Here is a 55,807-nt window from a genome sequence, read left to right as displayed (position 1 = left end):
CATCATGGACGGGGGGAAGATGATGGTCATGGACACAGTCTGCTTCCAGTACCGCCGTCACCGCGAATCCGACTCGTCCGTCCAGGCGCTGGACGGACGCCGGTTTGCGGAGGAACGGGCGTTTTTCGATGTATCAGCACGCGATTTCAGCCGTCTGGGTTGGGACAAGGCAACCTCAGCGGCCAAGCTGCATGTCTCATCCAGATTGCATGCGATGAGCCTCGCTCCGAAGGTGGTTCAGAAGCGCATGTGGCCCGGCCTCCGGAAGCTCGCTGCACACGTAGTCCGGCCGTAGCGCCACCACATGACCGCTGAGCCAACTGAGGGCGTTTCCGGCACCACGAGGTTTCGGGCTACGATGCTCTACCTGGTCGGGTCCCTCGTTCAGGGCCTTGGCTTATTGCTGATCCAGCCGTTTGCCATCCGCGTACTAAACGCTGAGGAATGGGGACTCGTTTCCACGTCTGTGGTTACAGTCCAAGTGGTGGTTGTCCTGATCTCTGCAGGACTCCCGCTGGCCATTACCCGGCTGTGGTTCGATCCCATGAACGGGCGTTCACGCTCAAGGGGCATGTACGGCTTCCTGGCGTTGGCTGCCCTGTTCCTGGGCGTCCTGATGAGCGGCGGGGTGATTGTGGGAACTACCGTCTCGGGGTCGCGGGTGTCGTGGCCAATGGTGTTGGCGATGCTGGCGATCGGTCTCTTGGGGTCAGTCCTCGGTGCACAGGCTGTTCTTCGCGCCCAGAACAGGCCCCTGGCTTTCGTTGCCCTCAGTCTTATTTCATCGGTCGCGGCGAACCTTGCCGGTCTATGTGTCGTCCTGCTGACCACGCCGACAGCCACGGCATACCTCGCGGCGTACGTGGTCGTCGTAGCGGTGGCCGCTGCAGGTGCCGTTGTCCTCGTCCGACCAGTCCTGCCTTGGCGTGACGCCGGCACGCTTCGTGAGTCGGTCAGCATCGCTCTTCCCTTGCTCCCGCACACCGGCGCACTGATGCTGTTGACCCAAGGATCTGTGCTTCTCCTTGCAGCAATTTCGGGAGCAATCCCTGCTGGACAATTCGGGGCTGTCCTGATCTTCGTACTCGGACCCATGACGGTTCTTAATGCACTGAATAATGCATGGTCGACCCAGCTGATGGAAGCCGGCGCAGACAGGCTGCAAACTGTTCTCCGTTCGGTTGCAACAGAAGTTTTCCTAGCCTCTGCCGCGATCGGACTGCTGGCGTCCGCTGCTGCACCTGCGGGCAGCATTGTCCTCACCGTGGACCCGGACAGTCTGGCGCCCGTCGCCAGGGTTTTGCCTCTGGTTTCCATCGGCTATGGCCTTTTCCTGGTCGCCACCAACGTGGTTTATGTGCTGCAAAAGACCAGGTCTATGGCACTGGCAACGCCGGTAGTTTTGCTGATGTCCATGGCTGCTGCCGTACCCTTCGCGATTGCAAGGGATCTGGTCGGAATAGCCCTGGTCCAGGGTGCGGGCTTCCTCCTTCTCGGCGTCGTATATTGGCTGTTGGTACGGCGCGAAACGGCAGGCCTATGGCCTCTGAGGCTGTTCGGACTCCTCTTCGCCCTTCACACTGCTGCCGTTCTCCTGTTTGGCTTGCTCCCGGTCAACTTGATGTCAGGATTTTTGCAGATTGCCGCCGCAAGTGTCGTCTTTGCGTGTGTAGTTCTTATGTTCCGCGCGAAGGCAAGACGCCGCGTCCCGACTGCCTGACCATCCTGCCTGGACGGGCAGGATGGTCAGCCAGCAGCTGCCTGCGCGGCTGGTAGGTGTGAGCCTCATGACTTTGGATACACCACGGCTGTGGCGTCGTCTCGCCATTGCCCAATAACTGCGATGATCAGGCTACCTAAGCGATGCTGGCTCCGCGGCTGGCGGTCCAAGTGATTTTGCCCCTCTGGAACATCTGGAAGCACTCGCCGTTGGCGAGTCCACAGGTTTCGGCGCTAGTGGGGTAGCCCAGGACGCCGTTTTCGGCTCCTGTTTTGCGGTAGAGGTCCCGGATGCCGCCGGTGCGGCTGATGTGCGCTCCAGTTGCTGTGGACCAGAGGATTTCGCCGCGCTGGAAGGCCTGGTAGCAGCCGCCGTCGCGGATTCCGCAGATTTTTCCGTTGGTGGGGTAGCCCAGGACGCCGTTCTCGGCGCCTGACTGGCGGTACGCGGTTCGGATGGGTCCGTCGTCAGTCAGTTGGGCGCCCGAGGCAACGGACCACATGATCTCGCCCCGCTGGTAGGCCTGGTAGCAGCCGCCGTTGATGAGGCCACAGGTTTCGGCGCTGGTGGGGTAGCCCAGGACGCCGTTTTCGGCTCCTGTTTTGCGGTAGAGGTCCCGGATGCCGCCGGTGCGGCTGATGTGCGCTCCAGTTGCTGTGGACCAGAGGATTTCGCCGCGCTGGAAGGCCTGGTAGCAGCCGCCGTCGCGGATTCCGCAGATTTTTCCGTTGGTGGGGTAGCCCAGGACGCCGTTCTCGGCGCCTGACTGGCGGTACGCGGTTCGGATGGGTCCGTCGTCAGTCAGTTGGGCGCCCGAGGCAACGGACCACATGATCTCGCCCCGCTGGTAGGCCTGGTAGCAGCCGCCGTTGATGAGGCCACAGGTTTCGGCGCTGGTGGGGTAGCCCAGGACGCCGTTTTCGGCTCCTGTTTTGCGGTAGAGGTCCCGGATGCCGCCGGTGCTGCTGATGTGCGCTCCAGTTGCTGTGGACCAGAGAATTTCGCCGCGCTGGAAGGCCTGGTAGCAGCCGCCGTCGCGGATTCCGCAGATGACTCCGCTGGTGGGGTATCCGAGCTTTCCACCCTCAAACCCGGTGGAGCCCCAGGCGTCCCGAATTGGGCCGTTCAGGCTTGCATGGGCGCCGGTGTCAGGGTGCCAGCTCACCGCACCGCCAACGTAGCCCTGATAGCATCCACCGGCGGGCAATCCGCAGATTATCCCCGATGTCGGCTGCCCGAGGGCAGGCGTAGCAACCCGGACGTCCGCAATGGCCCTGGTCGCTGCTGGAGGCGTGCCATTCGCAGCGAAAGCAGTTAATGCGGCATGGTCTCCGTTCCAGATATTGGAATCACCGGCAAACGGACCAGTGCTGCTGTATTGCCACATGCTGAACTGGCGCCAGCTTGCAGGAAGAGTCCCTGGGGAGTTGCTCGGTGAGAACGGGTATGCGGCAATCCAAAGGGGGTAGTCGCTGTAGCCGGAGGCGTTACCCGTGCAACGTGTCCACCAGTCGGTGGTGCTGTAAATGACAGGCAGCCTGCCGGTGAGTGACCGGACAGTGTTGCCAAACTCCGAAATCCACGACCGCATCTGGTCGTGGGAGAGGTTGTAGCAGGTGTTGCCCGTTTCATAGCCGAGGTCAGTCCTGCCCTCATAGGGGTTGTACTCGATATCGAGTACCGGTGGCAGGGTCCAGCCATCGGCGCGCCAGCCGCCGCCGTTGGCCACAAAGTACCGGGCCTGGTCGGCGCCGGATGACCAGTTGGGGATAGCGAAGTGATAAGCGCCGCGGATCATGCCGACATTGCGGGAGCCGTTGTATTGCTGCGCGAAATTCGGGTTGACGTGGTAGTTCCCCTCCGTGGCCTTTACGTAGGCCCACCGTGACCCGTGGTTCCATTGACCCTGCCAGTCAACGTTCCCCTGGTGGCCGCTGACGTCCTGCCCAGCGACACCAATACTGGGACGCCAATGGTTAGGATCGGTGGCTACGGCAACCTGCCGGGGTACGGCCCTGCTTGCCGAACCGGGACCCATGGAGCCGGAGCCGGAAGAGCGCTTGGCGTCCAGGACGCGGGGCGAGCGCTGGCCCATTTCCGCACCTCCGGCCGGGATGGCCCGGCGCATGACTTCTTTCATATGCTCGGCAGCGCGGGAGTTCTCCCCGGGCATCGTCACTGTCCGTGGCTCAGGTCCGGAAGTACCTGAGGGTCGAGGCTCTGTGGCCTCTCGGGCGGGCGGCATGATCACCGGTGCCTGTTCGATGCCTTGTGTTGGCATGGATGTTGTGCTGGTGGCCGGCGAGGGAGCATGCACGTCAGGACCGAAACCTGGCGGCACGGTTGCCGCCGTGGTCAGCAGCGCTGTCAACGTCAGTGCCACCAGGGCTCTGATTCGAGGAATGCGAGATGGATATTCGGCTTTTGACTTGTTCATTATCCCATTCCGGTCCATACCGCCTTGTTGCGGCGATTGGAGGTTGGAGAGGAAACCGTCTCCCAACCTGCGCTGTCTATGACGCCCCCAAGAGCCACCTTCGTCCGGCCCACCATAACACTGCTGTGACTGGGGTTACCTATGGTACGGAAGATACTTTTGATGTATATGCAGCATTGTTACCAGGGAGCCTGGAGAGGAGCCGACGTAGCTTCTTCCCCGGACGTCGCAAGGGGAGCCATTAGCCGCGGACGTCATCATCGTGGGAGGAGACTCATCTGGTCAGCCGCTCGAGACGATCCCGCCTATCATAGGCTGGTGCGTCGATTCTCGAGATGGTCTTGGTTAGTGGGTTTGCTGGCACTTATCTATTCGGGGCTAGGGATATGGCGGCCAAGCTTATGGACGGACGAGGCTGCCACCTTCAGTGCGGTAAACCGTGATCTTTCTGAACTAAGTTCCATGCTCGGAACAGTCGATGCAGTCCATGGCGCCTACTACTACTTCATGTTCGCCTGGACGGGTCTGTTTGGACACTCGGAACTGTCCCTGCGCTTGCCCAGCCTTTTAGCCATAGCGGTGTCTGCCGTATTGCTGGCCGAATTGGGGCGGAAGGTCGGATCGACTCGTTTCGGTGTACTGGCCGCAGCTTTCCTTGTCCTGCTGCCCAGAACGCAGTACGTCGCGACCGATGCCCGGTCATACGCCCTGACCGTCTTGGGCGCCGTGGCAGCGACGTACGTTTTGGTCTCCCTTCGTCAGGGAGGACGTGCACGGCTATGGGCAGCGTACGCGGCCATCGGCTGCATTCTGGTGAGTTTGTCCTTCTACTGCATCCTGCTCCTTGCCGTGCACGCTGTTGCAGCTGTCTGGGACCCGACGCTGCGCACGCGGCTGAAGGCGATGGCCTTGGCCTCGATTGCCTGGCTGGTGCCGGCGGGATACATCGTCTCGGTTGCCAGCCAACAGCAGTTTCAAATTGCCTGGATCAGGGACGTCGGGCCTGCGTTCCCCTTCGAACTGGCGTTTCTGCAGTTCTTTGCAGACGGCTACTTCACCGTGGAAACGCACGTTGTGCCGGTGCCGACGCCGGGGGAAGACTTTTCGATGGTCGTGCTGAGCGTCCTGTTATGGATTGCCGCCGGGCTAGGTGCGCTACTGGGCAGACGGCACTTCATAACAAAGGTGGCGCTTCTGTGGTTAGTGATTCCCATATCTGCAGTCATCGGAGGGTCGCTTCTGACCGGGGGAAATTACTACCTTCCCCGCTACTTGTCATTCGTGCTTCCGGCGCTGGCTCTTTTGGCAGCAGCCCCGGCCATAGCGCCGCCTCAATCAACGGGCAAAGCCGGGGCATTGCGACTGGCTCCTCCTGTGTTGGCGGCCGTGTGTCTCCTGGTCAGCCTTCCCTCGTATATAGGACAACGCACCGAATACGGACGCGATCCCGAGGATGATTTTCGGGCCATTGCCAATTCTGTTGAGAGGCTCGGTGAGCCTGGTGATGGATTGGTAATGGACGTGGAAACCGATCTGGCCTATCAGGCTTATCCTGAACGCTTCGAAGGGCTTGAGGACATCACCCGAATTCAAACAGCAGCCCAATGGAATCGGATTTTCAACCAACGTGGTGACGTGGCGGACTTCAAGGAGCGGATTCTGGTTCATGCCACGGTCATCCTGGTCGAGAAATCTGACACAACCGAGATGGCTGATTCTCTCCACGCGCTTGGGTATACGCCCGTGGACAGCGCGCAAGGCCCTTCAACCCGCGTTACTAAATTCGCCAAGGAATAAAAGAGCGGTGGGACGAGCAGTGTTTCAGTATCTCAAGAACAGCATTGCCATTGGGTTGCTTCTTCTGACTGCTGCTGGATGTTCGGCCCCGGAACCCGGCGTACCTATGAATACTTCTCCGGCGGTCCTAAGGTCCGAATCGCCACCGTCCGCGGAAATCGTGAAGCCCCGGACTCTCACCGAGTCGGTGGCATTGCTGGTCGACGGAAGCAGGCCATGGAACGCCCTTGTGCTGGGAGATTCCACCGGCGACGAGGTCGGCGAATTTCCGTACGTTGCGGCTGAAGACCTCGGCCCCATGTTCAGCCGCCCGGTAGCTGTACACCAGTGGATGGACGGTCGGGGGTATGCGGAAACCGTCGACGTCGCAGGACCTGAAAACGCTCCCGTCAATATCTGGAACGGCTCGGTCGCGGGCAGTGTGGGAAGTTACGCGGCCGCGAACCTGGAGGCGATGGCGCCGGCCAGCCCGGACCTCGTAATTGTCAATTTCGGCCACAACTACTCTGGACCCGAGCAAGCAGAAGCGGATATTTCCAGTCTGCTGACGCTCATCGACGACAAGCTGGGGACCCCGCCGGTACTCATTGTGCTTCAAAATCCGCACCACCCGGAGACGGAGTCCACTCGCGCTATCAGCGACAGGATCAGAAGCATGGCCGAGGCGGGCGGCTACGAAGTTGTAGATGTGTACCGCGCGTTCAAGGACGCCGGCGGATATGCCGCGTTGTTGAGCGATACGCTTCATCCGAACAAGGAAGGCAGCGATGTGTGGGCCAAGGCGCTGGTGGAGAAGTTGTCCTCGTCTTAGGTGCTCCGATCCGTGATGGGTCTTGACGGCTGCAGAGATTTGCGGCAGCAGGCAATGACTTATCCACATCGTGCTACTTGTGACTTTGTCGTTCGCCTGCCGATCCCTAAGCTGTTGCCCAGTTGCGTTGTAAGAAGGCACCACGTATTGGGGAAAACATGGATGCGGTACGCATTGTTGAGGACGAAGTTCGTGAGCTGATCCGGCGTCGCGGGCTGGATCCTACAAGGCAGCACGGCGAGGTGCGGCGCTTGGTTGAGGACGCCATCCACGACTACGACGAACGCGCGTTGCTGGGACCGCTGCCTCCGCTCGGTCCATTGGACGCGGCCCGTCGGTTCGTGTTCGATTCTGTGGCCGGGTACGGGCCCCTCCAACCACTGCTCGACGATCCGAGCATCGAGGAAATCTGGATCAACGCCCCCAACGAGATTTTTGTGGCCAGGAATGGTGAATCCGAGCTCACCTCACTGAACCTGACGGATCAGCAGGTCCGGGACCTCATCGAGCGCATGCTGAAGAGTTCGGGTCGCCGCCTGGACATGTCGTCACCTTTTGTAGACGCCGCGCTCCCGGACGGCTCCAGGCTTCACGTCGTCATCCCGGATGTGACCCGCAAGCACTGGGCCGTGAACATCCGGAAATTCGTGGTGAAGGCCAGTCGCCTCGAGCACCTGGTGGAGCTCGGCACTCTGACACCGCAATCCGCGCGTTTTCTCGGCGCCGCCGTCGCCAGCGGTCTCAATATCCTCGTCTCCGGAGCCACCCAGGCTGGTAAGACCACTATGCTCAATTGCCTGGCCGCGAGCATAGGCAGCCGCGAGCGGGTGGTCACCGTTGAAGAGATCTTTGAGCTCCAGTTCCCGCTCAGGGACGTGGTGGGACTCCAGTGCCGTCAACCGAACCTTGAAGGTGAAGGTGAGATTCCGCTGCGCCGCCTGGTCAAGGAAGCCCTTCGCATGCGGCCGGACCGCCTCGTAGTGGGAGAGGTCCGCGAAGCCGAAAGCCTGGACATGCTGATCGCCCTTAACAGTGGCCTGCCGGGAATGTGTACCGTCCACGCAAACTCCGCCCACGACGCGGTAACCAAGATTTGTACCCTCCCGCTGCTGGCCGGCGAGAACATTTCGAGTGCTTTCGTAGTTCCCACCGTCGCTTCTTGCATCGACCTCGTCGTTCACTGCAGCCGTTCAGCCAACGGGCGACGCCAGGTAACCGAGATCCTGTCACTGGGAAGGCGGGTGGAGAACGGCATTATTGAGTCTTCCATGGTGTTCGCTGTCGAAGACGGTCAGTTGGCCGCGAAGCCCAATTCCATGCCGTCATCGGAGAAGTTCGCCCGTGCCGGTTACGACGTAGCCGCCCTCTTGGAACGCCACTGATGGCGCCGCTCCTGGGCATCCTCGCCGGTGCCGGGTTGTTCCTGATCTGGTGGTCGTTCTGGGAAAGCCCGGCCAAGCCCAAGCGCGCTCCACGGAGCAGCCGAATTCAGGACCTGCTCCTGTCGGCTGGAATCGACCGTGTCAGTCCAGCCGGACTGGTGGTGTCCTGCCTCGGCTTGGGCATGTTCGTTGCCTTGATTTTTTTCGCCTTCAGCCGGTCCTGGCCAATGTCCGGATGTTTCGGATTGTTTGGCGGTTACCTCCCCATCGCGGTCATTCGGTGGCGTGCCCGCAAACGTGCCGCCGTGCTAAGGGAGCTATGGCCCGACGTCGTCGATCACCTTCGATCTGCGATCCGCGCCGGCCTTGCCCTTCCGGAAGCGCTGATCCAGTTAGGAGACAACGGTCCGGAGGAACTGCGTCCGGTGTTCCGGGACTTCGGGGCGGACTACCGGTCCGGCGGGCGCTTTGACGCAGCATTGGATGCCCTCAAGCAGCGACTGGCCGATCCGGTCGCTGACCGTATTGTCGAAGCCCTGCGCCTTACCCGGGAAGTCGGCGGCTCGGACCTTGGCAAGCTTCTGGGTGTGCTCGCGGAGTTCCTGCGTGAGAACTCTCGCACCAGAAGCGAACTGGAAGCAAGGCAGTCCTGGACGATCAACGCTGCGCGCCTGGCAGTGGCCGCACCGTGGATTGTGATGCTGCTGCTCGCCACCAGGCCCGAGGCAGTGGCCGCCTACAACTCAGCGCTCGGGGCAGTGGTGCTGCTTGGTGGCCTTGCTGTTTCCCTTGTCTGCTATGCGATCATGCTCCGCATCGGCGCCCTGCCCCAGGAAGAAAGGGTCCTGCGTTGACGGCAATGATGGCCGCGGCTCTTGCCTGCGGCCTTGTCCTCGGTATCGGACTGTGGCTGATCCTTGCCCGGCTGCCTTTCATGCGGCCTGTCAGCCTGACGGAGCGGATCGAACCGCAGCTCAAGTCCCAGAATCTCGAGTCCCGGCTCCTCCGTCCCGGCGTGCAGAACGTAACGCCCTTCGGGCCCCTGGAAAGAATCATGCGTCCGCTCATCAGGGACGGCGTCGCCGCACTGGGCAAATTCAATCTTGGCTCGCGGGCGCTGTCCCGGCGCCTCGCGCAGGCAGGCATCAACAAGTCCTCCTACGATTTCCGTGCCGAACAACTTCTCTGGGGTGTTGCAGGTTTTGTCATCAGCATGGCACTGGTCATTCTCGGCGCCGTTGCCGGCAGATTCAGCCTGCTCCTGGCCGTGACGGTGGTCTTGGGTGGCGCGTTGGGCGGATTCCTGGGCCGCGACTACTGGCTTGGAATGCAAGTCCGACGGCGCGAGGCGCGGATGATGGCTGAATTTCCCAGCCTGGCCGAACTGATGGCCTTGGCTGTTGGCGCGGGGGAGAGCGCTGCCGGTGCCATGGAGCGGGTATGCCGCAGCGCCCACGGCGAACTCTCGAAGGAGTTCGGCAAGGTGCTCGCCGAAACCCGGGCCGGCAAACCCTTGGTTGAAGCACTGCAGGGGTTTTCTGCACGGACGGATCTGGGCCCGTTGATCCGCTTCGTCGACGGGATGGTGGTGGCAGTGGAGCGAGGCACACCGTTGGCTGATGTCCTTCGCGCGCAGGCCCAGGACGTACGTGACATCGCGAAACGGGACCTCATGGAATCCGCAGGCAAGAAAGAGATTGCCATGATGGTTCCGCTGGTCTTCGGCGTACTGCCCCTCACCGTCATTTTTGCTGTTTTCCCCGGTCTCGCTGCCATCAGCGTAGGGCTGTGATTTGGACACCACCGCCGGCTGCTCCCCAACCACGAATATCAAGAATCAACGGAAGGTACTGACATGAAAATTGGAATACAGCTGATGGCATTCGTTCTCGCCTCACAGGACGCGGCTTTTTCTGCTGCGGCCGGCGTTGCCAACCGCCTGCGTGCGCGAAAAGGGGAACACCCCGAACGCGGAGATGTACCGGGCTGGGTCATGATCACCCTGATGTCTGCGGTCCTGGTTGCCGGCCTGCTCGCCATTGCAGGCCCTGCCCTTGAAACCATGTTCACCGACGCCATGGGCAGGGTCGGCAAGTAGGACATGATGCGCGACGCCGGTGGGGCGCCTGGCGGTCCTGTCTGCAACGGACAGGAACGCGGATCTGCCGTGGTGGACTTTGTGATGGTCGGTGCCCTGTTGACTGCGTTCTTTCTCGCCATCATCCAGCTGACGCTGGTACTCCATGTCCGCAACACCCTCATCGACGCCGCATCGTCCGGTGCACGATACGGAACCTTGGCCGACCGTACCGCCGGTGATGCGGAAGAACGCGCGGCTATGCTGATCAGTACAGCGCTGAACCCCAATTTTGCCCAGGACATCTCCACCTCCGAAGTGACCTATAAAGGCTTCAGGACTCTGGAGGTTACGGTCCGGGCACCTCTTCCGGTCATTGGTTTCATCGGCCCCCAGGACATGCTGGAGGTGACTGGCCATGCTGCAATCCAGCCCTAAGGCACTCGCGCTCGTGCATCGCCTTCAGGATGCAGCCAGCCCGGACAGCGTCGGGTCGAACGAAAACCCGAACTGCAACGGAGAACAGGGGAGTGCCGTCGTCGAATTTACTTTCCTGGCCTTGCTCCTGATGGTCCCATTGGTCTATTTCATCGTCACCATGGGCCAGATCCAAGGAGGCGCCTTCGCGGTGGTCGGGGCAGCAGACCAGGCGGCGAAGGTCTTTGTGGCACATGAGGATCCGGCGGCAGGGGCACTCGCGGCGGAGCAGGCGGCCGTTCTCGCCCTCGCGGACTTCGGCCATGACGCCGGGCGCGCCCAGGTGGTGGCGAGCTGTGACTCCGGTGATTGCACCACGGCCGGCTCCGCTGTGACCGTTACTGTCCGGCTCGACATCGACCTGCCGTTTCTCCCGTTTGGCGAATTGGGCATCCACGCCACCGAGGTGGACGCTTCTGCCACCCAGCTGATTGGCCGCTACCGATGAGCGAGGACAAAGCAAACAAGGGCGAAGCAATCCCCAGCGAGGACGGCCAGATTATGGTGATGATCATTGGCTACGTGACGCTTGCCTTGTTGGTGGCCACCGTGGTGATCGGAATCTCCAGCGTCTACATCGAACACAAGCGGTTGCTGTCAGTGGCCGACGGCGCCTCGCTGGCTGCGGCTGACAGTTACACTCTGGGGCAACTGGACTCGGCCGGGGGAACGCCCACGGCAGTCCTGCACAGTGAGCGGGTCAGGAACGTCGCTGCCGACTACCTCGCCAGGAACCCGGCGTCGCAGCGTTTTGACAGGTTTTCCATCGTCGACTCCACCGGCAGCCCGGACGGTTCAACAGCCGTGGTTGTGCTGGCCGCAGCTGTCCACCCGCCCATAGTTAACTTCCTGGTGCCCGACGGAATCATGATCGAGGCAACCTCCACCGCCCGGTCCCGGCTTCTGCAATAAACGCGGGCTGTCAACGTCCAGCAGCGGGCTGGGTGATTGGAGCCAGGCATCGCTGCAGCTTTAGCTAGTAGGTATTCCGCTAAACCCATGTCGAAGGTCGCTATGTCGGGCACATTCAGCCAAAAATCGCACGACCTGCCGATGGGAGCCGCCGGAAGGGGCTAATGTTGCCTCTGAATACCAGGCGCCGGACGGTCTCCCGGAACGCCCAACTACAGCTGGGGAAACGTGAAAAAACTTGCTGCACCCTCATTCGTCGGCATTCTCTGCGCCTTGGCGCTGGTCTCCTCCTCTGCAGCTGCGGGCGGTCATTCGCTGCAATCGCCGGCCGGAAAGCCGGTGCAAACCGTCAGCCCGTTGGGTGCGGCGTCTGCTTCGCCAGCATTGAACGATGGCGGAGCAACGGCTGGCGCGGAGACCGGCAACGAAGCAGTTCCTGCTCCGTCCGTGGACCCGGACAACTTACCGGCGGAGAAAGCCCCCCAACCTTCCAGCGCACCTGTGACTGAACCCGGAGACGGCACACCGCCGGAAGCGGAAACATTGCCATCCACTGATTCGGCCGGTACAGCGGCAGCTGAGGTTCTTTCGATTCCCCCGCTTCAGGCTCCCGACGCGGAACTGGAACCGGCGCCCGGCAGCCTCGCCGAACCGGATCCGGAGCCGACGGCGTTGCGCACCGAGGCGCTGATCCAGGACAGCAACGCGGCAGCCATCCTCACCGTTTTCAATGCGATCAACGAGTACCGTGTTTCCCGCGGCCTGGCCAAGGTGAAGTACAACGCGACGGTGGCCGGCATGGCGCAGGAGTGGTCCGACAGCATCGCCAGCCGCGAGGTGATCGAGCACCGTGCAAATTTCTGGCAGGACCCCCGCGCGCTCAGCCCAAACAACGGCGCCGGTGAAGTCATCGCGATCCGCACGGACCGTGATGCCGCAATGCTCGTGGAGTGGTGGAAGGGATCACCGGGTCACAACGCCATGCTGCTGGATCCGCGGTTCAACGTCATGGGTGCAGGCATCACCTACACCGACCGTCTTTACCAGTTCTGGGGGGTGGTTAACTTTTTCGGTTACACCACGCTCCCTTCCGGAACTACCGATTCACCCGGCGGCAGTTCCACCGGCGGCGGCGCCCTGCCGGCTTCGCCGCCGACCATGTGCGACGCCTCCGCCAAGCACATGCCTCCTACGCTGGACCTGTCCTCAGCAGCCATCACAGGCCCAGGCGACCTGGTCACGGTGGACTCCGCCGGACAGGTCATGAACCGTCCCTCAGCGGGTGGGCGCACCTACGGCGCCCCAAGAATTATCGGCGCCGGTTTTTCCGGAGCCAAGGAAGTCTTCACGCTCGACTGGGACCGCGACGGTGCCTATGATCTCCTGACCCAGTGGACCAACGGCAACCTGACCCTCCACCGCGGCATCGCCGCAGGCGGATTCCACACACCCGTTACGTTGGGCAGCGGCGGTTGGAACACGCTGACTTTGGCGGCGGGCACCTGGTGTGCCAACAACCGGATGCCGCAGATCCTCGCCCTTGACGCCAACGGAAACCTCTTCCTGTACGCCAACAAGGGCCTGGGTGACCTCGCGGCCAGGGTGACAGTTGCCACCGGGCTCACGGCGGCCAGGCTGTCCATGGTTGATTATGACGCGGACGGCTTCCAGGATCTTCTGGGCCTGCGCACCGACGGGTCGGTACAGTTTTACCGCGGCCGGGGAACCACGGCGTTGCACGTCGCATCGCCTCCCACTGTCGGCACTGGCTGGGGTGACGTCACCGGCATTAAGTCGTTGCGGGACGTCACGGGATTGAACTCCACCGGACTTGCGCTCCGCCGGGCACAGGACACCGTTCAGTACTGGGACCTGACCAGCGGCTGGCTGGCCGCGCCGTCCAACATTGCGGGGTCCTGGGCCGGGTCAAGGCTGGCCCAGTAAACGGGATATTCCGCCGCTCCCGGTTCCTGCATCAAGCATTGGTAATGTCCGCCGTCAGGGTGTCCTGACATGATGACGTAGGCTTAAACGACCATGGCCACTATTGATTTTTCTGCACAAATACGCGCCCTCCGCGCTACCTACACGTCGATCGAAAACGTCACCAACGTTGAAGCACTGAAGGAAGACATCGCTGAGCTCAGCGAACGGGCGGGCGAGCCGGACCTCTGGGATGACCCCGCAGCGGCGCAGATCATCACCTCGCGGCTGTCCCACCGCCAGTCCGAACTGGAGCGGCTCACCACGCTGGCCTCGCGGATTGACGATCTTGAAGTGCTCGTGGAACTGGGCCAGGACGAAGATGACGCCGACTCCATGGGGGAGGCCGCCGTCGAGCTTGAATCCATCCGCAAGTCCCTCAAGGAACTTGAAGTGGTCACCCTGCTGTCTGGTGAATTCGATGAGCGCGAGGCAGTGGTTTCCATCCGTGCCGGCGCCGGGGGCGTTGACGCGGCGGACTTTGCCGAGATGCTGATGCGGATGTACTTGCGCTGGGCCGAACGCCATGGGTATCCCACAACGGTCATGGACACGTCCTATGCCGAAGAAGCCGGGCTGAAGTCCGCCACCTTCGAAGTCAAGGCCCCTTACGCCTATGGAACGCTGAGTGTTGAAGCCGGCACCCACCGGTTGGTCCGCATCAGCCCCTTCGACAACCAGGGCCGCCGCCAGACCTCCTTCGCCGCCGTCGAAGTCATCCCGCTGATCGCGCAGACGGACCACATCGACATCCCGGACAACGAAATCCGCGTTGACGTGTTCCGGTCCTCCGGCCCAGGCGGGCAGTCAGTCAACACCACCGACTCCGCCGTGCGCCTCACGCACATTCCCACCGGAACGGTGGTGTCCATGCAGAACGAGAAATCCCAACTGCAGAACCGTGCCGCCGCCCTGCGCGTCCTTCAGTCCCGCCTCCTGATCCTGAAAAAGGAGGAAGAAGACGCGCAGAAGAAGGCTCTGGCCGGTGACGTGAAGGCGTCCTGGGGCGACCAGATGCGCTCCTACGTCCTTAACCCGTACCAGATGGTCAAGGACCTGCGCACCGAACACGAGGTGGGCAACACTTCCGCAGTGTTCGACGGCGAAATCGACGACTTTATTGACGCCGGCATCCGCTGGCGTACTGACAACCGCAACGCAGCGGAGTAGAACGGAACAGCTGCCTACCCGGTAGGTACAATCCGCGACACGCGGGCGCTGGCCCAAGGTTTCGGCAGTGCCGCTGCGTATAGTCGAGGTGCCGGAGCCCTACTTCCCCCCAAACGAAAGCCCGCGCACCGGTTGCAGGTCTGGGCTGAATCAGCTTTCCTGCAGGGTCTATAGGGCCATGATCCGATTCGAAAATGTCACCAAGGTGTACGACCAGAAGGCGCGCCCCGCGCTGGACGCCGTCACCCTTGAAATCGACCGCGGAGAATTCGCGTTCCTCGTGGGCGCGTCCGGCTCCGGCAAGTCCACCTTCCTGCGCCTCGTCCTGAAAGAGGACCGCGCCTCTTCAGGTGCCGTCTACGTCGCCGGCCAGAATGTTGCCAGGATTTCCAGCTGGCGGGTGCCGCGCCTTCGCCGCGGGATCGGCGTCGTTTTCCAGGATTTCAGGCTCCTTCCGCAGAAAAACGTCTTCGCAAATGTCGCTTTCGCCATGCAGGTGATCGGCAAAAGCCGCAGCGTCATTCGGGACACTGTTCCTGAAGTGCTCAAGACTGTAGGCCTCGAGGGCAAGGAACACCGGATGCCGCACGAGCTCTCCGGCGGTGAGCAACAGCGCGTGGCCATTGCCCGCGCCATCGTTAACCGGCCTGGCATCCTGCTTGCTGATGAGCCCACCGGAAACCTGGACCCCACCACGTCTTTGGGAATCATGAAGGTACTGGACAAGATCAACCAGAACGGCACCACCGTGGTGATGGCCACCCACGATGACGACATCGTCAACACCATGCGCAAGCGTGTGGTGGAACTGCAGAACGGCCGGATTATCCGCGACGAGGCCCGGGCGCTCTACACCTCAATGATTCCGGTTGTGCAGACGTCTGCCGCAGGGGAGGCAAGGCCATGAGGCTCGCGTTCATCCTCGGTGAGATCGGCAGCGGGCTTCGCCGCAACCTCTCCATGGTGGTTTCCGTCATCCTGGTCACCTTTGTGTCCCTGACGTTCGTCGGGGCCGCGGGGATGCTGCAGCTGCAGATCAATCAGATGAAGGGCTACTGGTACGACAAAGTCCAGGTAGCTATTTTCCTCTGCAGCGACGGTTCGACGGCGGCAGGTTGCGCCACCGGGCCGGTCACCGATGAACAGCGGGACAATCTGCAGACTCTGCTGGAGTCGCCGGCGGTCAGCCAGTACGTCAACAACTTCGCGTTCGAGTCCCAGGAAGACGCCTACAAGCACTTCAAGGAACAGTTCTCCAATTCGCCGATTGTGGATTCGGTGACTCCTGACCAGTTGCCGTCATCTTTCCGGATCAACATGCAGGATCCTGAGAAGTACCAAATCATCAGCGAAACCTTCTCGTCGCAGCCGGGCGTTGAGACTGTCATCGATCAGCGCCAGCTCCTGGAACGGCTGTTCTCAGCCATGAATGCTGCTTCGCTCGTCGCAGTGATCATTGCCGGTGTCATGATCGTCTGTGCCATCCTCCTGATCGCCACCACCATCCGGCTTTCTGCCTTCAGCCGCCGCCGTGAAACCGGGATCATGCGGCTGGTGGGTGCCTCAAAGACCGTGATCCAGTTGCCGTTCATCCTCGAAGGTGTCATTGCAGCTGTCATTGGCGCCGCTTTGGCCTCCGTTACCCTGTGGGCTGTGGCGCATTTCTTCCTGGGAGAGTTCCTGTCCAGGCAGTACCCGGATACCGCCTTCATTTCCCCGGCCCAGACACTGATTCTGACCCCGGCTCTGCTGATCCTTGGCGCAGGGCTGGCCGGCATCTCGTCCCTGCTGACGCTGCGCAAGTACCTGAGGGTGTAGCGCGTGCCTACCAGCGAAGGATTTTTCATGACCCCCAAAACCCCGAAGAAATCACTTCTGCGCACTTCGCGCCGTGCGACGGCATTCACCAGTGGCCTGCTTGCGCTGGTTCTGACAGCCAGCCTGGCAGCGTCGGCGCCCATGGCCTTCGCGGATGAACTGGAGGACCGTAAGGCTGCGCTGGAGGCAGAGGCCACGCGTGTCCAGCAATCCCTTGAGTTTGTTGACGCGAGCATTGCCAAGGCCGCCGGCGAGCTGGTGCTGTACCAGGGACAGTTGCCGGGCGCGCAGCAGGCGCTGCTGGACGCCCAGGGCCGGGTTGCCTCGGCAGTAAAGGAATCCGAAGCGCTGGCCGCCCGGGTGAACCTTGCCCAACAGAACCGTGCCAAGATCGCCGGGCAGCTGGAATCCGACAACCAGAAGATTGCAGAAACCAAAAAGCTGATCGGCCAGATCGCCACCCAGGCCTATAAGTCCGGCGGCGTTCCATCGAATCTGGCCCTCTTCTTCGGCTCCGAAAACGGTGGCAGCCTCACGGACACGATCGACCTCGCAGACCAGGCGATGCGCAGCCAGAATGCGGCAATGGACAAGCTGGCCCAGCAGAGTGCCACCAACGTTAACTCCCAGGCGAGGCTTGAGGCCGTTGAGACTGAGATCAAGGACCTGAAGGCGAAGGCAGATGAGGCTCTGGTCCGGGAAAAGGCAGCGCGTGACGAAGCTGCGGCACAAAAGGCCCATGTAGACCAGCTCATTGCAGACACCACCCGGCTGAACAGCGAGCTCCAGGCGGCGAAGCCCGTCATCCAGGGCCAGTTGGCTGCGGTTGAGGCGAGCCAGAATGCACTGGCGGCGGAAATCGCTGAACGGGACCGCAAGCTGCGCGAAGCGTGGGAAGCTGAGCAGCGCCGGCAGGCCGAGGCGGCTGCGGCCGCAGCCCGCGCACAAGCTGAACAACAGGGCCGGCCGGCACCACCGGTCCAGCCCTTTGTTCCCGTCCAGGGTTCACCCTCCGCCTTCGGCCTGCAACATCCCTTTGCCAGCAATGTCCCGATTACTTCAGGTTTCGGTTGGCGCGCAACGCCACCGGGCAGCATCGATTTCTACGGTACTGGCGGCTATGTCCACACCGGCATCGACTTCGGGGCACCCTGTGGTACCCCCGTTTATGCGGCTGCCGCCGGTGAGGTGTTCTCCTCCGGCTGGAGCTCCGCGGACGGTGGTGGCTGGCGGGTAAAGCTCTCCCACGGAGTGGTGCAAGGGAACTCGCTCACCACCATCACCTATCACAACTCCAGCATTGTGGTCTCCAACGGCCAGCAGGTGGCCCAGGGCCAGCTGATCGCCTACTCGGGGAACACCGGCAACTCCACCGGCTGCCACGCCCACTTCGAAACCTGGCTGAACGGCGCAGCGGTGGACCCGATGCAGCTGCTTTAGGCCAGCGCGCCGGCTGCCGTACACTGGTATGATCCTTCGCCAATCGGCGAAGCCGACGTAATTTCCGGATTGAGGAGTTTCACCGTGCCCAAAGAAAGTGGCCGGAAAGTTGTGGCCACCAACCGCAAGGCCCGGCACGACTACCATGTGATGGACACCTACGAGGCCGGCATTGCCTTGATGGGGACCGAAGTGAAGTCGCTCCGCGAGGGACACGCCTCGATGGTCGATGGCTTCTGCACCTTCTACAACGATGAGTTGTGGATGGAAGGCGTCCATATTCCTGAATACAACCAGGGGAGCTGGACCAATCATGCCGCGCGCCGCCGTCGCAAGCTCCTGCTCCACCGTGAGGAACTGACCAAGATCTCGCACAAAACCCGGGAATCAGGCTTCACCATCGTTCCGTTGCAGCTGTACTTCGTCGATGGCCGAGCCAAGGTGGAAATTGGCGTGGCCCGCGGTAAGCGTGAATACGACAAGCGCCAGACGCTGCGCGAGCAGCAGGACAAGCGCGAAGCTCTCCGCGTGATGCGCGAGCGGAACCGCGGCTAAGCACAGAGGCCAGGGCAGGCTTTTCGGGAATGAATCCTGAAAAGCATGCGCTACACTAAGTAGTCCGGAAGGGAACCGGAGGAGCTTGCTCCCCCGACCCGCCCGGGAGATGCCTGGCAACAGGCTTATTGGTAACAAAATACGGGGATGATCGGTTTCGACGATGTTAGTCGCGACAGGTGAAGCGGGCCGAGGATGCAGAATTATCTCGTAAACGCTGTCTGCAAAAAAATAATCGCCAATTCAAAACGCGATGACTTTGCTCTTGCTGCCTAAGCAGTAAGACAGTCCGTCAGCCCGAGGTTGCTATTGCCCCGGATGCTGGCGTCATTTAGATAGCCACTGCTGTTTACCCCCGTCATCGGGGTGAACGGGACTCTTAGATGACTGGGCCTGGATCAGCCAATTGTTCGCAAGATGGCTGGGGCCGAGAAAATCCAACGCGAACTGCGCCCGGAGAAGCCCTGACAACACGACATCGGACGGGGGTTCAATTCCCCCCATCTCCACAAAGCTACCCCTGGATCCCAGTGATCCAGGGGTTTCTTTTTGCCCGGCCAGTTTACGGGCTTCATCGAGTCCCGGGGTGCCGAAACAGCTGCCCGGCGGGAGCAGTGGGGCTAGGGGAGCTACGGGCCAGGCGCTCCAGCAGCCCGTCCAAAGTTCCCAGCGCTACCTTGGAACTTCGACGTCTACGATTCCCACAAAACGGCTGCCCACGCCGTCAAACTCGCTGCGAACAGAGCCTGGCTGCAAGGCCGGAAGGTCCTGCGGCGAGTGGTGCTCACAGATGATATAAGTGAACTCCGGCCACCACTTCTTGGGCCGGGCCGCCTCTGAATAGCCGCAGACAGTACAGGTCAGGTGAACCCAGACGGGGCGTTTGCCGGTACGGTTTGCCCGCGACTGGACCAGCCACGCCGGGGGGTTGTTGAACAATTCGTCCAGTTCCTCACGGCTCACCCGCGGGGGGACTCCATGGCGGTGGGCCATTTCCAGGGGAATATCGAGGGCAATAGCCACGTCACGTCTGCTGATCATCACCATCAACCATACGGGAGTCCAGGCTGTGCGCGGGCCGTGGGCTGCATTGCGCTGAACGGTAAGGCTCAACCCACCAGTGCCATGCCTGCTGCCGCTGCACAGAAACCCAACACCAGGTTGGCGGCAACGTTCATTACAGCCGCACCGTATCTGCACTCGCCGAACAGCCTGACCGTGGCGGTTGTCCAGGAACTGAAAGTGGTCAAACCGCCGGCCAGCCCCGCTGCCAGCCCGGACTGCCACTCGCTCGGGGGTAACGCAGCAGTACCTCCCAGAGCCATCCCGATCACCACACAGCCCGTTACATTCACAACGAGAGTTGCCCATGGCCAGTGCCGCGGAGCGGTTTTTCCGTCCGGACGCGAAACCGGCGCGGGTCCTGCCGTACGGTTCGCAAACCAACTGTCGACGGCGAAACGCAATAATGCGCCCAGCATGCCCAGGGCACCCACCAGGACAGCTGCCGTCATCTTGTGCTTCCGTCCGTCCGGAGCATGCCGCCGGGCACTGCGTGGCCGATCCGCCAACCGGCTGCAGCCGCGCCGAGGCCCAGAACCAGCGACAGTCCCAGGTACCCGAACATGGGCAGGTAGGCGCCGCTCAATGCGAGCGAGTTAAAGGTGTAGGCGACTGCGGAAAAGGTGGTGAAGGATCCCAAAAGCCCAGGGCCGAGCCCGGCCCGGAGCCAGAACGAGGTGTGGGGCCGGGCCATCCACAAGGTGGTGAAGAACGCCAGGACAAAGCTGCCCGACACATTTATCACCAGCGTTGTCCAGGGGATGGTGCCCGCCTGCTCTGGAAACAACAGGCCCAGTCCATAGCGGAGTTCGGTGCCTGCGATGCCGCCCGCCGCTACCGCCAGCCATGCCTTAGGTGGTGGCCAGCGGCCGGGAATCACCCTGCCGTCCCCACCAGGCAGCCCTGATGGGGCGCATCGCTGTGTACCCAAAGCGCAGAGGCAACTTCCTCAGGGAGGTCGAAATCGCGGTATTCCCCGCGGCTGCCGATTCGGACTATCAAGGCACCGCCGAACGGTTTCCGGCCCACCACCTCGACGTCGGAATCGAGGTTGATGTTTTCGGCTGCCAGGTAACGGAGCAACTCCGGGTTGTCGTCGCTGATCCGGGTGATCCGGCCGCTATGACCGGCATCAAGTTCATTCATCAAGAGAGCCTTGGGCATCCTGACAACCCCGTCGGCGCCGGGAATGGGATCCCCATGGGGATCCCGGTCCGGGTTGCCCAGTTTGGCCGCCATGCGCTCAATGAAAGTGTCAGAGACAGCGTGTTCCAGATGCTCAGCTTCGTCGTGGACCTCGTCCCAGCTGTAGCCCAGCTCGCGGACCAGGTAGGTTTCGATCAGCCGGTGCCGTCGGACCATGGACAAAGCAAGCCGCAGGCCTTCCCCGGTGAGGGTGATAGCGCTGTACGGTTGGTGGTCCACCAGGCCCTGGTCCTTGAGTTTGCGGACCATCTCCGAAACCGAGGAGTTGGCTACGCCCAGCCGCTGTGCCAGCTGGGAGGATGTGATGGGCTTGTCCTGCCATTCGGTAAAGGAGTAGATAACCTTGACGTAGTCCTCGATGGACGATGACGGCGCGGTGGGCTTCACGGGATCAAGCCTACTCTTCCGGGGCTGCCATCAGGCCTTGATGGCACGCCAGGCCTGCGTTACATAGGGAAGTGCCAGCACGTCGTCGCGGGAATGTCCCAGGTGTTCGTGCAGGTACCAGTCCAGGTTGGCAAGGACTTTGGCGCGGGTGGCGTCGGCAGCGGCGAGGTAGTAGCTCCGGGACTTGGTCAGCTCTACGATGTCCTGCGTGGTCAGGGCATCCTCCCAGCGGATCTGCCGGCCCTCAAGGCCGCGGAACTCGCGGCCCACGGCCGGCCGGAAATCCGGCTTGAGGACGTCGCCGGCGTGCATGATGCGGGAAAGCCTATGGACCCAGGGGACAGTGGTATCCAGCTGGTTCCAGATCAGGACAAGTGTCCCCCCGGGCCGCAGGATGCGTGCTGCCTCGGTGCTTGCGGCCAGGGCATCCACCCAGTGCCAGGCCTGGGCCGCACTCACGACGTCGAAAGCCAGGTCCGGCAGTCCGGTAGCCTCTGCCGGTCCAAGGCACGCCAGGGCTTCCGGGCAGGACCGGTGCAGTTGGGCCAGCATGTCGGCGGAAGGATCAACGGCGGTGACCTGCAGTCCCCGTTCCAGCAGTAGGGCCGTGAATTTTCCGGTTCCTGCGCCAATGTCAACGACGTCCCGCGCCGCCGCCGGAATCAACCAGTCAACGGCCGCCGGCGGGTAACCGGGCCGGACGCGGTGGTAGTGCTCGCCGCCGTCCTGGAAGCTTTGGCCAAGTTCCCGGCGTCGGCCTTGCTCCAGCTTGGGTCCGCCCCGTGCCAACGGATGTCTCCTTCGTGCTTGACTAAACTGCCAGTCCTACGAATTTACCGCAGGCCGGTGCTGCAGTTCAGCCGACGGAGCAGGGCGCTGCTCCCGCCGTGCCGGGGGTGTTGGGTGCCCAGTGCGGATAGGTGCGCGAGTCGTTAGCGGGAACCCATCGGCCCGAATCCACCACGTAGTCCCAGCCCAGTCCCGTGCTGCGGAGCGCAGCAACACCGGCAACCAGGCGTTCGGCGTCCTCCAGCCGGGAGCCGAGGCCGAAGCTGGCCCTCAGCGAGCCCGAGGGAAGGCCAAGGCGCTTGAGCAGGGGATGGGCGCAGAACCGGCCGTCGCGCAGCCCAACGCCGTGCTCTGCGGACAGGTATGCAGCCACCAGTCCGGCGTCGTAGCCTTCCACTGAGAAATTCACGACGCCAATTGTGTCAGTGGAATCTTCGAAGATGTGGTGAACGGTGACGCCGTCGATCGCCTGCAGGCCCTGCACCAGGTGCTCCCGGATGGCAGCCTCATGCGAGCTCACCAGGGCGGGATCTATGGCGGCCAACACCTGGGTGGCGCGGGCAAGGGTGGCAGCGCCCAGGACGTTGGGGGAGCCGCCCTCATGCCGGGCAGGTCCCGTGGTCCAGCTGACACCATCGAGCCGGGCCTCGCTGACTGCTCCGCCGCCGGCAAGGTGGGGGGTACCGGCGTCGAGCCAGTCCGGCCGGCCGATCAGGACGCCCGAACCGAACGGTGCGTAAAGTTTGTGGCCGGAGAAGGCAAGGTAGTCGACGTCGGACGTTTCAATGTTGATCCGGCGGTGCGGCGCCAGCTGAGCAGCGTCCACCACGATCCTGGCACCATATTCGTGGGCCAGCGCAGCGAGTTCGGCGATAGGCAGGATCTCGCCGGTGACGTTGGAGGCACCGGTGACGGCAAGAAGGCTGACGTCGCCTTGGGCCAGTTCATGCCGAAGCGCTGCTATGGTTCCGGCGATGGTGTGCCCGGCCACCACGCTGCGGTGCGGAACGCCCTGCCAGGGAAGGAGATTGGCATGGTGCTCGATGTCCAGGTACAGGACTTCGCCTACGGTGCGACCATCCACGACGGGCAGGCAGCCTGCCAGCAGGTTCAGGGAGTCAGTAGTGTTCCGGGTAAAAATGACGGTGTCGTCCGCCCGCCCGCCCAGGAAGTCCCGGACGATGTTGCGGGCATTCTCGTAGACCGAGGTGCTGATCTGCGAGGCATAGCCGGCACCCCGGTGGACACTCGCGTAGTACGGCAGGATCTCGTTCAGATAGGCCGAAACCACCGACAAGGCGGGGGCAGAGGCGCCATAGTCGAGGTTGGCGTAGCGTACGTGACCGCCCTGAATCAGCGGAGCCTGGATCTCGGCGCCGGTGACGGCGGCCAGCGGGCGCGCAGCCAGGGAGTTGCTAACGGGGGAAAAGGTGACAGCAGTCATGGGTCCTCACAAACTCAGGATGCCCGCTACAGGGAATCCGCGCTTGCCGTGTCCGCTCCGGACCGGCCCGGTCGTCACCCGGGGCACCCCACCGCGAATGGAGGGTTGCCGGCCAGCAAACCGGGGTTTAGCGCTGGCACTCGTGACCTGTAAGAAGACTAGAACAACGGCCAGCCGGGTAAAAACCCCGGCTGGCCGTTGACCGCTTTATTACTGTGTTTATTACGGGATTTTACGAGGGCCAAGTGCCCTCAGAGGAGGTCGTCGACGTCGGGATTCAGGCGCTTGAGGACTTCAGAGTGGAGGATGGAGTTGGTGGCCAGCGCGTTTCCGCCGAACGGACCGTCCTCCCCCTCCAGAGAGGTGAACCGGCCACCCGCCTCGACGACCAGCGGGACGAGGGCGGCCATGTCGTAGAGATTGAGCTCGGGCTCGCACGCGATGTCCACAGCGCCCTCGGCAACCATGCAGTAGGACCAGAAGTCACCGAAGGCCCGCGTCCTCCAGACATCTTCGGTCAGTGCCAGGAACTCGTTCAGGTTGCCCCGCTCCTTCCAGCCGCCCAGGCTCGAGTACGACAGCGAGGCGTCCGCGAGCGTGGAAACGTTGGAGACGCGCAACCGCGTTGCGGAAGCGAGGGAGCGGCCCATGTATGCCCCGGCGCCCTTGGCGGCCCACCAGCGCTTGCCCAGGGCCGGAGCACTAACAAGGCCCACAACCGGCTCGCCATCATCAATCAAGGCAATAAGCGTGGCCCAGACCGGGACTCCACGGACAAAGTTCTTCGTCCCGTCAATGGGATCAATGATCCAGCGCCGGGAGCCGTGCCCGCTGCTGCCGAATTCCTCACCCAGTACGGCGTCACGGGGCCGGGAGCGCGAAAGCTGTCCCCGGATGGCTTCTTCAGCCGCTTTGTCCGCATCCGTAACGGGTGTCAGGTCCGGCTTGGTCTCGACCTTAAGGTCCAGGGCCTTGAACCGGCTCATCGTCTGGTCATCGACCGAATCGGCCAGTACGTGGGCAAGGCGCAGGTCATCGTTGTAGCTCGAAGAGGGTTGGATCATGGTTACAAGCTACCGGCAAAATGCGGGCGAACCGGGGAGATTGCGATCGGCGGCATCAGCCGACGCTGCCCAGCTCCTTGGATTCCTGGCCCTCCAGACGTGGATCGACGCCCAGCAGGCGGCGTAGGGATGCCAGCCGCGCGGGACCTGACGGGCCAGCACTTCCGGCCGCTACATATGGGTCCAGGCCACAATCCGCCGCATCGGTGTGCTTGCAGCCGCGGCCACAGCGTTCCGTGCCGGGTTCAAGATCGGGGAATGCCCTCAGGATGCGATCCGGATCAACGTGGGCGAGCCCAAAGGATCGGATACCAGGCGTGTCGATGATCCAGCTCCCGGGCGGGGCGTCGGCGAGCTTTAGCGCCAACGCCGAGGACGATGTATGGCGTCCGCGGCCCGTGACCGCATTCACGCCGCCGGTGGCGCGCTCAGCGCCCGTGAGGGCGTTGACCATGGTGGATTTGCCGACTCCGGAGTGCCCCAGCATCACCGTGACCTTGCCGTCCAGATGGGCGCGGAGTTCGGCAACTGCCCTTTTGTCCAGTTTGGCTGAGAGCCCGTCATCGGACCGGGCATCGATTCCGGAGGCATCGGTGTCGGCTGTGCGGCTGATGATCACCGGAAAGTCCAGGTGCTCGTAGTTGGAGAGCAGCCCGGCAGGATCCTTGACGTCGGCTTTGGTGACCAGCAGAAGGGGGTCGATTCCGGCGTCGTAGGCAGCCACGAGGGCGCGGTCGATAAACCCGGTCCGTGGTTCTGGATTGGCGGAAGCAACCACCACCACCAACTGGTCCGCGTTGGCCACCACGGCGCGTTCGATGGGGTCGGTGTCGTCGGCACTGCGACGCAGCAAGGTGTGGCGGTCCTGGATCCTGACCAGCCGGGCCAGGGTATCCGGGAGGCCTGTCACGTCGCCTACCAGCGACACGAAGTCTCCGGCCACCACGGGTGAGCGTCGCAGTTCGCGGGCCCGTGCGGCAATCACCACGCGTTCCCCGGGTGAGCCTTCCTCAACGACTGCTGTGTACCGGCCGCGGTCCACGGTAATGATCCTGCCCGTAACTGCGTCGTCGTAGCTGGGGCGGTCCTTGGTGCGCGGCCTGGACCCCTTCTTGCTGGGACGGATCCGTACGTCGGACTCGTCCCAGGAGTCAGTCCTTCGGGGCACCGGTGCGCCCTCCCGGGTGGCTGCTGCCGCCTTGCTGCCTGGCGGACTGCCCCAGCATATCGGCCCAAAGTTCCGGGAAGTCCGGCATGGTCTTGGCGGTGGTGCCGATGTCCTGGACCTGTACACCTTCGACAGCCAGGCCCAGGATGGCGCCTGCAGTGGCCATCCGATGGTCCGCGTAGCTTTGGACCAGTCCGCCGTGCAACGCGGCCGGGCGGATGACGAGTCCGTCGCTGGTTTCCTCGGCGTCGCCGCCCAGCCGGTTGATCTCCGTGACCAGGGCCTTCAGCCGGTCAGTTTCGTGACCTCGCAGGTGGGCGATGCCCGTCAGCCGCGAAGGGCCGGTTGCCAGCGCGCAGAGAGCTGCCACAGTGGGTGCAAGTTCGCTGGTTTCGTCGAAGGTTCCGCCCTTGATTTCTGCACCGCCGGTCACCGTCAGCACCCCCGACTCGTACGTGACGTCCGCGCCCATGGTTGTGAGGATGCTCCGCCACATATCGCCGACCTGCGTGGTGTGTGCAGGCCAGTCCGGGATGCGGACCGTGCCGCTGGTGGCCAGTGCTGCCGCCAGGAAGGGGCCTGCATTGGAAAGGTCCTGCTCAATGCGTTGGTCGAAGGCACGGATGGATCCCGGCGCGACGACCCAGTGGTTAGGTACCGAATCATCGACGGAGACACCTACGCTGCGCAGGGCCTTTACTGTCATGGTGATGTGGTCAAGGCTGGGCACCGTCTTGCCCACATGCTCCAGGTGAAGCCCCTCGCTGAACCTGGCGCCAACCAGGAGCAGGGCAGAAACGAACTGAGAGGACGCACTGGCGTCAATGACAAGGTGTCCGCCGCGCACCTCTCCGTCGCCCTCTACAACAAATGGCAACGACGACGGCGTTTTCCCGTCAGGTGCCCCGATGGCAACTCCGAGCGCGGACAGCGCTTTGATGATCGTTCCCATGGGCCGTTCACGGGCGTGGGGATCGCCGTCGAACAGGGTCGTTCCACGACGGAGGGCAGCAAGCGGCGGAACAAACCGCATGACCGTACCCGCCAAGCCGCAATCGATGCTCGAGGCTACGGCGGGGGCGGAAGGACTGAACGGTGTGATTTCCAGGTCAGGCCCGAATGCGCCCTCGCCGGGGATTTCGGTAACTCTGGCGCCGAGCTGCCGTAAGGCTTCCACCATTAACGCGGAATCCCGGGAGTGCAGCGGAGCGCGGAGACGGGATGGCCCGTCAGCCAGAGCGGCCAGTACCAGGAACCGGTTGGTCAGGGACTTGGAGCCGGGAACCTGCACCGTGGCGTCCACGGGGGCTTTTGCGAACGGCGCGGGCCAGTGGTCCTGAAGGGCAGTAGTGCTGGAAACTGTGGCAGAGCCGGACATGCGGTGTTATGCCCCCGCGACCTGGGTTGCAGCCCGGCGAACGACCTTGTCAGCCTTGTTCCACTGCTTTCCGGTGGTCTTCTTGACATCGGCGCTCAAGTGGCCTGCCGCCTTCTTTGCGTCTGCGGCCAGGTGCTCTGCGCGCCACGCGAGGCTGGGCTTTCCGTTGGTGTCTACGGCTGCCAGCAGCACGCCACCGCTCAGCGAGAGATTCTTGAGCAGCTGCCGGCGTCGGGCGTTACGGCCCTCCTTATTGCTGATGTCGGCGCTGCGCCACTCGACGAAGGTGTTGAGTGCGGAGACCACAACAAGGATTCCGGCCGAAAGGCGCGAAAACTTGCCCAACCCAAAGAGGACGCCCGCGCCCACCTGCGTGCCGCCGATAACGCGGGCAAGCGTTTTGTCGCTGGTGGCGAAAGGCAGCGAATCGGAAGCGCGGCGCAGGAGCGGAGACAACTGCTGCGCGGTGTCGTCGGCATTCTTGAGCTTATCCATGCCGGCAGCGACAAAGCTGGAGGCGAGCATGGGCCGGGCGAGAAAGCGGATTACGGACATGTTGTTCCTCCTGGCTGAACGAACCGCATCGATCGCGGCGGAATCCTTCCTAGTCTTACACTTTTGGGGAATATTTGCCCACGGGACAGGGTTGTCGAGTTCGGAGCCGGGAAGAGAAGCCGGCGGCCAAGAGACTGTGGAGTGGAGTTGGACTTTTTGACGCTGTTGAAGCCGACGGGGACAGAAGTATCAGGACCCTTGCACCTCACCACTGCGGATTTCGATCCTGACGCAGCCGCACTCGAGTACGGCCTGCGGCCCTCAGGCCGTCCCGCAGTAGACTTGGATGCGATGAGTACCTTGGATCCGGCCTCAACGGCCATGTACGAAGCTGCGGGCAGCGATGCCGGCAGTAAAGCAAGCCCGGCGCCTGCCGCTGCGGACCTTCAGGAGCCCACACCGGACGCCGTAGGGCAGGGCGAAGAAGCCGCCGTTTACGGCGATTCGGGCCCCGACGTTGACGTAGCCTCCGAAACCGCCGAGGACCGTCGTGCCCGGTTCGAACGGGACGCCATGCAGTACGTGGATCAGCTCTATTCGGCTGCTATGCGGATGGCGCGGAATCCCGCCGATGCCGAAGACCTGGTGCAGGAGGCCTACACCAAGGCTTTTTCTGCGTTCCACCAGTACAAGCCCGGCACAAACCTCAAGGCCTGGCTGTACCGGATCCTCACCAATACGTACATCAACCTCTACCGCAAGCGGCAACGAGAGCCCTTGCAGTCCAACTCGGACACCATTGAGGACTGGCAGCTGGCGCGTGCCGGCTCGCACACATCCGCCGGGCTGCGGTCGGCTGAAGCGGAGGCGTTGGACCACCTTCCGGACTCTGACGTCAAGCGGGCGCTGCAGGCCATCCCCGAGGAATTCCGCCTGGCGGTCTACTTCGCGGATGTTGAGGGCTTTGCCTATAAGGAAATATCGGACATCATGAACACCCCCATCGGCACCGTCATGTCCCGGCTGCACCGCGGCCGGAAAATGCTTCGCGACATGCTCGCCGACTACGCCGCGGAACGCGGATTCAAATTAGCAGGCGGGCCCAGCAATGAGGCCGCAGGGACACAACAGGAGAATAAGAAATGAGCGACTGCCAGGGATTGGGCGATTGCGACGACACCCGGATGCAACGCATCTATGAGTACCTTGACGGGGCGTTGACCCATGAGGACCTGGGTGAGATCAAGCAGCATCTGGACGATTGCCCGGAATGCGCGGAGCAATACGACCTCGAATGCGTCATCCGCAACCTGGTCAAGAGGTCCTGCACTGAAGCTGCGCCGGAAAACCTTAAGAACGCCATTCTGGACCGTATCCACTCGATCCGCCCCGTGGAAGCCTAACCAGGCTGCCGGCTTAAAACCAAGCGCCCCGGAACCCAAATGGTTCCAGGGCGCTTTGCTTTAAGCCGTTATCCCAAGCGTTACCTTAGGTGTTGGGGCGCTTCCCGTGGTTCGCGCCGCCACGCTTACGGTCACGACGCTTGCGTGCTCGCTTGCTCATAGCTGGCCTCCTTAATGTTGTACTCAAAAGAGCTGCCCTCAAGTCTCCCACATCAAGCGGCGGGCTGCGAACCGCGACACCAGTGTCAGTCCCGCAATGACCAGCCGCTCTATGACGCTGGTCCCGGCGCGTGCAGGAATGAAACGGTGCCAGATACCGAATTGGTCCGGGCCAGCAGCAGTTGGGCGTCCGGGCCGGCAATGGTCTGGAGTTTGCCACCAGCGGGGTTGTACGTCGCGTCGTCGATGACGACGTTGCCGCCGGGGGAGTTCGCCACAAGGTCGACGCCGAGGTCAGCCGGGAGCCGGACCGTCAGGTCGCCGGAGACTGAATTAGCGCCAAAGTCCTCAGCGAAACCGAGAAGCTCAAACGTCATGTTTCCGCTGACTGTGTTTGCCCGGATATGGCTGAAATGTCCGGAGGCGGCCACTTCACCGGAAACGCTTTTGGCGGTCAGGACACCGTCGTGATTCCTTATGGTGACACCACCGCTGACTGTATTGACGTGTAAATCGCCGCCGGTATCTTCAATAGTGAGGCTCCCGGTGACTGTGTTGAGCTTTGTATGGGCCCGGGTACCACTTATATGGCCCTCGCCGCTGACAGTCCCGGCTTCAATGTCGGCAGATTCCGGGATAACAACGTTGATGATGGCCGAATTCGAGCTACTGGTATTGACGCTCTGCATCAGGCTGCGAAGCCAGCCGTGCGGACCATGCGGCTGTTGCCGGATCTCCAACTTGCCGCCGCTGAGCGTGACAGTGAGCGGATCCCCGTGGATGTCGCTGACCTCTATCCGGGCCCGTTCGTCTGATCCGGAGGTGACCTCGAACCGGCCGCCGAACACACCCAGCTTGAGGCTGGTGACGTCGTCAATGTCGATTGTCTGCGGATCTGTAACAGTCCAGGTCTGCTCGGTCATGCTTCCTCCGGTTATCGCGATGAATCGTGACAGTTACTTCACGCTACTCCGTGGCTTCAAGGCCCAGCCATTGGAACCAGCCCCTGTGCAGGACAAGCCACGCCATGAGGCCATATCCGGCCTGTCCCGGGCTGCCGCTGTTGGCTGCGAGGTCCTGACGCCACTGTTCATGATTCACCAGCGGCGAGAAAGTATCCACGTAAAGATGTTTCCGGCGGGTGGTGACATCAGCGAAAGCGGTGTTCAGATCGTCCAGCCTGCGGTTCTGCGCGGGATCGAGTGTGGGCGGCGGACCCACGACGAATACCTCAATACGGTTCTGGGAAGCGGAGTCCAGGATGTTGGCTAGGTTGAGACGGCTCCGTGCCGTCGACAGGCCGAACTCGATGTCACGGCCGGACAGCCCGATCACCAGACGGTTCTCATGGTTGTCGCCGAACCGCCTCCCGGCCTCTTTCAGCCAACGCCCGGCCAGACCCTCAGTGCCCTCCTCAGGGCAGGGGAGGGAGTAGGTTTCCATCGTCATGTTCTCTTGTGGAGTGCGGGCCAGGACACGGCCCAGCCAGCCGAGCGCCCTGGGATCACCCAGTCCGGCCAGCAGTTCATCTCCTACAGCTGCAATACGCAGCTTCCTGTCTTCCACAAGTGCCTCTTAACTTCGGTGTTCTGCTTCTCTGCCTGCCGGTAAGTACCTGAGGTGCTGTCCGCATGCGGTACCGGCCTTTTTGGACCTTCCACCCATTAAACAGAACTGCCCGGCCGGAGTCGGGGATTTCGACGTCCGGCCGGGCAGTTACTGGATTACTTTCGTGCGAATGCCTGCTTCAGCAGGGCATCCTGCTCGGCGGCATGGCGCTTCATGGAACCGGCCGCGGTTGATGCGGACGCGGGCCGGGAGATGAGGCGGATCCTGCGGTCCAGCTCCTGCGGAAGGTTGAGGCCCATAAACGGCCACGGACCCTGGTTGGCCGGCTCGTCCTGTGCCCAGACAACCTCGGCGTTCGGGTACTTGGCAAGCTCCGCTTCAATTTCTTCCTTGGGCAGCGGGTACAGCTGCTCCACCCGGATGATCGCCGTCGTCTTGTCTTCCGTCTTCTGCCGCGTGGACAGGAGGTCGTAGTACAGGCGGCCCGAGACCAGCAGTACTCGTTCGATGGCGTCACCCGCTACTGCCTCGTGGTCGGGGATGACCGGGAGGAAGCTGCCGGTGGTGAAATTCTCCACAGAGGACGCGGCCGCCTTGAGGCGCAGCAGCTGCTTCGGAGTGAAGATGATCAGCGGCTTGCGCGGACGGCTGTAGGCCTGTCGGCGGAGGAGGTGGAAATGCGATGCCGCGGTGGTGGGGTTTGCCACGATCATGTTTTGCTCGGCACACATCTGCAGGAACCGTTCGATGCGGGCTGAGGAGTGGTCCGGACCCTGCCCCTCGTAACCGTGCGGAAGCATCAGCACCAGCGAGGATCGTTGGCCCCACTTCTGCTCGGCGGAGGAGATGAACTCATCGATGATGGTCTGCGCGCCGTTGACGAAGTCACCGAACTGGGCTTCCCACAGCACCAGGGCATCCGGGCGCTCTACGGAGTAGCCGTACTCGAAGCCCATGGCAGCGTATTCCGACAACAACGAATCGTAAATCCACAGCTTTGCCTGGTCATCGCTGAGGTGGGCAAGCGGCATCCATTCGTTGCCGTTGGCGCGGTCGTGGAAGACTGCGTGGCGCTGCACGAAGGTGCCGCGGCGCGAATCCTGGCCGGCGAGCCTGACCGGCACGCCTTCCATGATCAGCGAACCGAACGCCGCGATCTCGCCGAAGCCCCAGTCGATTGCGCCTTCGCGGGACATCTGTTCGCGCTTCTCCAGCAGCTGCTTGAGTTTCGTGTGGACAGTGAACCCTTCAGGGATCTCCAGGTGGACCTGGCCGATGCGGGCCAGGGTCTCCGGGGAGATGGCTGTGGACTTCGGAGCGTTGCTCGCGGAATCCGCGCGCTGGGAGATAGGCCGCTCAATATCCGCTATCGCTGCGGAGTCCGCGGTGACGATCGGAATTGGCGACGTCTGCGCAGCGTGGGTTTCCGCGAAGACCCGCTCGAGGCGTTCCTGGTAGTCGCGGAGCAGCTGCTCGGCTTCTTCCTCGGTGATATCACCGCGGCCTATCAGGGATTCGGTGTACAGCTTGCGGACGGAGCGCTTGGCTTCAATCAGGTTGTACATCATGGGCTGGGTCATCGAGGGGTCATCGCCCTCATTGTGACCACGACGGCGGTAGCAGACCATGTCGATGACTACGTCCTTGTGGAACCGCTGGCGGAACTCGTAGGCGAGCTGCCCGACGCGGACGACAGCCTCAGGATCGTCGCCGTTCACGTGGAACACGGGCGCCTGGATCATCTTGGCGACGTCGGTGGAGTAGGTGGAAGAACGCGACGACGAAGGTGCGGTGGTGAAGCCGACCTGGTTGTTGACCACAACGTGGATGGTTCCGCCGGTGCGGTATCCGCGGAGCTGGGAGAGGTTAAGCGTTTCCGCCACTACACCCTGGCCTGCGAAGGCGGCGTCGCCGTGGACCATGATGGGCAGGACCGGGAATCCTTCGCCCTGGTCGAGGCGGTCCTGCTTGGCGCGTACGATGCCTTCGAGCACGGAATCCACGGCTTCGAGGTGGGACGGGTTCGCGGCCAGGTACACCTTGGTCTGATTGCCGAGGTCGGAGGTGAAAGTACCTTCGGTGCCCAGGTGATATTTGACGTCGCCCGAGCCCTGCACGGAGCGGGGATCCTGGGTACCTTCGAATTCGCGGAACACCTGTGCGTAAGTCTTGCCGGCGATGTTTGTGAGCACATTCAGGCGGCCACGGTGGGCCATGCCGATAGCGACTTCGTCGAGGCCGTCGTCGGCGGCGTCCGAGATGATCGAGTCCAGCAGCGGAATCAAGGACTCTCCGCCCTCGAGGGAGAAGCGCTTCTGGCCGACGAACTTGGTCTGCAGGAAGGTCTCAAAGGCCTCGGCAGCGTTCAGCTTGGAAACGACGCGCAGCTGCTCTTCGCGGCTGGGCTTGGAGTACGGATGCTCCAGCTGGTCCTGGAACCACTTGCGTTCATCGGGTTCCTGGATGTGCATGTACTCGATGCCGGTGGTACGGCAGTAGGCATCGCGGAGCACGCCGAGGATGTCGCGGAACTTCAGCATCGGCTTGCCGCCGAAACCACCCGTCGGCCACTCACGGTCCAGGTCCCACAGCGTGAGGCCGTAGGTGAGGACGTCAAGGTCGGGGTGCTTGCGCTGGACGTACTCGAGCGGGTTGGTGTCCGCCATGAGGTGGCCGCGCACGCGGTAGGAGTGGATCAGCTGCTGGATACGGGCAACCTTGTTGATCTCGTCCGCGGGATCAATCTGCAGGTCCGGACTCCAGCGAACGGGCTCATAAGGGATGCGCAGGGACTCGAAGATGTCGTCGTAGAAGTTCTGCGCACCCAACAGGAGCTGGTGGACCAGCTTGAGGAATTCGCCGCTGCCGGCACCCTGGATGACCCGGTGGTCATAAGTGGAGGTGAGCGTGAGGACCTTGCTGATGGCGTTGTGGGCGAGGATCTTCTCGCTGGCACCCTGGAATTCTGCAGGGTAGTCCAGTGCGCCTACGCCGATGATGGCTGCCTGGCCCTTGGAAAGCCGTGGGACCGAGTGGACCGTACCGATACCGCCGGGGTTAGTGAGCGATACCGTGGTTCCGGAGTGGTCATCAGCTGTCAGCTTGCCGTTGCGGGCACGCTTGATGAGGTCCTCGTAGGTGTGCCAGAACTCCGAGAAGTTGAGGGTCTCGGCCTTTTTGATGTTCGGCACCATCAGCAGACGGCTGCCGTCCGGCTTGGGCATGTCGATGGCGATGCCGAAGTTGACGTGCGCCGGCTGGACCGCCACGGGTTTGCCGTCCACGACGTCGTAGTACACGTTCATGGAGGGGAACTGGGCCAGCGCCCGGATGACGGCGTAGCCGATCAAGTGTGTGAAGGAGACCTTGCCGCCGCGTGCGCGGGCCAGGTTGGAGTTGATGACGACGCGGTTGTCGATCAACAGCTTGGCCGGGATGGCCCTGACGCTCGTAGCGGTGGGAACTTCCAGGCTGGTTACCATGTTGGCCGCAATGGCCTTGGCTGGCCCCTTCAGGACAGAGACGGCGTCCTGCTCCGGTGCCGAGGGGGCGTTGACGTTCTTGGGAAGCTGCGCGGGGATGGGCTGCGTGGTGGTGCCTGCCTTGGGCTTGCTCGCTCCATCGCGGGCCACAATGGCCGGATCTTTCTTGGCGGCTGCCGGAGCGGCCGGCGAATCTGCCGGGGCGGCAGGAGTTTCCGTAGCAGGCTTGGCCGGCGTCGCTGCCGGGGCGGCCTGGGGCTTCTGCACTACCGGAAGTTCACGCGTAGCTGGATGCCGGGCCGGCGCACCATTCCCGTTGGCCGATGTTTCAGTGCCCGAGTCGAAGGATTCGAACAAGGGCCACCATTTGGCGTCCACCGCGTTCTTGTCCTTTTGGTACTGCTCGTAAAGTTCGTCAACGAGCCACTCGTTTCCGCCAAATTCCTCTGGTAGACGGTGGCTAGGCTGCTCTGGCACTTGAAATACGCCTCTTCCATGAGATTGATTTCCCTCTGGTTTCCACGGTGCAACGGCACTACGAAGAACCAGCATCTGCATTCTCTGAACCCAGACCATTGTCAGTCTAGTGAGCGCGGAGGGTAATCCCCAATAAGGGTGACCCAAATCATGACACGACCCGGGAATTGCCGTAACGGGACGGCGGGCTCAGCCTGGAGAGGCCTTTTTCGCTGGTGACCGCCGCAAAAAATGCTGCAGGCCCGGGACGCGTGGTGCGTTCCGGGCCTGCAGTATTTTGCTGTGAAGAATGGGGACTAGCGGGAAGCCTGTTCCTGCTCGCTGGCGTTCCTGGTGGCCTTCTGGCCGGCCTCTTCGAGGGCCTGGGCAACCTTGGCGAGGGAGGCAACGTGCTGGCCATTCCACTCGCTACGGAACTTATCAGCGTCCGGGCCCTTCCAGTCGGTACCCTCGAGGACCTTGGTCAGCGTGGACTTCTGCTTCTCGATCTCAGACGAACCAGCCTTGAGCTTGCTGCCCAGAGCCTTCAGCTGAGCAATATCTGCACCCCAAATAGCCATGACGTATCTCCTTTTCGTAGATCCAGTGTGGATAAAGCGGTAGGTGAGCAACTGATTGGATCGAACGTTCGCTGCCTGCTTGGCCGGAGCGGATCCATTGCCCCTAAGCTATCCTGCCCGGGACGGTCGGTCGATGGGCACAGGTCCCCATCCAGGGAGGCATCACCCGGGGGAAGGGCAGGTAGCGCTCCTGTAGACTGGGATTCTTATGGACAGTAAATCTAGGTGCCGGCCTGGGGACTGTCAGCGGGGAATGGTTTTCACCTCCGCCGCGGTCACCCATAGAGCCGGCAAACCCCGAACGCGCGCCCATCATTCTCCGACCAGCCGCTGGTCCGCAGACCTACAGGAAAAAGGGTCGGCTTCCGCTGACCATCCTCCACTAGGCAGTTACCCCTGCACTCTGCAGCCTTCTCATCTCCAGCGTTTCCCGCGCTGCGTCCGCTCCCATGACAGGAACGGATTCTAATGGAATGGCTCCTCCTCCTGGCCGGCCTGCTGCTGATCGCAGGCACCGGCTTTTTCGTCGCCGTCGAATTCTCCCTGATCGCCCTTGACCAGCCCACGGTGCAACGGGCAATCGACGACGGCGATACTGCAGCAATTCCGCTGCTGAAATGCCTGAAATCACTCTCCACGCAGTTGTCCAGCTGCCAGCTGGGCATCACCATGACGACGTTGCTCACCGGCTACGTGATGGAGCCATCGGTGGGTAAGCTCCTGGAACCAATGCTGCATGCGGCGGGGTTGCCGGCGGTTGCCGTAGCTTCGGTTTCGCTGATCATCGCCATGGCATTGGCCACCCTGCTGTCCATGCTGCTGGGCGAACTGGTCCCCAAGAACATGGCTATTGCCCTGGCTTTTCGGGTCGGCCGGTTTGTGGCCCGTCCCCAGTTGGTTTTCACGGCCATTTTCAGGCCGGCCATCGTGGTGCTGAACGGGTTTTCCAATCGGGTGCTTCATCTATTTGGTCTTGAGGCCAAGGAAGAGATCTCCGGTGCCAGGACACCTGCAGAGCTGTCCTCGCTGGTCCGCCGCTCGGCCGAGATGGGAACCCTCGACGCCGGTACTGCCAACTTCCTGGCGCGCACCCTCAGTTTCTCCGCACGTACAGCAGCGGACGTCATGACTCCCCGCATCCGGGTAGAGACCATCGACGCCGACCAGCCCGTCTCAGACATCGTTGATGCGGCGCGGCGGACAGGCTACTCGCGGTTCCCGGTGATCGGCGACTCCTCTGACGACATCCGCGGCGTGGTCCACGTCAAGAAGGCCATCGCCGTTCCCTCCGAACGACGGCGAAACCTCGAGGTCGGAGCCATCATGACGGACGTCCTCCGGGTACCTGAAACCATCCACCTTGATTCCCTCCTGGCGGAACTGCGCGAAGGAAATCTGCAGCTCGCCGTCGTTCTTGATGAATATGGCGGAACCGCCGGCATCGCTACCTTGGAGGACCTGGTGGAGGAGATTGTGGGTGAGGTGGCAGATGAGCACGACAAGGTCCGCCCCGGCCTGCTGCAGAGCGCCTCTGGCGACTGGTACTTTCCCGGCCTGCTGCGGCCCGACGAGTTGTCCGAACAGATTCCCGGGCTGATAGTGCCGGATGAGGCCGCATATGAAACCGTTGGCGGCTTCGTGATGAGCCAACTCGGCAGGATTGCAGCGGTGGGGGACACCGTGCAGGTAACTGGCGGGACCCTGAGCGTCACCAGGATGGATGGACGCCGCATCGACCGGATCTGTTTCAGTCCGGCGAGGAGCCTGGAACCAGAAGGACCGGCAGCAGGGGCTGAGGGTCTCGAAGGCGTCCGCGGCATTCAACAGGAGGCCGGACGATGAACGACTGGGCCGGAATTGCTTGGCTTGTTGTCCTGCTGTTGGGCAATGCCTTCTTCGTAGGGGCGGAGTTCGCCATCATGTCGGCACGGCGAAGCCAGATTGAACCCCTGGCGGACGCCGGGTCCAAGCGTGCCAAAACCACGCTCCAGGCCATGGAAAACGTCTCGCTCATGCTGGCGTGTGCCCAGCTGGGCATTACTGTGTGTTCGCTTCTGATCCTTCAGGTCGCTGAACCTGCCATCCATCACCTGCTCGCGGAGCCGCTTCATGCAGTGGGTATCCCGCTGGAGGCTGCCGACGTTGCCGCCTTCGCCATCGCACTGCTCCTGGTGACCTTCCTGCATGTGACGTTCGGCGAGATGGTGCCGAAGAACATCTCGGTATCCGTAGCTGACAAGGCTGCGCTGCTGCTGGCACCGCCGCTGGTTTTCATTGCCAGGCTGGTAAACCCGGTCATCTCAGCCCTGAACTGGGCGGCAAACCACATTCTCCGGATGATGCGGATCGAACCGAAGGATGAAGTCACGTCAACCTTCACCCTCGAGGAAGTCCAGTCGATCGTGCAGGAGTCGACCCGGCACGGCCTGGTGGATGATGAAGCCGGGCTCATAACCGGTGCGCTTGAATTCTCCGAGCACACGGCGCAGAGCATCATGGTGCCCGTCGAGGATCTGGTGATGATGAAATCCACCACCACCCCTGTGCAGTTTGAAAAAGCAGTGAGCCGTACTGGCTTTTCGCGGTTTCCCATGTTGGACGACGACGGGATGCTGGCCGGTTACTTGCACGTGAAGGACGTACTCTCCATTCCCCAGGAGAACTACGACAAGCCGATCGCTGAGAGCCGGATCCGGTCGCTGGCCAACCTGGCACTGGACGACGAAATCGAAAAGGCCATGTCAGTGATGCAGCGGACCGGCTCACACCTTGCCCGCGTGATTGGTCCGGGTGGGCAGACCAGGGGAGTGCTTTTCCTGGAGGATGTCATAGAACAACTGGTGGGCGAGATCCGGGATGCAACGCAGGCAACCGGCATTCGTCGTCTGGGCCAGGAGGACCAACCGGTACGCGATCGCTGACGGGACCCAGGGCGCGAGGGGGTCTTCTCCGTCGGACTTCTAAATAGGAATCATTCCTAATTGGGATTACACTGGTGGTTATCCAAGCATCCCCTTCCTGATCTGAGGTATCTTCCGTGCGCCAGTTCCACCCTGTTGCCCGCCCCGTGTTGGCCGCCGCCGCCGGCCTGAGCCTGCTCCTGACAGGCTGCGGCACCACACCGGAACCGGCCGCAACCGGAAGCGAAGCCACAATCGAGGTGGTTGCTTCAACGAACGTTTACGGCGATATCGTGCAGGAGATCGGGGGTGATGCCGTCAGCGTTACGTCCATCATTTCCAGGACCAGCCAGGACCCCCATTCCTATGAGGTCACGGCGCAGGACAAGCTGGCAGTATCCAAGGCTGCGCTCGTGGTGGGTAACGGCGGCGGTTATGACGAATTCCTGCATGCCTTGGCGGATGAGGCCGGCCTCGCAGGAGACCGCTTTATCGAGGCCGTCGAGGTCTCCGGGCTGGCCCCGGAGGAGGAAGCAGGTGCAGAAACGGAAGAAGCCGCTGGAGGGCACCACCACGATCACGGGGAGTTCAACGAACATGTGTGGTACAGCTTCACGGCGATGTCCGCCGTCGCTGATGCTGTTGCCACGCAGCTTGGCGCGATCAGGCAGGAAGACGCTGCTACCTTCAGCGCCAATGCAGCGTCTTTTAAGGAAAGCCTCACCGGGCTGAGCAGTGACCTTGAAGGCCTCGCCGCCGGGGCCGCGGGCAAGGGTGTCCTGATGACCGAACCCGTACCCTTCTACCTACTGGAAGCCGCGGGACTGGAGAACGTTACGCCGGCCGACTACAGTGCAGCGATAGAGGAAGGCAACGACGTGCCCCCCGCTGTACTTCAGGAAGCAACCCGGTTGGCGGGTTCAGCGGACATTGCCTTCCTGGCGTACAACCAGCAGACCGAGGGTCCGCAGACCCAGGCCGTGAAGAATGCTGCAGAAGCTGCGGGAGTGCCGGTAGTCAATTTCAGCGAAACCCTGCCGGAAGGCGCCGGCTACCTGTCCTGGATGACGGACAATGTTGAGAACGTCAAGGAAGTCTTGGAGAGCAAATAGTTGAAACCAGTGGTCAGCCTTCGCGGCGCGTCCCTGAAGTTCGGAAATCGGGCGCTCTGGGAAGACCTGGACCTGGATATCAGGCCCGGCGAGTTCTTCGCCGTGCTCGGCCCCAACGGCAGCGGCAAGACCAGCTTCCTCAAGGTCCTTCTGGGCCTGCAGGAACTCCACGCCGGTGAAGTAAGCCTTGGCGGGGCCCCCGTGGAACGCGGCAGCAGTCTGATCGGCTATATCCCGCAGCAGAAATCCTTTGCCCCTGACACCCCGCTGCGGGCCCGTGATCTTGTGGGCCTGGGAGTGGACGGCCATCGCTGGGGCATCAGATTAAAGCCTGGTCCCGCCGGTCGCAGGATTGATGCCCTGCTGGCGGAAGTCGGCGCCACGGAATACGGCAACGTGCCCGTAGGCCAGCTTTCCGGTGGCGAACAGCAGCGGCTCAGGGTTGCCCAGGCCCTGGCCACGCGGCCCAAGGTGCTTCTGTGCGATGAACCCCTGCTTTCACTGGATCTCCGGCATCAGCAGGCCGTCAGCTCACTGATCAACAGGCAATGCCGCGAGCAGGACAGCGCCGTAGTCTTCGTGACCCATGAAATCAACCCCGTGATCGACTACGTGGACAGGGTGCTCTATCTCGCCGGTGGAAAGTTCCGCGTGGGCAAGCCCGAGGAAGTCATGACCACTGAGGTTCTGTCCGAGCTGTACGGCAGCCACGTTGACGTGATCCATGCCAATGGCAGGATCGTCGTCGTCGGCCTTCCGGACGCAACCACCCACCACCACGCGGACGAGCACTCCGTGGCCGGGGAGGTGCTCTAAATGGAGCTCCAGGAAATCCTTCGGTCGATTTTCAACTTTGATAACTACGGGGAACTGCTGGTCCTGGTCCAGAACTCGATCTGGGCGGGCGCTGTCCTTGGCCTGTTGGGCGGCCTTGTCGGTACGTTCGTCATGAAGCGTGACCTGGCATTCGCCGTTCATGGCATTTCTGAACTTTCCTTTGCCGGCGCGGCCTTCGCGTTGCTGATCGGCGCAGACATCATTCTAGGTTCGCTCCTGGGCTCTGTGGCCGCTGCCCTGACGCTTGGTTTCATGGGCGTGCGTGCTCGGGACAAAAACTCCATCATCGGTGTCATCATGCCGTTTGGCCTGGGCCTGGGAATCCTGTTCCTCGCGCTGTATGAGGGACGCGCGGCAAACAAGTTCGGCCTCCTGACGGGCCAGATCGTCTCCGTGGACACCGTACAGCTGCAGGCACTGGCGGGTACCGCCGTCGTAGTAATGCTGGTGCTGGTGGCCATCTGGCGGCCGCTAAGCTTCGCCAGCGTGGATCCCGAGGTTGCAGAAGCCCGCGGGGTTCCGGTTCGGGCCCTTTCCATCGGCTTTATGCTTCTGCTCGGTGTGAGCGTGGCGCTGTCCATCCAGGTGGTGGGGGCACTGCTGGTGCTGGCGCTGCTGATCACACCCGCAGCTGCTGCCCTGCGGGTCTCGTCGGCACCGTGGGCCGTGGTGCTGCTCAGCGTCGCCTTTGCCGTCACGGCCACAGTGGGCGGGATTCTGCTGGCCCTTGGCGGACGGCTCCCCATCAGCCCCTATGTCACCACGTTGTCATTCCTGATCTATGTGGTGTGCAGGGTGATCGGCAATGTCCGCGTTAAGCGGGGTGTGAACGGCAGGAGCGCCACCCAGTCCGTACGTCCGGAAACCACGACGCCGGAACCGCAGCGGTCGGGGCAGCCAGCCTAGAGCTGTCCGCTGGCTTTGAGGGCGGTGCAGTCAGGGCACAGGCCGAATATTTCAACGGTGTGCGCTACTTCCGTGTAGCCGTTTTCCCTGGCTACCCGGGCAGCCCAGGTTTCCACGGCGGGCGCTTCGATTTCCACTGCCTTGCCACAGTTCCGGCACAAGAGGTGGTGGTGGTGGCTGGCTACCGCACAGCGGCGGTAGACCGCTTCGCCGTCGCCGGTGCGAAGCACGTCCACGAGGCCTTCGTCAGCCAATGACTGGAGGATGCGGTAAGCGGTGGCCAGGGATACGGAAACACCCTGGTTCTGCAGCAGCCGGTACAGCTCCTGGGTGCTGACGAAGTCGTCCAGCTCATCAAGGGCGGCGCTGACGGCAAGACGCTGCTTGGTGACGCGCTGCTCTTTGCCCGCGGGTGCAGGAGTTGCTGCGCTGGCGTCGGCGTGGCTGCCGTGAGGCATGGCTGGGCTCGCTTCCTGATGGGGTTGGCAATGTCCAAGATTACCAGCCGGGGCAGAACTGGACCGTGGACACTGTCCGGAGGCCCCTCCTAGTCTGGGGTACATGAAGCTCACCAAATTCACGCACTCCTGTGTCCGCCTGCAGAAGGACAGCCAGGTGCTGGTGGTCGACCCGGGCAGTTGGTCCGAAGCAGCTGAGGCGCTGGAAGGCGCCCACGCGGTGCTCGTGACCCACGAGCACCCGGACCACATCGATGTTCCGGCTGTACTGGACGCTATGCGAAGCAATCCGGCGCTGGAAGTCCACGCTCCTGCGCGGGTTGCCGCCGACCTCTCCGAAAAAGCCGGCGGTGACCGTGGAAGGGTGCACGCCGTCGAGGCCGGGAGTTCCTTCGATGCGGGAGGATTTTCGGTGCGGTCCTTCGGCGGCCAGCATGCGCTCATCCACCCATTGATCCCCGTAGTGGCAAACATGGGCTACCTCGTGGAGGACAACGTCTTCCACCCGGGTGACTCCTTTGTGGTTCCCGACGGCATCGAGGTCAAGACCCTGCTGGTTCCTTTACACGCGCCGTGGTCCAAAGTGTCCGAGGTGCTGGACTTCGTGGTGGCAATCCGTGCTCCACAGGCATACCCGGTGCATGATGCGCTGCTCAACCGTCGTGGACGCGGGCTGGTTGAAGGGCACGTCAGCCGGATTGGCGGGAAGTACGGAACCACGTACACCAGCCTCGAAGCTCAGCAATCCGTGGAGGTCTAGGGAAATGGTGTGGACAGTCCCTGCAAAGCAGGAAGCAGGTTCGATGGGACCCCTGATGGATACCGGCACCCTCAAAGGACGCCTGGACGCCGACGAAAGGACTGTGCTGCTGGACGTGCGTTGGGTGCTCGGTGACCCTCACGGGCACGCACATTATCTGGCCGGCCACATACCGGGCGCCGTCTATGTGGACCTGCACCATGAGCTCGCGGATCCTGCTGTTTCGGGCGCAGGCCGGCACCCGCTGCCTTCGGTGGAAGCGCTGCAGCAGCGCGCCCGTGGCTGGGGTATCAACGACGGCGACACCGTGGTGGCGTACGACGACAGCGGGAATACCGCGGCCGCGCGGGCATGGTGGCTGCTGCGGGACGCGGGACTGACGGCCGTTTCCCTGCTCGACGGCGGACTGGCTGCATGGAGGGCAGCCGGACATCCAGTAGAGCAAGGGGAGCAGCGGCCTGCGCCGGGAAATGTTGTGCTTCGGCGGGGACAACTGCCCGTCACGGACATGACCGGGGCGGCCGGCTGGCACGGCCACGGCGTCCTTCTCGACGCACGGGCCGGGGAGCGTTACCGGGGCGAGGTAGAGCCCGTTGATCCCCGGGCCGGCCACATTCCAGGCGCCGTAAGTGCTCCCACAGGACAAAACCTCACTTCGAACGGCCGCTTCCTGCCTGCTCATGAGCTTCGCGCACGGTTTGAAAGCCTCGGCATCAACGACAGTACGGAGGTGGCGGTGTATTGCGGTTCAGGCGTTACTGCTGCACACCAGATCGCGGCCTTGGAGATTGCCGGTTTCCGTGCGGCGCTGTATCCGGGTTCGTTCTCGCAGTGGTCCTCGGACGAGGCAAATCCTGTTGCCATTGGCATTGAACCCAGTGGTAGCGTCGGAGTATGACTCCAGGACGACCCGTACCGCCGCCCCTTGCGAAGCCCGTTCCGGATGTGACCGTTCACAGTTCCACTGCCGCTGCACGCGCTGAACCATCCCTCGCTGCCGCGTATGGAGCGCTCAACCCGGACAGCGGCCTGGTCCCGCTGACTGTGGCGCGCCGTGCGCCCGGACCGGATGACGTCGAAATCGATGTTGCTTATTGCGGGCTGTGCCATTCGGATGTTCACGCTACCCGGGGTGAGTGGTCAGCACCGACGTATCCGCTGGTTCCGGGCCACGAGATTGTGGGCACGGTCAGCCGGATCGGTTCGGGCGTTGATGATTTTGCTGTTGGCCAGCTGGTGGGGGTCGGTTGCATGGTCGATTCCTGCCGGGAGTGCGCCAGCTGTCTGGATGGCCTGGAACAACACTGCGAACGCGGCATGACCGGAACGTACGGTGCCTCTGACGCCCGGCACGGCGGCGTCATCACCCAGGGCGGCTATTCGGCGTCGATCGTGGTGGACCGCCGCTACGTCCTGCGGGTGCCTGAAGCCCTGGATCCGGCGGCCGCTGCTCCGCTGCTGTGCGCGGGCATCACCACGTACTCGCCCCTGCGGCGCTTCGGCGTGAAGCCCGGGCACCTCGTCGGGGTCGTGGGACTTGGCGGACTGGGCCATATGGCGGTCAAACTGGCCAAGGCCATGGGGGCCGGCGTGAAGGTGTTCACCACCTCCGAAGCGAAGGTATCCGCAGCAATGGAGTTGGGGGCCGACGCCGTCATCCTGTCCTCGGATCCGTCCGCCATGGCGGATGCGGTGCGCACGCTTGACGTCATCATCGACACCGTTGCCGCTCCCCATGACCTCAACCCCTACCTGAACACGCTCCGTCGCGACGGCGCCTTGTTCCAGCTGGGCCTGCCGTCAGGAGAGATGCCTCCGGTTGAACCCCGGTTCCTGATCCGCCGCCGCCTCAGCTACACCGGCTCGCTGATCGGGGGGATCGCAGAAACGCAGGAGATGCTGGACTTCTGCGCCGCCCACGGTGTCACCTCCGACATTGAGATGGTAAGCGCAGGTGCGCTCAATGAGACTTACGACCGAATGGTGGCCGGCGATGTGAAATACCGCTTCGTTCTTGACACCAGCACCCTGCAGGCCGCGACCGAAAAGGCAGACGTATGAGCACTCTGTTTACCAAAATCATCAACGGAGAGATCCCGGGTCGGTTCGTCTGGAAAGATGACGACGTCGTGGCCTTCCTGACTGTAGCGCCGCTCGCGGACGGACACACCCTGGTGGTGCCGGTCGAAGAGGTTGACCGCTGGACCGACGCCGGCGACGAAACCGTCGCCAGGGTCATGACGGTGGCACGCCGCATCGGCGCCGTACAGGTGGCCGCTTTTGGGGCACCAAGGGCAGGACTGATCGTGGCCGGTTACGAAATCAACCACATGCATGTCCACGTGTGGCCCTCCCGGTCAATGGCTGACTTCGACTTCAGCAACGCGGACAGCAACCCGGATCCGGCGGTGCTGGATGCCAACGCGGAGAAGATCCGCGAAGGGCTCCGCCAGGCCGGCTATGGGAGCTCGGTGCCCAAGGCATAGCCGCAGGACGGAGACCTCAGGCCGGGGCGAGGGCCTTATTCAGTGCTACCCGGATCCGCTTCTCTGACACCGGGTAGGCCGTACCGAGTTCGACGGCGAAGAGGCTAACCCGCAGCTCTTCAATCATCCACCGTACGTGCTCCAGCCCGGTGGCGGCCCGGCGTGCCGGGGGGAGCGCGGACACGGCGTCGTCGTAATCGTCTTCGAGTCGCTGGATCACCGCCATGTTGTTGGCATCGCGCTGGACGTTGCCCGGAAGCTTTTCAAGCCGCTTCTCGATTGCAGCAAGGTACCGCGGCAGCTGGCTGAGCTGGGCGTAGCCCGTTTTGGCCACGAAGCCGGGATACACCAGCTGCTGCAGCTGGCTGCGGACGTCATTGAGCGCGCTGATCAGTGCCAGACTGGTGGTTCCTTTGAGCTGTTGCTGGATCCGCCGCGTGCTGGCAAGGATGCGCTCCACGACCGCCGTGACGCTGAAAACGGTGTCAATCAGTTCGGCACGCACCTGCTCGTACAGGGCATCAAAAGCAGTGCGGTCCCAAGGCAGCTCTGCCGGCGTCAGCTTATCGATCGCCGCGAGCGCGCAGTCGGCAATCAGTGCTGTCACTGAGCCATGCGGATTCTGGCTGAAGGTGAGCTTCTCCGTGTTGTTCAGGTGTTCCAGGACGTACCGGTCCGGCGCAGGGACCCGCAGGGCCAGCAAACGGATCACGCCGCCCCGCATGGACGCCTGCTGTTCGGCAGCGGTCTGGAAAACACGCAGGCTCACGGAAGCGCCATCGTCCACCAGACCTGGATATCCCGTGATGGTGTGGCCGGCGACCAGGTTGCTCACCTGGCGTGGCACGGTGCCGAAAGACCATTCCACCAGGCCGGACTGCTCAGCAAAACCTGGCCCGGCGGCTCCCCGGAAACCGCCGGACCCGGAGTTATGGCCGGTTCCGGCGGAGCCCGGCACGACTCCTGCTGCTACAGCAGAGCGCGACGCCGGTCCTGCCGTTCCCTTAGTCCGGGCGGCTGGGGCCGTGGTAGCCGGGGTGGCGCCCAGGGACTCGGCGATAGCCCGCCGGGTGGCCGGGGCCAGACGTTCCTGGAGCTCTGCGAGGTCCTTGCTTTCGTCCAGCACCTTGCCCTTGCTGTCCACCACCTTGAAACTGACCCGCAGGTGTGCAGGGACGGCGTCCCAGTTCCAGGACCCCGGCGGTATGACGGCGCCCTTGATCCGTCGCAGGGCCAGTTCCAGTGAAGGCTCGAGCTCGTCGGTGGCGGGGTCGAAGTCGGATTCGAGGACCGCAACTGCCTGTCGGGCCACGTCCGGGGCCGGCACGAAGTTTTTGCGGACTTGTTTGGGCAGCGACTTGATCAGCGCGGTGACGAGTTCCACCCGCTGACCGGGGATCAGCCAGCGGAAGGCAGCATCCTCGAGCTGGTTGAGGAAGAGCACCGGCACTTCTGCAGTGACGCCGTCGGACGGATTGGGAGGCGAGCCCGGCGCCACCGGGTGGAACTCGTAGCTGAGCGGCAGGTCAAAGCCTTTGTGGTGCCACACTTTTGGAAACGCCGATTCGTCCAGCTCTTCGGCACCCTCGCTCAGGATGAGCGATTGGTCAAAGTCCAGCAGGTCCGGCTGGTGGTGGCGGGCATCCTTCCACCACTTGTCAAAGTGCCGGGCCGAAACTACTTCCTTGCCGATCCGGGCGTCGTAGAACTCAAACAGTGTCTCGTCGTCGACCAAAAGGTCACGGCGGCGCATGCGGGCTTCCAGTTCTTCCACCTCATGCAGGAGCGCCTGGTTGCGGTGGAAGAACTTGTGGTGCGTTTTCCAATCCCCCTCCACCAGGGCGTGACGGATGAACAGCTCGCGGGAAAGCTCCGGATCCACCCGGCTGTAGTTGATCCGCCGCTGCGGAATAATGGGCACGCCGTAGAGCGTGACCTTCTCGTAGGCCATCACAGCGCCTTGCCTGCTGGACCAGTGCGGCTCGCTGTAGCTGCGCTTTACCAGCCCCGGTGCCACCTGCTCTGCCCAGACCGGATCAAAAGATGCAGCCACCCTCGCCCAGAGGCGGCTGGTCTCCACAAGTTCCGCGGCCATGACGAACGTGGGGGACTTCTTGAACAGCGCGGAACCAGGGAAAATGGCGAAGCGGGTGCCGCGGGCGCCGGCATATTCCCGCTTCCGCTCATCCAGGATGCCGATGTGGCTCAACAGCCCGGAGAGCAGGCTGATGTGGATGGCGTCGTGGTTGCCCACCGGATCCACGGTCCGGGTGTTGTCCAGGCTGATGCCCAAGGGCCTCGCAAGCTGGCGCAGCTGGGCGAAAAGGTCCTGCCATTCCCGGACGCGCAGGTAGTTGATGAACTCGTTGCGGCAGAGCCGGCGGAATGCCGACGAGGACAGTTCGGCCTGCTTCTCCTGCAGATAGTTCCAGAGGTTCAGGAATCCAGTGAAGTCCGATTTCTCGTCGCGGAACCGGTTGTGCTTCTCCGCCGCCAGCTGTTGCTTGTCCTGCGGGCGTTCCCGCGGATCCTGGATGGTGAGGGCAGCCGCCAGGACCATGACTTCCCGGACGCAGCCGCGCTGCCCCGCCTCCACGATCATCCGGCCCAGACGCGGGTCAACGGGGAGCTGGGCAAGCTTCTGGCCGACGGCGGTCAGGCCGCTTCCGCGGCCGCCGCCATGATCGTTTACTGGAGCGGCGGCCGCCAGGGCGCCGAGCTCGCGCAGCAGCGTGACGCCGTCGTTAATGGCCCTGGTTTCCGGCGGCTCCACGAAGGGGAAGTTCTCGACATCTTTGGGCCCGCGGGCTACCCCCATGGCGGTCATCTGGAGGATGACGGCAGCAAGGTTGGTGCGCAGGATTTCCGGATCAGTGTACTGGGGCCGGGACTCGAAGTCCTCTTCCGAATACAGGCGGATGGCAATGCCGTCCGACACGCGGCCGCAACGGCCGGAGCGCTGGTTTGCCGATGCCTGGGAAACGCGTTCAATGGGGAGCCGCTGCACCTTGGTGCGGTGCGAGTACCTGGAAATGCGGGCGGTTCCGGTATCAATCACGTATTTAATGCCGGGCACCGTCAGCGAGGTTTCCGCGACGTTGGTGGCCAGGACAATCCGCCGCTTATTGCCCGGGTGGAACACCTGGTGCTGTTCCTGGAGGCTCAACCGGGCGAATAAGGGGAGTACCTCGGTGCCTGCCAGCCTGCGGTTGGACTGGATTCTGGCCTTCAGGGCGTCTGCGGCGTCGCGGATTTCCCGCTCGCCGGAGAAGAACACGAGGATGTCCCCTGGTGCTTCCAGCGCGAGTTCGTCGACGGCGTCACACACGGCATCGAGCGGGTCGCGGTCCTCCTCAAGGGCGTCGTCGGACGCGTTCTCAGCATCTTCGGCGGCCGCGGGCTGGGATAGCGGCCGGTAACGGATCTCTACAGGGAACGTGCGGCCCGATACTTCGATGATGGGAGAAGGCTCGTCGTCGGAGCCGAAATGTTTGGCGAACCGTTCGGGATCGATCGTGGCCGAGGTGATGATGATTTTCAGGTCCGGCCGCTGTGGCAGGATCCTTTTGAGGTAGCCCAGGATGAAGTCGATATTGAGGCTGCGCTCGTGGGCTTCGTCAATAATGATGGCGTTGTACCTGCGCAGCAGCTTGTCGCGCTGGATTTCTGCCAGCAGGATGCCGTCCGTCATCAGCTTGACCTTGGTTCTGGGGCCGGTTTCTCCGGTGAAGCGGACCTGGTAGCCCACCTCCTGACCAAGCTCGACGCCCAGTTCCTCCGCGATCCGTTCAGCCACGGTGCGTGCGGCGAGGCGGCGCGGCTGTGTGTGGCCGATCAACCCGTTGTCCCCGAGGCCCAGTTCAAGGCACATCTTGGGGATCTGGGTGGTCTTACCCGAGCCTGTTTCGCCCGCGATGATGGTTACCTGATTGGCCGCGATGGCTGCCATCAGATCCGCGCGGCGCTCGGAGACCGGCAGCTCGGCGGGATAGGAGATATGAAATGTCATGGCTGCAGACAGTCTACTGGGGTGTGACTGCCCGGTGGTGCGGCCGCTGATGCTGGTTAACGATGCCGGACCCGGGCGGTTCCCACCGCACGGGTCCGGCTTTGGTCCGCAGCGCGCCTGACGCGCGGGGCTTTTAGAAGATACGCATCGTGTGGCTGGTGCTGGGGAGGTCCAAAGCGGACCATTCATGGTCCGAGGTGACCGGCGGGGTGTGTCCGCGGCCGTCCCGGAGGAGCGCTGCCACGGTGGCTGCGGCAACGATGAGCAGCAATACAACAACGATGATTCCGATGACTCCGAAGATTTCCATGACTCAATGCTGCTCCCGTCCAGGTTGAAGAAACAGTGGCAGAAATGACCAAAAGAGTAAAATTTCTGCCACACTGGAATCATGCTGAAAACCGTAGCCCTGATTGTGGTTCCCAACTTTTCCATCTTTGAATTCGGGACCGCCTGCGAGGTATTCGGAATCGATAGGTCCGGCCGCAGCGGTGCAGTGCCGGCGTTCGATTTCCGCGTGTGTACGCCGGAGCCGGGCAACGTCAGGCTCAAATCGGGTTTGTCCATGGACGTCAGCCTCGGGCTGGAAGCAACCACGGACGCGGACCTGGTGATCATGGCCCCTTATGACCGGGACGCTGAACTGCCGGAGTCCGTCCTTGAGGCGCTTCGGGCCGCCGACGCACGCGGTGCATGGGTGATGTCCATTTGCTCCGCTGCCTTCGCATTGGCCAGGGCCGGCCTGTTGGAGGGCCGGCGCTGCACCACTCACTGGCATTATTCCGGCGAGCTGGCAGCGGGCTATCCAGGCGTTCAGGTCGATGAGAACGTTCTATACGTCCAGGACGGCAACATCATTACTTCTGCCGGCACTGCGGCGGGAATTGATGCCTGCCTGCACCTTGTGCGGGTGGAGCTGGGTGCAAATGTTGCGGCCTCCATCGCCCGGGACATGGTGGTCCCTCCGCACCGTGACGGCGGCCAGGCCCAGTACATCGACAGGCCCATGCCCACCTGCGGTTCTGCGCCCATGGAGGCGCTGCTGCGGCTGATGGTGTCGGAACTGGACAAAGAGCATTCGGTTAACGACCTCGCAGCAAGGCTTCATATGTCTCCCCGCACGTTTGCCCGGAAGTTCCGGGCAGAGACCGGGACCACTCCTGCGGCATGGTTGAATTCCCAGCGGGTGCTGCGCGCCCAGGAGCTCCTGGAGACTACCGACCTGACGATCGACGAGGTGGCACGGCAGGCAGGTTTTGGCCATCCCGTGCTGCTGCGGCACCACTTTGCGAAGGTGCTGGACACCAGCCCGCAGTCCTACCGGCGGGCGTTTCGTGGTCAGTTGGCGGAAGCGGTCTGATCGCCTTCAGCCGCTTCGCGGGCACAATCGACCAGCGTCCGCCAAGGACCGGTGACGGCCCTTTCAGGCAGCGCTGCGCGGCGCTGGCCTGCACGGATGGCATACATAAAACGGTCCGGCGGTCCGTCCTCGAAAGCCTTTGATGCATCCCGAAGGGTGTTGGGAACTGCATCCCACGGGCATGCCTCGACTAACGGCTCCCAGCGGCTCACGGCACTGGAAGACCGGACCTGCACCGTCCAGACGCGGGGAATGGCGGCAATGCCGCCGTGACGCTCAACAGTTATTTTCATGGGTCGTCCCTGGGTTTCCGGCGCGGGACGTAGCGGCCCGGCAGCCGGTTAGAGCTTTACCTTGACAGTGTCCCACGCCTTGCGCACGGCGTCATGCTCTGCCGAACCAGTCCCGAACAATTCAACGGCAGAGGCTGCCGTTGCCTTGGCAAACACCGTGAACGTGGCATTGGTGGGCAGTGATCCTCCAGTCAGGGCGTCGTACCAGATCTGCCCCGGCGCTTCCCAGGAGTGGCCTCCGATGTCTGTCGCGACCAGATAGAAGGCTTTGTTGGGAATCCCGGAGTTGATGTGCACGCCGCCGTTGTCCGCGCTGGTCCGGACATAGGAGTCCATTGAATCCGGCTGCGGATCCTTGCCCAGGACATCGTCGTCGTAAGCGGTGCCGGGTGCCTTCATGGAGCGCAGGGCCGTCCCCTGGACCTTGTCCGTGAAGAGTCCCTCACCGATCAGCCAGCTGGCCTCCGCAGCGGTCTGCTGTTTGGTGTATTGCTCGACCAGCGCCCCGAAAATGTCCGACAAGGATTCGTTGATGGCGCCGGCCTGGTTACGGTATGCGAGATTGGCCGTGTACTGCGTGACCCCGTGGGCCAGTTCGTGACCAATGACCGTAAGCGATTTGGTGAAGCGCCGGAACACCTCGCCATCTCCATCGCCGAATACCATCTGGGTGCCGTCCCAGAACGCGTTGTCGTACTTGTTCCCAAAATGAACGGTAGCCAGGAGCGGGTTTCCGACGCCATCAATGGAACTCCGGCCAAACACCTCGGCGTAAAACTTGTGGGTGTGGCCCAGGCCGTCGTAGGCCTCGTTCACAGAAACGTCCTTAACCGCCGGCTCGCCTTCCTTGCGCACAATTTTTCCGGGCAGTGACTCGGTGTGTTCTGCATCAAAGATGGAGCGCTCGGGTTCTGCCGGCGTGCCTTCGCGTGCACCGGAACGCGGGGCCGGGCCGGGGGTAAGCCGGCCCGCCTGGACACTGCGGACGTGCGCCAGTGCTTCCTTTGCCCCCCGGGCGACTTCCGAGAGTTGGGGTCCATGCTGGCTGGCCAGCCGGCGCAGCAGGTACGGCGGGACTATGGAGCAGCGGACGTACCCCTGCTGTGATGGACGACGGGCTGGAATGATTACTGGTTTCACGGCTTACCCCTTTGCTGCTGACGGTGGAATCAGCCTATGCGGAGGGCATGACAATCAGCGTTAGGCGGCGTGACAAAACGTCTTCACCGGCCGGGGAGGAGGCAAACAAAAACCGCGGATCCGTGTGGATCCGCGGTTCTGGCTGTGGTGCCCTCGATAGGATTCGAACCTACGACCTTCTGCTCCGGAGGCAGACGCTCTATCCCCTGAGCTACGAGGGCAATCCAGGAATCCTGCCGTTGCGGGCGGGACGTCCTAGAGCTTAGCAGGAGAGTGGCCCGCAATGAAAAACGCATGCGGTCAGTAGCCGGAAAACACGTCCTTATGGATACGCCGGGCGCCCGCGGCACGGGCCGCGGCCCGCAAGGAGGAGACGCTTCGGGGGGATCCGGAAATGTAGACGTGGCGATCGCCGATGTCCGGAAACAGCTTTTTGAGCGCAGCGCTGTCCAGCCGGCCATTCGACGGTTCCGCAAGGACCCGGGCGTCTTCCATGAATGACGGCGGCGTCGAACCGTCAGCGGTCAGCGCCACCACGCGGATCCCCAGTGCGCCCAGCTCGCTCGCGTAGGCCAGGTCCGACGCGCTCCTTACCAGGTAGAGCAGTGCGGTGTTGCCGTCTGATTCCTGCCGCGCGGCCAGGTGCGACATGAAAGGGGTCACGCCGATGCCGGCAGCGATCAGCAGCACCGGTGCCGAGGGGTCCCGCGGCGGCACGAAGTCGCCGCCCACGGCAGTGGCTGTCACCATTTGGCCCGGTTCCAATGCCAGCAGGGCCTGCTTGGCCGCCGACACCGGCGTTGCCGTCTCCACCCCGAAGGTGACGTTGTCACTGCCGGGAGGACTGCTCAGGCTGAACATCCGGCGTCGGCCTTTACGGTCGCGTCCCTTGTGCGGCAGGTCCAGCTCAGCATATTGCCCCGGCTTGAATCGGAGGTCCCGGAGAGGGCGGAAGGAGAACTCGGTGGCGCTGGGAGTCAGCTGCCGTGAGCCGGTGAAGCGCAATTGCACCCTGCCCCGCTGGCCCACCAGGAAAGCCAACAAGTTTCCCAGCAGGAGGGCGGCTTCGGGAGAGTTGGCGATGAAGCCGAAGTTGTAGGGGACAACAAACACCACGGCCACGACGGCGGCCAGCGTCACCTGCTGCCAGCGGCGCGGCGGGAGTGTGAGCGGCTCCGTCAGCATAAAACCGACAAAAAACAGCACGGGACGTTGCGCCAAGGCCTGCCAGACACCTTCACCTGCGGTGAGTCCGGCGGCCACTAGCTGCAGGGTAATCAACGCGACGGCCAGCACTGTGAAGGTGCCCGCCAGAAGCCATCTCCCGGTGCGGTAAACCACCAGGAGAACGCCGGGGACCAGCAGCCACAACATGGCGGGCGTTGCGGTCCACCACGTGGCGATGTTGAGCCCTGTCAGGCCCACCAGGAAGGCTCCGGCAGCGGCGGGATTGAAGATATGCCGGCCCCGCCAGGCCAGCACATACTTGGAGACAGTGGCAGCTACGCACGCCAGCGCCACACCCGCCACTTCGAGCGGCACCAGGGTAGGCCAGAACAGGAAATACACCAGCAGGCCGGTAATCAGCGAAGATTCGGCATGCGGATTAACGCGGAATACCGGTGCAATGATGCGGTTGCTGAGGTAACAAAGGCCAACGCACAGGAGGAGGTGGGCCAGCATTGCCGGCAAAGCGAAAGTCAGCCAGCCGAGGACGCTGAGGACAAGGCTGTAACCGGCCAGGACGGCCAGGACCAGCAGGACCAGGCGATATTGGGTGATCTTTCCCAACGCAGTGTCCAACCGCGCCTTCAGGGAAGAACGGCGGACGGTGGTGCGCGCTTCCGTTTCGCTCATGAGAACAGTGTCCCTTCAAAACCATGGGAAAAGGCGGCGGTCCCGTCGGCGAAAACCACCAGCCAGGAGAAGTCGTATTCATTTTCGAGGCGGGCCCCGGGAACAAAAAACAGGGCAGTAGCCAAAGCATCCGCCAGCATGGCTGACCCGGCGGCGGCCCAGGTGGCAATCACCGTTCGGACCGGGGCTCCTGTGGTCCCGTCAAGGACATGGTGGAATCCGTCACCCCATGCCCGGCGGTTTGAGGCGGAAGCACAGAGGGCCCCTGACTCCAGGGGAAAAGTGCCGATTGCCTGGGAAGCATCGTAGGGATGCTCGAGGCCAACTCTGACACCGCCTGTTCCATGCGCCAGGAGGTCGCCGCTGGCATCGATCAGGAACTCGGTGACGCCAGCTCCCCTCAGTTGGCCGGACAGGACATCAACCAGCAGGCCCTTGCCGGCAGCGCCAATGTCCAGCACCACTGGGGCGGTGGTGCTGATGGTGCTGCCTTCCCATTGCAGTACGCCATCCCAGGGAACAGCCGGCAGCGGTGCGCCGGAGGGCTTCAGCGAGTAGCCGGCGTCGTACCCCAGCCGCTCAAGGCTGGCACCGATCAGCGGGGTCACGGCACCCTTACTGATCCGGTGGAGGTCCCGGTACAGCCGGCCCAGCGGTTCGGCCTCCGGCGGAAAGCTGTAGGAGCCGGGCCGAAGGGACATGTCCGACACCAGTGAATCGTCCCGGAACCGCGACCAGGTGGCGTCAAATTCCTCCACCCGCCCCAGCAGCCTGGAGCGCATGGATTGTGGCAAGGGTTCTGGCGTGCTGATGTTCCACTTCGTTCCGATCCCATCGAAACGAAAGTCCTGCCTGGCCGGGGCGGCCGGGGTGTCCTGCGCCGTGCTTTCCATGAGAAGTGCGATTCTGCTCTGGTTGCTTACTTGGCTTCGGTCTTGATTTCCTCGAGTGCCTTATTGAAGCCGCCGCTGGTCAATGATGAGCCGGCAACCTTGGTCACGTTGAGTTCGTCAATGCTTTTTCCGACGATCTGGTCGGCGATTCCTGCGGCAAACTCACCCTGGTACTTCTTGGTGTTCGGGTTGCTGGGGTGGGTGATGATATTCACGCCCTTGACGGTGTCTGACTCGATGGTCAGTTCCACCCCTACCTTCTCGTTTCCGTTGGGAGATACGTACGCGCCCTCGGCGTCGTAGGTCCCGTCCTTGTAGACGGAAGCTCCTGCTCCCGAAGCTGCCGGCGCGGATGAGGCCGCAGACGCGGCAGAAGCAGGGGTGGAAGCGTCCTGCGCCGCGGGTTCGGACTGCTGGGTGGTGGAAGGCGCGCAACCGGCTACCGCTCCCATCAGGGACAAACCGGCCATCCCGGCGAAAACGCTTTTGCGGACTGAAGGGTTCATAGCGGGCTCATTTCAATAAGTGTCGGCAGGCTCATGGTGAGATCAACGCTGTACTAAGCGTATTGGTTCTGGATGGTATTCGTTGCGCCCGGCGCTTTGGATTCCTCCTACATCAAAGCGGCCCAATTCTCTGCTGTCAGCTGCCCCCGGTAGGCTAGGAACGTGACTCCCGAAGAACTCTCCCTCGCCATATCCGCCTGCCTGAAAGAAGCCGTTGCCGCCGGCGAGATTGCCCTTGACGCTACGGCGCTGCCGGATGAGGTCCGAGTGGAGCGTCCCAAGAACCGCGAGCATGGAGACTGGGCCACCAATATCGCCTTACAGCTGGCCAAGCAGGCGGGCACCAACCCCCGGCAGCTCGCCACTGTGCTCAGTGAGCGGCTGGGGGAGATTGACGGCGTTGAGCAGGTGGAGATTGCCGGTCCCGGCTTCCTGAACATCACCGTGGATGCTGCCGCGGCCGGTGCACTCGCCAAGGCGATTGTCGAGGCAGGCGCCGCCTACGGCAGCAACTCAGCGCTCGCCGGCCATGTCATTAACATGGAATTTGTCTCCGCCAATCCCACTGGTCCGCTGCACATCGGCCACACGCGGTGGGCCGCCCTGGGCGATGCAATCGCGCGCGTGCTGCGCGCTTCCGGCGCGGATGTCACCGCCGAGTACTACATTAACGACGCCGGCTCACAGATGAACGTGTTCGCCAACTCTGTGCTGTCCCGCCTTCACGGACGGCCTGTGCCCGACGGCGGGTACCCGGGCGAGTACATCGCGGAACTGGGGCATGAGGTGCTTTCCCGGCATCCCGGTATCCGCGAGTTGACGGAAGCTGCTGCACTGCCTGTCATCCGCGCCGCGGCCTACGAAGCCCAGATGGATGAAATCAAGCGCACCCTGGCGGAGTTCGGCGTCGTGTTCGATGTCTACTTCTCCGAAAAGGAGCTGCACGAGGCCGGTGCCATCGAGTCTGCCGTGGAGCGCCTCCGCGAGCAGGGCCACGTGTACGACGACGGTGGCGCTGTATGGCTGCGCACCACGGATTTTGGCGATGACAAGGACCGCGTGATGATC

The 55,807-nt window shown here is 62.8% G+C and carries 54 protein-coding genes, 1 tRNA gene, 1 other RNA gene and 1 riboswitch (2 of these 57 cut by a window edge); of the genes, 31 read left to right on the top strand and 25 right to left on the bottom strand.

The window, feature by feature from the left end:
• On the top strand, window positions 1-295 hold the 3' end of the coding sequence (locus AC50X5_RS02435; protein WP_494974560.1) for a glycosyltransferase family 2 protein. It extends 602 nt beyond the left edge of the window; the window shows 295 of its 897 coding nt (coding positions 603-897); the start codon falls outside the window, past its left edge; the stop codon is at window positions 293-295.
• A gap of 9 nt (window positions 296-304) precedes the next feature.
• A complete protein-coding gene (locus tag AC50X5_RS02430) occupies window positions 305-1,720 on the top strand; it encodes a lipopolysaccharide biosynthesis protein (RefSeq protein ID WP_494974559.1) in 1,416 nt (471 codons plus the stop codon).
• Window positions 1,721-1,856: 136 nt separating this feature from the next.
• Here the strand turns inward: AC50X5_RS02430 and AC50X5_RS02425 are convergent, their stop codons facing one another.
• A complete protein-coding gene (locus AC50X5_RS02425) occupies window positions 1,857-3,893 on the bottom strand; it encodes a GH25 family lysozyme (protein ID WP_494975210.1) in 2,037 nt (678 codons plus the stop codon).
• Between the two features lie 726 nt (window positions 3,894-4,619).
• Here AC50X5_RS02425 and AC50X5_RS02420 point away from each other — a divergent pair.
• The 16 genes from AC50X5_RS02420 (at window position 4,620) to ssrA (ending at window position 19,091) form a co-directional block, all read left to right on the top strand.
• Window positions 4,620-5,954: a glycosyltransferase family 39 protein gene (locus tag AC50X5_RS02420; protein WP_494974558.1), complete on the top strand. Its 1,335-nt coding sequence runs from the start codon at window positions 4,620-4,622 to the stop codon at window positions 5,952-5,954.
• Between the two features lie 160 nt (window positions 5,955-6,114).
• Complete coding sequence (locus AC50X5_RS02415) at window positions 6,115-6,765, top strand: SGNH/GDSL hydrolase family protein (RefSeq protein ID WP_494974557.1); 651 nt, start codon at window positions 6,115-6,117, stop codon at window positions 6,763-6,765.
• Between the two features lie 158 nt (window positions 6,766-6,923).
• The gene (locus tag AC50X5_RS02410) at window positions 6,924-8,147 is read left to right on the top strand and encodes a TadA family conjugal transfer-associated ATPase (RefSeq protein ID WP_494974556.1); all 1,224 of its coding nucleotides are present in this window, start codon (window positions 6,924-6,926) and stop codon (window positions 8,145-8,147) included.
• Window positions 8,147-9,001: a type II secretion system F family protein gene (locus AC50X5_RS02405; protein WP_494974555.1), complete on the top strand. Its 855-nt coding sequence runs from the start codon at window positions 8,147-8,149 to the stop codon at window positions 8,999-9,001. Before AC50X5_RS02410 ends, AC50X5_RS02405 begins: the two co-directional genes overlap by 1 nt.
• Window positions 8,998-9,939 (top strand): type II secretion system F family protein, encoded by a 942-nt coding sequence (locus AC50X5_RS02400; RefSeq protein ID WP_494974554.1) that lies wholly within the window; start codon window positions 8,998-9,000, stop codon window positions 9,937-9,939. The genes AC50X5_RS02405 and AC50X5_RS02400 overlap by 4 nt, the downstream gene beginning before the upstream one ends.
• Before the next feature lie 63 nt (window positions 9,940-10,002).
• A complete protein-coding gene (locus tag AC50X5_RS02395) occupies window positions 10,003-10,245 on the top strand; it encodes a hypothetical protein (RefSeq protein WP_494974553.1) in 243 nt (80 codons plus the stop codon).
• A 3-nt stretch (window positions 10,246-10,248) separates the two neighbouring features.
• Window positions 10,249-10,662 carry a TadE/TadG family type IV pilus assembly protein gene (locus AC50X5_RS02390; protein ID WP_494974552.1) on the top strand — a complete coding sequence of 138 codons (414 nt, stop codon included), beginning with the start codon at window positions 10,249-10,251 and terminating at the stop codon, window positions 10,660-10,662.
• Entirely contained in the window at window positions 10,643-11,149 is a 507-nt protein-coding gene (locus AC50X5_RS02385) for a hypothetical protein (RefSeq protein ID WP_494974551.1), read from the top strand. The genes AC50X5_RS02390 and AC50X5_RS02385 overlap by 20 nt, the downstream gene beginning before the upstream one ends.
• The gene (locus AC50X5_RS02380) at window positions 11,146-11,613 is read left to right on the top strand and encodes a Tad domain-containing protein (RefSeq protein WP_494974550.1); all 468 of its coding nucleotides are present in this window, start codon (window positions 11,146-11,148) and stop codon (window positions 11,611-11,613) included. The genes AC50X5_RS02385 and AC50X5_RS02380 overlap by 4 nt, the downstream gene beginning before the upstream one ends.
• Before the next feature lie 228 nt (window positions 11,614-11,841).
• Window positions 11,842-13,557: a CAP domain-containing protein gene (locus tag AC50X5_RS02375; RefSeq protein ID WP_494974549.1), complete on the top strand. Its 1,716-nt coding sequence runs from the start codon at window positions 11,842-11,844 to the stop codon at window positions 13,555-13,557.
• A gap of 93 nt (window positions 13,558-13,650) precedes the next feature.
• On the top strand, window positions 13,651-14,766 hold the full coding sequence (prfB, locus tag AC50X5_RS02370) for a peptide chain release factor 2 (protein WP_493984520.1): 1,116 nt from the start codon (window positions 13,651-13,653) through the stop codon (window positions 14,764-14,766).
• Between the two features lie 178 nt (window positions 14,767-14,944).
• The gene (ftsE, locus tag AC50X5_RS02365) at window positions 14,945-15,673 is read left to right on the top strand and encodes a cell division ATP-binding protein FtsE (RefSeq protein ID WP_494974548.1); all 729 of its coding nucleotides are present in this window, start codon (window positions 14,945-14,947) and stop codon (window positions 15,671-15,673) included.
• Complete coding sequence (gene ftsX, locus AC50X5_RS02360; protein ID WP_494974547.1) at window positions 15,670-16,584, top strand: permease-like cell division protein FtsX; 915 nt, start codon at window positions 15,670-15,672, stop codon at window positions 16,582-16,584. The genes ftsE and ftsX overlap by 4 nt, the downstream gene beginning before the upstream one ends.
• A 27-nt stretch (window positions 16,585-16,611) precedes the next feature.
• Window positions 16,612-18,024, top strand: a complete 1,413-nt coding sequence (locus AC50X5_RS02355; protein ID WP_494974546.1) for a peptidoglycan DD-metalloendopeptidase family protein — start codon at window positions 16,612-16,614, stop codon at window positions 18,022-18,024.
• A gap of 84 nt (window positions 18,025-18,108) precedes the next feature.
• Window positions 18,109-18,579 (top strand): SsrA-binding protein SmpB, encoded by a 471-nt coding sequence (gene smpB, locus AC50X5_RS02350; protein WP_494974545.1) that lies wholly within the window; start codon window positions 18,109-18,111, stop codon window positions 18,577-18,579.
• 143 nt (window positions 18,580-18,722) lie between these two features.
• Window positions 18,723-19,091, top strand: a transfer-messenger RNA (tmRNA) gene (gene ssrA / locus AC50X5_RS02345).
• A gap of 160 nt (window positions 19,092-19,251) precedes the next feature.
• Here ssrA and AC50X5_RS02340 read toward each other — a convergent pair.
• The 10 genes from AC50X5_RS02340 to AC50X5_RS02295 all read right to left on the bottom strand — a co-directional run bounded on the left by AC50X5_RS02340 (window position 19,252) and on the right by AC50X5_RS02295 (window position 27,632).
• The gene (locus AC50X5_RS02340; RefSeq protein ID WP_494975209.1) at window positions 19,252-19,620 is read right to left on the bottom strand and encodes a hypothetical protein; all 369 of its coding nucleotides are present in this window, start codon (window positions 19,618-19,620) and stop codon (window positions 19,252-19,254) included.
• 68 nt (window positions 19,621-19,688) lie between these two features.
• Window positions 19,689-20,093, bottom strand: a complete 405-nt coding sequence (locus tag AC50X5_RS02335; protein ID WP_494974544.1) for a fluoride efflux transporter FluC — start codon at window positions 20,091-20,093, stop codon at window positions 19,689-19,691.
• The gene (locus AC50X5_RS02330; protein WP_494975208.1) at window positions 20,090-20,518 is read right to left on the bottom strand and encodes a fluoride efflux transporter FluC; all 429 of its coding nucleotides are present in this window, start codon (window positions 20,516-20,518) and stop codon (window positions 20,090-20,092) included. Before AC50X5_RS02330 ends, AC50X5_RS02335 begins: the two co-directional genes overlap by 4 nt.
• Window positions 20,518-21,234, bottom strand: a complete 717-nt coding sequence (locus AC50X5_RS02325) for a metal-dependent transcriptional regulator (protein ID WP_494974543.1) — start codon at window positions 21,232-21,234, stop codon at window positions 20,518-20,520. The genes AC50X5_RS02330 and AC50X5_RS02325 overlap by 1 nt, the downstream gene beginning before the upstream one ends.
• A gap of 30 nt (window positions 21,235-21,264) precedes the next feature.
• Entirely contained in the window at window positions 21,265-22,023 is a 759-nt protein-coding gene (locus AC50X5_RS02320; protein WP_494974542.1) for a class I SAM-dependent methyltransferase, read from the bottom strand.
• Window positions 22,024-22,090: 67 nt separating this feature from the next.
• Entirely contained in the window at window positions 22,091-23,467 is a 1,377-nt protein-coding gene (locus tag AC50X5_RS02315; protein ID WP_494974541.1) for an aminotransferase class V-fold PLP-dependent enzyme, read from the bottom strand.
• A gap of 34 nt (window positions 23,468-23,501) precedes the next feature.
• Window positions 23,502-23,615, bottom strand: a riboswitch (SAM riboswitch).
• A 103-nt stretch (window positions 23,616-23,718) separates the two neighbouring features.
• A complete protein-coding gene (gene hisN / locus AC50X5_RS02310; protein WP_493984529.1) occupies window positions 23,719-24,531 on the bottom strand; it encodes a histidinol-phosphatase in 813 nt (270 codons plus the stop codon).
• Between the two features lie 55 nt (window positions 24,532-24,586).
• Window positions 24,587-25,699 carry a ribosome small subunit-dependent GTPase A gene (gene rsgA, locus AC50X5_RS02305; protein ID WP_494974540.1) on the bottom strand — a complete coding sequence of 371 codons (1,113 nt, stop codon included), beginning with the start codon at window positions 25,697-25,699 and terminating at the stop codon, window positions 24,587-24,589.
• Complete coding sequence (gene aroA, locus AC50X5_RS02300; RefSeq protein ID WP_494974539.1) at window positions 25,683-27,077, bottom strand: 3-phosphoshikimate 1-carboxyvinyltransferase; 1,395 nt, start codon at window positions 27,075-27,077, stop codon at window positions 25,683-25,685. The genes rsgA and aroA overlap by 17 nt, the downstream gene beginning before the upstream one ends.
• A 6-nt stretch (window positions 27,078-27,083) precedes the next feature.
• Window positions 27,084-27,632 carry a DoxX family protein gene (locus AC50X5_RS02295; protein ID WP_494974538.1) on the bottom strand — a complete coding sequence of 183 codons (549 nt, stop codon included), beginning with the start codon at window positions 27,630-27,632 and terminating at the stop codon, window positions 27,084-27,086.
• Window positions 27,633-27,923: 291 nt separating this feature from the next.
• Here AC50X5_RS02295 and AC50X5_RS02290 point away from each other — a divergent pair, with 291 nt between their 5' ends.
• Window positions 27,924-28,718 (top strand): sigma-70 family RNA polymerase sigma factor, encoded by a 795-nt coding sequence (locus tag AC50X5_RS02290; RefSeq protein ID WP_494975207.1) that lies wholly within the window; start codon window positions 27,924-27,926, stop codon window positions 28,716-28,718.
• Complete coding sequence (gene rsrA / locus AC50X5_RS02285; protein ID WP_463934340.1) at window positions 28,715-28,975, top strand: mycothiol system anti-sigma-R factor; 261 nt, start codon at window positions 28,715-28,717, stop codon at window positions 28,973-28,975. Before AC50X5_RS02290 ends, rsrA begins: the two co-directional genes overlap by 4 nt.
• Window positions 28,976-29,060: 85 nt before the next feature.
• Here the strand turns inward: rsrA and AC50X5_RS02280 are convergent, their stop codons facing one another.
• From AC50X5_RS02280 to AC50X5_RS02260, 5 genes are all read right to left on the bottom strand, one after another.
• Complete coding sequence (locus AC50X5_RS02280; protein ID WP_369299106.1) at window positions 29,061-29,135, bottom strand: 50S ribosomal protein bL37; 75 nt, start codon at window positions 29,133-29,135, stop codon at window positions 29,061-29,063.
• Window positions 29,136-29,244: 109 nt separating this feature from the next.
• Window positions 29,245-30,057, bottom strand: coding sequence for a DUF4097 family beta strand repeat-containing protein (locus tag AC50X5_RS02275; RefSeq protein WP_494974537.1), 813 nt, complete (start codon window positions 30,055-30,057; stop codon window positions 29,245-29,247).
• Window positions 30,058-30,100: 43 nt separating this feature from the next.
• Window positions 30,101-30,700, bottom strand: coding sequence for a GDSL-type esterase/lipase family protein (locus AC50X5_RS02270; protein ID WP_494974536.1), 600 nt, complete (start codon window positions 30,698-30,700; stop codon window positions 30,101-30,103).
• Window positions 30,701-30,858: 158 nt separating this feature from the next.
• Window positions 30,859-34,662 (bottom strand): multifunctional oxoglutarate decarboxylase/oxoglutarate dehydrogenase thiamine pyrophosphate-binding subunit/dihydrolipoyllysine-residue succinyltransferase subunit, encoded by a 3,804-nt coding sequence (locus tag AC50X5_RS02265; RefSeq protein WP_494974535.1) that lies wholly within the window; start codon window positions 34,660-34,662, stop codon window positions 30,859-30,861.
• A 296-nt stretch (window positions 34,663-34,958) separates the two neighbouring features.
• A complete protein-coding gene (locus AC50X5_RS02260) occupies window positions 34,959-35,222 on the bottom strand; it encodes a hypothetical protein (RefSeq protein WP_493983327.1) in 264 nt (87 codons plus the stop codon).
• Between the two features lie 468 nt (window positions 35,223-35,690).
• Between AC50X5_RS02260 and AC50X5_RS02255 the strand changes: the two genes are divergently transcribed.
• From AC50X5_RS02255 to AC50X5_RS02235, 5 genes are all read left to right on the top strand, one after another.
• Entirely contained in the window at window positions 35,691-37,064 is a 1,374-nt protein-coding gene (locus AC50X5_RS02255) for a hemolysin family protein (protein WP_494974534.1), read from the top strand.
• On the top strand, window positions 37,061-38,143 hold the full coding sequence (locus AC50X5_RS02250) for a hemolysin family protein (RefSeq protein ID WP_494974533.1): 1,083 nt from the start codon (window positions 37,061-37,063) through the stop codon (window positions 38,141-38,143). Before AC50X5_RS02255 ends, AC50X5_RS02250 begins: the two co-directional genes overlap by 4 nt.
• A gap of 116 nt (window positions 38,144-38,259) precedes the next feature.
• Window positions 38,260-39,234: a metal ABC transporter solute-binding protein, Zn/Mn family gene (locus tag AC50X5_RS02245; protein ID WP_494974532.1), complete on the top strand. Its 975-nt coding sequence runs from the start codon at window positions 38,260-38,262 to the stop codon at window positions 39,232-39,234.
• Window positions 39,235-40,050 carry a metal ABC transporter ATP-binding protein gene (locus AC50X5_RS02240; RefSeq protein ID WP_494974531.1) on the top strand — a complete coding sequence of 272 codons (816 nt, stop codon included), beginning with the start codon at window positions 39,235-39,237 and terminating at the stop codon, window positions 40,048-40,050.
• Window positions 40,051-40,977, top strand: coding sequence for a metal ABC transporter permease (locus AC50X5_RS02235; protein ID WP_494974530.1), 927 nt, complete (start codon window positions 40,051-40,053; stop codon window positions 40,975-40,977).
• Here the strand turns inward: AC50X5_RS02235 and AC50X5_RS02230 are convergent.
• Window positions 40,974-41,435, bottom strand: coding sequence for a Fur family transcriptional regulator (locus tag AC50X5_RS02230; RefSeq protein ID WP_494974529.1), 462 nt, complete (start codon window positions 41,433-41,435; stop codon window positions 40,974-40,976). The two genes, AC50X5_RS02235 and AC50X5_RS02230, sit on opposite strands and share 4 nt — an antisense overlap.
• 103 nt (window positions 41,436-41,538) lie before the next feature.
• On the opposite strand from AC50X5_RS02230, the gene AC50X5_RS02225 reads away from it, so the two are divergent.
• Genes AC50X5_RS02225 through AC50X5_RS02210 form a run of 4 tightly spaced genes read left to right on the top strand, consistent with a single transcriptional unit; the run spans window position 41,539 to window position 44,681 of the window.
• Entirely contained in the window at window positions 41,539-42,195 is a 657-nt protein-coding gene (locus tag AC50X5_RS02225; protein WP_494974528.1) for an MBL fold metallo-hydrolase, read from the top strand.
• 43 nt (window positions 42,196-42,238) lie between these two features.
• Window positions 42,239-43,093, top strand: coding sequence for a sulfurtransferase (locus tag AC50X5_RS02220; protein ID WP_494975206.1), 855 nt, complete (start codon window positions 42,239-42,241; stop codon window positions 43,091-43,093).
• A complete protein-coding gene (locus tag AC50X5_RS02215) occupies window positions 43,090-44,256 on the top strand; it encodes an NAD(P)-dependent alcohol dehydrogenase (protein ID WP_494974527.1) in 1,167 nt (388 codons plus the stop codon). The genes AC50X5_RS02220 and AC50X5_RS02215 overlap by 4 nt, the downstream gene beginning before the upstream one ends.
• Entirely contained in the window at window positions 44,253-44,681 is a 429-nt protein-coding gene (locus AC50X5_RS02210) for an HIT family protein (RefSeq protein ID WP_494974526.1), read from the top strand. Before AC50X5_RS02215 ends, AC50X5_RS02210 begins: the two co-directional genes overlap by 4 nt.
• 16 nt (window positions 44,682-44,697) lie before the next feature.
• Here the strand turns inward: AC50X5_RS02210 and hrpA are convergent, their stop codons facing one another.
• The gene (gene hrpA / locus AC50X5_RS02205) at window positions 44,698-48,690 is read right to left on the bottom strand and encodes an ATP-dependent RNA helicase HrpA (protein WP_494974525.1); all 3,993 of its coding nucleotides are present in this window, start codon (window positions 48,688-48,690) and stop codon (window positions 44,698-44,700) included.
• A 133-nt stretch (window positions 48,691-48,823) separates the two neighbouring features.
• Window positions 48,824-49,000: a hypothetical protein gene (locus tag AC50X5_RS02200; protein ID WP_493984547.1), complete on the bottom strand. Its 177-nt coding sequence runs from the start codon at window positions 48,998-49,000 to the stop codon at window positions 48,824-48,826.
• A gap of 81 nt (window positions 49,001-49,081) precedes the next feature.
• Between AC50X5_RS02200 and AC50X5_RS02195 the strand changes: the two genes are divergently transcribed.
• A complete protein-coding gene (locus AC50X5_RS02195; RefSeq protein ID WP_494974524.1) occupies window positions 49,082-50,050 on the top strand; it encodes a GlxA family transcriptional regulator in 969 nt (322 codons plus the stop codon).
• On the opposite strand, the gene AC50X5_RS02190 is transcribed toward AC50X5_RS02195, so the two are convergent.
• From AC50X5_RS02190 to AC50X5_RS02165, 6 genes are all read right to left on the bottom strand, one after another.
• Window positions 50,029-50,343, bottom strand: a complete 315-nt coding sequence (locus tag AC50X5_RS02190; RefSeq protein WP_494974523.1) for a protealysin inhibitor emfourin — start codon at window positions 50,341-50,343, stop codon at window positions 50,029-50,031. The two genes, AC50X5_RS02195 and AC50X5_RS02190, sit on opposite strands and share 22 nt — an antisense overlap.
• 48 nt (window positions 50,344-50,391) lie before the next feature.
• Window positions 50,392-51,483, bottom strand: a complete 1,092-nt coding sequence (locus AC50X5_RS02185) for a M4 family metallopeptidase (RefSeq protein ID WP_494974522.1) — start codon at window positions 51,481-51,483, stop codon at window positions 50,392-50,394.
• 145 nt (window positions 51,484-51,628) lie between these two features.
• A tRNA-Arg gene (locus AC50X5_RS02180) sits at window positions 51,629-51,704 on the bottom strand.
• A gap of 79 nt (window positions 51,705-51,783) precedes the next feature.
• The gene (locus AC50X5_RS02175) at window positions 51,784-53,340 is read right to left on the bottom strand and encodes a ferredoxin--NADP reductase (protein ID WP_494974521.1); all 1,557 of its coding nucleotides are present in this window, start codon (window positions 53,338-53,340) and stop codon (window positions 51,784-51,786) included.
• The gene (locus AC50X5_RS02170; protein WP_494974520.1) at window positions 53,337-54,233 is read right to left on the bottom strand and encodes an FAD:protein FMN transferase; all 897 of its coding nucleotides are present in this window, start codon (window positions 54,231-54,233) and stop codon (window positions 53,337-53,339) included. The genes AC50X5_RS02175 and AC50X5_RS02170 overlap by 4 nt, the downstream gene beginning before the upstream one ends.
• 26 nt (window positions 54,234-54,259) lie before the next feature.
• A complete protein-coding gene (locus AC50X5_RS02165; RefSeq protein ID WP_494974519.1) occupies window positions 54,260-54,739 on the bottom strand; it encodes an FMN-binding protein in 480 nt (159 codons plus the stop codon).
• A gap of 162 nt (window positions 54,740-54,901) precedes the next feature.
• On the opposite strand from AC50X5_RS02165, the gene argS reads away from it, so the two are divergent.
• Window positions 54,902-55,807: the 5' portion of an arginine--tRNA ligase gene (argS, locus tag AC50X5_RS02160; RefSeq protein WP_494974518.1), read on the top strand. Its footprint extends 759 nt past the window's final position; the window shows 906 of its 1,665 coding nt (coding positions 1-906); its start codon is at window positions 54,902-54,904; its stop codon lies beyond the right edge, outside the window.

The sequence above is a fragment of the Pseudarthrobacter sp. MDT1-40-2 genome, assembly GCF_059383595.1.
The sequence above is the reverse complement of the archived record's forward strand: the minus strand, read 5'-3'. Positions and strand labels throughout refer to the sequence as shown.

Excerpts from the sequence above, each read along its gene's own strand:
- hisN (WP_493984529.1), bottom strand. The coding sequence starts at position 24,531 with ATGATCCAACCCTCTTCGAGCTACAACGATGACCTGCGCCTTGCCCAC.
- AC50X5_RS02430 (WP_494974559.1), top strand. The coding sequence starts at position 305 with ATGACCGCTGAGCCAACTGAGGGCGTTTCCGGCACCACGAGGTTTCGG.
- AC50X5_RS02210 (WP_494974526.1), top strand. The coding sequence starts at position 44,253 with ATGAGCACTCTGTTTACCAAAATCATCAACGGAGAGATCCCGGGTCGG.
- rsrA (WP_463934340.1), top strand. The coding sequence starts at position 28,715 with ATGAGCGACTGCCAGGGATTGGGCGATTGCGACGACACCCGGATGCAA.
- ftsE (WP_494974548.1), top strand. The coding sequence starts at position 14,945 with ATGATCCGATTCGAAAATGTCACCAAGGTGTACGACCAGAAGGCGCGC.
- AC50X5_RS02260 (WP_493983327.1), bottom strand. The coding sequence starts at position 35,222 with ATGGCTATTTGGGGTGCAGATATTGCTCAGCTGAAGGCTCTGGGCAGC.
- AC50X5_RS02200 (WP_493984547.1), bottom strand. The coding sequence starts at position 49,000 with ATGGAAATCTTCGGAGTCATCGGAATCATCGTTGTTGTATTGCTGCTC.
- AC50X5_RS02165 (WP_494974519.1), bottom strand. The coding sequence starts at position 54,739 with ATGAACCCTTCAGTCCGCAAAAGCGTTTTCGCCGGGATGGCCGGTTTG.
- AC50X5_RS02355 (WP_494974546.1), top strand. The coding sequence starts at position 16,612 with ATGACCCCCAAAACCCCGAAGAAATCACTTCTGCGCACTTCGCGCCGT.
- AC50X5_RS02295 (WP_494974538.1), bottom strand. The coding sequence starts at position 27,632 with ATGTCCGTAATCCGCTTTCTCGCCCGGCCCATGCTCGCCTCCAGCTTT.
- AC50X5_RS02220 (WP_494975206.1), top strand. The coding sequence starts at position 42,239 with ATGGGACCCCTGATGGATACCGGCACCCTCAAAGGACGCCTGGACGCC.
- AC50X5_RS02230 (WP_494974529.1), bottom strand. The coding sequence starts at position 41,435 with ATGCCTCACGGCAGCCACGCCGACGCCAGCGCAGCAACTCCTGCACCC.
- AC50X5_RS02385 (WP_494974551.1), top strand. The coding sequence starts at position 10,643 with ATGCTGCAATCCAGCCCTAAGGCACTCGCGCTCGTGCATCGCCTTCAG.
- AC50X5_RS02340 (WP_494975209.1), bottom strand. The coding sequence starts at position 19,620 with ATGATCAGCAGACGTGACGTGGCTATTGCCCTCGATATTCCCCTGGAA.
- AC50X5_RS02250 (WP_494974533.1), top strand. The coding sequence starts at position 37,061 with ATGAACGACTGGGCCGGAATTGCTTGGCTTGTTGTCCTGCTGTTGGGC.
- AC50X5_RS02380 (WP_494974550.1), top strand. The coding sequence starts at position 11,146 with ATGAGCGAGGACAAAGCAAACAAGGGCGAAGCAATCCCCAGCGAGGAC.
- AC50X5_RS02255 (WP_494974534.1), top strand. The coding sequence starts at position 35,691 with ATGGAATGGCTCCTCCTCCTGGCCGGCCTGCTGCTGATCGCAGGCACC.
- AC50X5_RS02390 (WP_494974552.1), top strand. The coding sequence starts at position 10,249 with ATGATGCGCGACGCCGGTGGGGCGCCTGGCGGTCCTGTCTGCAACGGA.
- AC50X5_RS02315 (WP_494974541.1), bottom strand. The coding sequence starts at position 23,467 with ATGACTGCTGTCACCTTTTCCCCCGTTAGCAACTCCCTGGCTGCGCGC.
- AC50X5_RS02175 (WP_494974521.1), bottom strand. The coding sequence starts at position 53,340 with ATGAGCGAAACGGAAGCGCGCACCACCGTCCGCCGTTCTTCCCTGAAG.
- AC50X5_RS02335 (WP_494974544.1), bottom strand. The coding sequence starts at position 20,093 with ATGACGGCAGCTGTCCTGGTGGGTGCCCTGGGCATGCTGGGCGCATTA.
- AC50X5_RS02225 (WP_494974528.1), top strand. The coding sequence starts at position 41,539 with ATGAAGCTCACCAAATTCACGCACTCCTGTGTCCGCCTGCAGAAGGAC.
- AC50X5_RS02215 (WP_494974527.1), top strand. The coding sequence starts at position 43,090 with ATGACTCCAGGACGACCCGTACCGCCGCCCCTTGCGAAGCCCGTTCCG.
- AC50X5_RS02290 (WP_494975207.1), top strand. The coding sequence starts at position 27,924 with ATGAGTACCTTGGATCCGGCCTCAACGGCCATGTACGAAGCTGCGGGC.
- ftsX (WP_494974547.1), top strand. The coding sequence starts at position 15,670 with ATGAGGCTCGCGTTCATCCTCGGTGAGATCGGCAGCGGGCTTCGCCGC.
- aroA (WP_494974539.1), bottom strand. The coding sequence starts at position 27,077 with ATGTCCGGCTCTGCCACAGTTTCCAGCACTACTGCCCTTCAGGACCAC.
- AC50X5_RS02420 (WP_494974558.1), top strand. The coding sequence starts at position 4,620 with ATGCTCGGAACAGTCGATGCAGTCCATGGCGCCTACTACTACTTCATG.
- AC50X5_RS02410 (WP_494974556.1), top strand. The coding sequence starts at position 6,924 with ATGGATGCGGTACGCATTGTTGAGGACGAAGTTCGTGAGCTGATCCGG.
- AC50X5_RS02195 (WP_494974524.1), top strand. The coding sequence starts at position 49,082 with ATGCTGAAAACCGTAGCCCTGATTGTGGTTCCCAACTTTTCCATCTTT.
- AC50X5_RS02190 (WP_494974523.1), bottom strand. The coding sequence starts at position 50,343 with ATGAAAATAACTGTTGAGCGTCACGGCGGCATTGCCGCCATTCCCCGC.
- prfB (WP_493984520.1), top strand. The coding sequence starts at position 13,651 with ATGGCCACTATTGATTTTTCTGCACAAATACGCGCCCTCCGCGCTACC.
- AC50X5_RS02405 (WP_494974555.1), top strand. The coding sequence starts at position 8,147 with ATGGCGCCGCTCCTGGGCATCCTCGCCGGTGCCGGGTTGTTCCTGATC.
- AC50X5_RS02275 (WP_494974537.1), bottom strand. The coding sequence starts at position 30,057 with ATGACCGAGCAGACCTGGACTGTTACAGATCCGCAGACAATCGACATT.
- AC50X5_RS02425 (WP_494975210.1), bottom strand. The coding sequence starts at position 3,893 with ATGCCCGGGGAGAACTCCCGCGCTGCCGAGCATATGAAAGAAGTCATG.
- hrpA (WP_494974525.1), bottom strand. The coding sequence starts at position 48,690 with ATGACATTTCATATCTCCTATCCCGCCGAGCTGCCGGTCTCCGAGCGC.
- AC50X5_RS02395 (WP_494974553.1), top strand. The coding sequence starts at position 10,003 with ATGAAAATTGGAATACAGCTGATGGCATTCGTTCTCGCCTCACAGGAC.
- AC50X5_RS02170 (WP_494974520.1), bottom strand. The coding sequence starts at position 54,233 with ATGGAAAGCACGGCGCAGGACACCCCGGCCGCCCCGGCCAGGCAGGAC.
- AC50X5_RS02235 (WP_494974530.1), top strand. The coding sequence starts at position 40,051 with ATGGAGCTCCAGGAAATCCTTCGGTCGATTTTCAACTTTGATAACTAC.